General features: G+C 71.7%; 49 protein-coding genes and 2 pseudogenes (2 of these 51 cut by a window edge). 28 read left to right on the top strand and 23 right to left on the bottom strand.

The window, feature by feature from the left end:
* Together MB828_RS02010 and MB828_RS02005 are read left to right on the top strand one after the other, a co-directional pair.
* Positions 1–179 carry the final stretch of a DUF6278 family protein gene (locus MB828_RS02010; RefSeq protein WP_046733836.1) on the top strand. The gene continues 229 nt to the left of window position 1, outside the view, so only the last 179 of its 408 coding nucleotides appear in the window; its start codon lies beyond the left edge, outside the window; it ends in the stop codon at positions 177–179.
* Between the two features lie 221 nt (positions 180–400).
* A pseudogene (locus tag MB828_RS02005) lies at positions 401–634 on the top strand (amino acid ABC transporter permease); the annotation flags it as partial.
* Positions 635–676: 42 nt separating this feature from the next.
* Here the strand turns inward: MB828_RS02005 and MB828_RS02000 are convergent.
* Positions 677–2248, bottom strand: a complete 1572-nt coding sequence (locus MB828_RS02000; protein WP_301646654.1) for a CocE/NonD family hydrolase — start codon at positions 2246–2248, stop codon at positions 677–679.
* Positions 2249–2364: 116 nt separating this feature from the next.
* Complete coding sequence (locus MB828_RS01995) at positions 2365–3129, bottom strand: hypothetical protein (RefSeq protein ID WP_133026291.1); 765 nt, start codon at positions 3127–3129, stop codon at positions 2365–2367.
* A gap of 142 nt (positions 3130–3271) precedes the next feature.
* On the opposite strand from MB828_RS01995, the gene ggt reads away from it, so the two are divergent.
* Entirely contained in the window at positions 3272–5068 is a 1797-nt protein-coding gene (ggt, locus tag MB828_RS01990; protein WP_301646653.1) for a gamma-glutamyltransferase, read from the top strand.
* 49 nt (positions 5069–5117) lie between these two features.
* On the opposite strand, the gene MB828_RS01985 is transcribed toward ggt, so the two are convergent.
* The 3 genes from MB828_RS01985 to map all read right to left on the bottom strand — a co-directional run bounded on the left by MB828_RS01985 (position 5118) and on the right by map (position 10646).
* Entirely contained in the window at positions 5118–7664 is a 2547-nt protein-coding gene (locus MB828_RS01985) for an ATP-dependent Clp protease ATP-binding subunit (protein ID WP_301646652.1), read from the bottom strand.
* Between the two features lie 92 nt (positions 7665–7756).
* On the bottom strand, positions 7757–9511 hold the full coding sequence (locus tag MB828_RS01980) for an ABC transporter ATP-binding protein (RefSeq protein ID WP_301646651.1): 1755 nt from the start codon (positions 9509–9511) through the stop codon (positions 7757–7759).
* A 355-nt stretch (positions 9512–9866) separates the two neighbouring features.
* Positions 9867–10646, bottom strand: a complete 780-nt coding sequence (map, locus tag MB828_RS01975) for a type I methionyl aminopeptidase (RefSeq protein WP_301646650.1) — start codon at positions 10644–10646, stop codon at positions 9867–9869.
* Positions 10647–10690: 44 nt separating this feature from the next.
* On the opposite strand from map, the gene MB828_RS01970 reads away from it, so the two are divergent.
* The 9 genes from MB828_RS01970 (at position 10691) to MB828_RS01930 (ending at position 21904) form a co-directional block, all read left to right on the top strand.
* The gene (locus MB828_RS01970) at positions 10691–10942 is read left to right on the top strand and encodes a helix-turn-helix domain-containing protein (RefSeq protein ID WP_046733830.1); all 252 of its coding nucleotides are present in this window, start codon (positions 10691–10693) and stop codon (positions 10940–10942) included.
* A 128-nt stretch (positions 10943–11070) separates the two neighbouring features.
* On the top strand, positions 11071–12663 hold the full coding sequence (locus tag MB828_RS01965) for a hypothetical protein (RefSeq protein ID WP_301646649.1): 1593 nt from the start codon (positions 11071–11073) through the stop codon (positions 12661–12663).
* Positions 12664–12801: 138 nt separating this feature from the next.
* Positions 12802–13644 (top strand): nitrilase-related carbon-nitrogen hydrolase, encoded by an 843-nt coding sequence (locus MB828_RS01960; RefSeq protein ID WP_133026285.1) that lies wholly within the window; start codon positions 12802–12804, stop codon positions 13642–13644.
* Complete coding sequence (locus MB828_RS01955; RefSeq protein WP_301646648.1) at positions 13641–14924, top strand: aspartate aminotransferase family protein; 1284 nt, start codon at positions 13641–13643, stop codon at positions 14922–14924. Before MB828_RS01960 ends, MB828_RS01955 begins: the two co-directional genes overlap by 4 nt.
* 187 nt (positions 14925–15111) lie before the next feature.
* Positions 15112–16710 (top strand): PucR family transcriptional regulator, encoded by a 1599-nt coding sequence (locus MB828_RS01950; RefSeq protein WP_301646647.1) that lies wholly within the window; start codon positions 15112–15114, stop codon positions 16708–16710.
* A 168-nt stretch (positions 16711–16878) separates the two neighbouring features.
* On the top strand, positions 16879–17721 hold the full coding sequence (locus MB828_RS01945) for a nitrilase-related carbon-nitrogen hydrolase (RefSeq protein WP_133026282.1): 843 nt from the start codon (positions 16879–16881) through the stop codon (positions 17719–17721).
* Between the two features lie 94 nt (positions 17722–17815).
* On the top strand, positions 17816–19222 hold the full coding sequence (gene hydA, locus MB828_RS01940; protein WP_301646646.1) for a dihydropyrimidinase: 1407 nt from the start codon (positions 17816–17818) through the stop codon (positions 19220–19222).
* 11 nt (positions 19223–19233) lie between these two features.
* Complete coding sequence (locus tag MB828_RS01935; RefSeq protein ID WP_133026280.1) at positions 19234–20256, top strand: TIGR03842 family LLM class F420-dependent oxidoreductase; 1023 nt, start codon at positions 19234–19236, stop codon at positions 20254–20256.
* A gap of 127 nt (positions 20257–20383) precedes the next feature.
* On the top strand, positions 20384–21904 hold the full coding sequence (locus MB828_RS01930; protein ID WP_133026279.1) for an NCS1 family nucleobase:cation symporter-1: 1521 nt from the start codon (positions 20384–20386) through the stop codon (positions 21902–21904).
* A 22-nt stretch (positions 21905–21926) separates the two neighbouring features.
* On the opposite strand, the gene MB828_RS01925 is transcribed toward MB828_RS01930, so the two are convergent.
* Together MB828_RS01925 and MB828_RS01920 are read right to left on the bottom strand one after the other, a co-directional pair.
* Entirely contained in the window at positions 21927–22613 is a 687-nt protein-coding gene (locus MB828_RS01925; RefSeq protein ID WP_133026278.1) for a hypothetical protein, read from the bottom strand.
* Positions 22614–22885: 272 nt separating this feature from the next.
* Positions 22886–23152, bottom strand: a complete 267-nt coding sequence (locus tag MB828_RS01920) for a GlsB/YeaQ/YmgE family stress response membrane protein (RefSeq protein ID WP_133026277.1) — start codon at positions 23150–23152, stop codon at positions 22886–22888.
* Between the two features lie 260 nt (positions 23153–23412).
* On the opposite strand from MB828_RS01920, the gene MB828_RS01915 reads away from it, so the two are divergent.
* The 6 genes from MB828_RS01915 to MB828_RS01890 all read left to right on the top strand — a co-directional run bounded on the left by MB828_RS01915 (position 23413) and on the right by MB828_RS01890 (position 30729).
* Complete coding sequence (locus tag MB828_RS01915) at positions 23413–23751, top strand: ArsR/SmtB family transcription factor (protein ID WP_420855496.1); 339 nt, start codon at positions 23413–23415, stop codon at positions 23749–23751.
* Positions 23752–23978: 227 nt separating this feature from the next.
* On the top strand, positions 23979–25682 hold the full coding sequence (locus MB828_RS01910) for an LCP family protein (protein ID WP_301646645.1): 1704 nt from the start codon (positions 23979–23981) through the stop codon (positions 25680–25682).
* 175 nt (positions 25683–25857) lie between these two features.
* On the top strand, positions 25858–27663 hold the full coding sequence (locus MB828_RS01905) for a gamma-glutamyltransferase family protein (RefSeq protein WP_301646644.1): 1806 nt from the start codon (positions 25858–25860) through the stop codon (positions 27661–27663).
* 217 nt (positions 27664–27880) lie between these two features.
* Positions 27881–28729 carry an inositol monophosphatase family protein gene (locus MB828_RS01900; RefSeq protein ID WP_301646643.1) on the top strand — a complete coding sequence of 283 codons (849 nt, stop codon included), beginning with the start codon at positions 27881–27883 and terminating at the stop codon, positions 28727–28729.
* 84 nt (positions 28730–28813) lie between these two features.
* A complete protein-coding gene (locus tag MB828_RS01895; protein ID WP_133026273.1) occupies positions 28814–30223 on the top strand; it encodes a phytoene desaturase family protein in 1410 nt (469 codons plus the stop codon).
* A complete protein-coding gene (locus MB828_RS01890) occupies positions 30220–30729 on the top strand; it encodes an O-acetyl-ADP-ribose deacetylase (protein WP_133026272.1) in 510 nt (169 codons plus the stop codon). Before MB828_RS01895 ends, MB828_RS01890 begins: the two co-directional genes overlap by 4 nt.
* 13 nt (positions 30730–30742) lie before the next feature.
* Here MB828_RS01890 and MB828_RS01885 read toward each other — a convergent pair whose 3' ends face one another.
* The 3 genes from MB828_RS01885 to MB828_RS01875 form a co-directional block, all read right to left on the bottom strand.
* Positions 30743–31021 carry an SHOCT domain-containing protein gene (locus MB828_RS01885; protein WP_301646642.1) on the bottom strand — a complete coding sequence of 93 codons (279 nt, stop codon included), beginning with the start codon at positions 31019–31021 and terminating at the stop codon, positions 30743–30745.
* 16 nt (positions 31022–31037) lie between these two features.
* Entirely contained in the window at positions 31038–31499 is a 462-nt protein-coding gene (locus tag MB828_RS01880) for a DUF6325 family protein (protein WP_301646641.1), read from the bottom strand.
* Positions 31500–31615: 116 nt separating this feature from the next.
* Positions 31616–32293: a GAP family protein gene (locus MB828_RS01875; RefSeq protein ID WP_301646692.1), complete on the bottom strand. Its 678-nt coding sequence runs from the start codon at positions 32291–32293 to the stop codon at positions 31616–31618.
* A gap of 172 nt (positions 32294–32465) precedes the next feature.
* Between MB828_RS01875 and MB828_RS01870 the strand changes: the two genes are divergently transcribed.
* The 5 genes from MB828_RS01870 to MB828_RS01850 all read left to right on the top strand — a co-directional run bounded on the left by MB828_RS01870 (position 32466) and on the right by MB828_RS01850 (position 37917).
* The gene (locus tag MB828_RS01870; RefSeq protein ID WP_301646640.1) at positions 32466–33419 is read left to right on the top strand and encodes a YihY/virulence factor BrkB family protein; all 954 of its coding nucleotides are present in this window, start codon (positions 32466–32468) and stop codon (positions 33417–33419) included.
* 223 nt (positions 33420–33642) lie between these two features.
* Positions 33643–36288, top strand: a complete 2646-nt coding sequence (locus tag MB828_RS01865) for a LuxR C-terminal-related transcriptional regulator (protein ID WP_301646691.1) — start codon at positions 33643–33645, stop codon at positions 36286–36288.
* Between the two features lie 296 nt (positions 36289–36584).
* Positions 36585–36782: a hypothetical protein gene (locus MB828_RS01860; protein ID WP_046730104.1), complete on the top strand. Its 198-nt coding sequence runs from the start codon at positions 36585–36587 to the stop codon at positions 36780–36782.
* Between the two features lie 154 nt (positions 36783–36936).
* Positions 36937–37407 carry an SHOCT domain-containing protein gene (locus MB828_RS01855; protein WP_133026268.1) on the top strand — a complete coding sequence of 157 codons (471 nt, stop codon included), beginning with the start codon at positions 36937–36939 and terminating at the stop codon, positions 37405–37407.
* A gap of 81 nt (positions 37408–37488) precedes the next feature.
* Positions 37489–37917, top strand: coding sequence for a DUF7144 family membrane protein (locus MB828_RS01850; RefSeq protein WP_046730106.1), 429 nt, complete (start codon positions 37489–37491; stop codon positions 37915–37917).
* 76 nt (positions 37918–37993) lie between these two features.
* Here the strand turns inward: MB828_RS01850 and MB828_RS01845 are convergent, their stop codons facing one another.
* Positions 37994–38875 (bottom strand): LysR family transcriptional regulator, encoded by an 882-nt coding sequence (locus tag MB828_RS01845; protein ID WP_301646639.1) that lies wholly within the window; start codon positions 38873–38875, stop codon positions 37994–37996.
* Positions 38876–39053: 178 nt separating this feature from the next.
* Here MB828_RS01845 and MB828_RS01840 point away from each other — a divergent pair, with 178 nt between their 5' ends.
* The 3 genes from MB828_RS01840 (at position 39054) to MB828_RS01830 (ending at position 41994) form a co-directional block, all read left to right on the top strand.
* On the top strand, positions 39054–39941 hold the full coding sequence (locus MB828_RS01840; protein WP_301646638.1) for an SDR family oxidoreductase: 888 nt from the start codon (positions 39054–39056) through the stop codon (positions 39939–39941).
* A gap of 93 nt (positions 39942–40034) precedes the next feature.
* Positions 40035–41501, top strand: coding sequence for an AlkA N-terminal domain-containing protein (locus tag MB828_RS01835; RefSeq protein WP_301646690.1), 1467 nt, complete (start codon positions 40035–40037; stop codon positions 41499–41501).
* Positions 41502–41511: 10 nt separating this feature from the next.
* Positions 41512–41994 carry a methylated-DNA--[protein]-cysteine S-methyltransferase gene (locus MB828_RS01830; protein WP_301646637.1) on the top strand — a complete coding sequence of 161 codons (483 nt, stop codon included), beginning with the start codon at positions 41512–41514 and terminating at the stop codon, positions 41992–41994.
* Here MB828_RS01830 and MB828_RS01825 read toward each other — a convergent pair.
* Together MB828_RS01825 and MB828_RS01820 are read right to left on the bottom strand one after the other, a co-directional pair.
* A pseudogene (locus MB828_RS01825) lies at positions 41991–42718 on the bottom strand (SIR2 family NAD-dependent protein deacylase). The gene MB828_RS01830 and the pseudogene MB828_RS01825 overlap by 4 nt on opposite strands.
* Positions 42719–42797: 79 nt before the next feature.
* Positions 42798–43292, bottom strand: a complete 495-nt coding sequence (locus MB828_RS01820) for an NUDIX domain-containing protein (protein ID WP_133026263.1) — start codon at positions 43290–43292, stop codon at positions 42798–42800.
* Between the two features lie 237 nt (positions 43293–43529).
* On the opposite strand from MB828_RS01820, the gene MB828_RS01815 reads away from it, so the two are divergent.
* Entirely contained in the window at positions 43530–44648 is a 1119-nt protein-coding gene (locus MB828_RS01815; RefSeq protein ID WP_301646689.1) for a glycerate kinase, read from the top strand.
* A 10-nt stretch (positions 44649–44658) separates the two neighbouring features.
* Here MB828_RS01815 and MB828_RS01810 read toward each other — a convergent pair whose 3' ends face one another.
* From MB828_RS01810 to MB828_RS01765, 10 genes are all read right to left on the bottom strand, one after another.
* Positions 44659–45891 (bottom strand): alpha/beta fold hydrolase, encoded by a 1233-nt coding sequence (locus MB828_RS01810; protein ID WP_301646636.1) that lies wholly within the window; start codon positions 45889–45891, stop codon positions 44659–44661.
* A 227-nt stretch (positions 45892–46118) separates the two neighbouring features.
* On the bottom strand, positions 46119–46943 hold the full coding sequence (gene pssA / locus MB828_RS01805; RefSeq protein WP_046730113.1) for a CDP-diacylglycerol--serine O-phosphatidyltransferase: 825 nt from the start codon (positions 46941–46943) through the stop codon (positions 46119–46121).
* 22 nt (positions 46944–46965) lie between these two features.
* A complete protein-coding gene (locus tag MB828_RS01800) occupies positions 46966–47622 on the bottom strand; it encodes a phosphatidylserine decarboxylase (RefSeq protein WP_301646635.1) in 657 nt (218 codons plus the stop codon).
* A 169-nt stretch (positions 47623–47791) separates the two neighbouring features.
* The gene (locus tag MB828_RS01795; protein WP_301646634.1) at positions 47792–48997 is read right to left on the bottom strand and encodes an acyl-CoA dehydrogenase family protein; all 1206 of its coding nucleotides are present in this window, start codon (positions 48995–48997) and stop codon (positions 47792–47794) included.
* A 3-nt stretch (positions 48998–49000) separates the two neighbouring features.
* Positions 49001–49513 (bottom strand): MaoC family dehydratase, encoded by a 513-nt coding sequence (locus MB828_RS01790; RefSeq protein WP_301646688.1) that lies wholly within the window; start codon positions 49511–49513, stop codon positions 49001–49003.
* 5 nt (positions 49514–49518) lie between these two features.
* A complete protein-coding gene (locus MB828_RS01785) occupies positions 49519–50484 on the bottom strand; it encodes an HpcH/HpaI aldolase/citrate lyase family protein (RefSeq protein WP_301646633.1) in 966 nt (321 codons plus the stop codon).
* On the bottom strand, positions 50481–52529 hold the full coding sequence (locus MB828_RS01780; RefSeq protein ID WP_301646632.1) for a protein meaA: 2049 nt from the start codon (positions 52527–52529) through the stop codon (positions 50481–50483). The genes MB828_RS01785 and MB828_RS01780 overlap by 4 nt, the downstream gene beginning before the upstream one ends.
* A 17-nt stretch (positions 52530–52546) precedes the next feature.
* Complete coding sequence (gene ccrA, locus MB828_RS01775; RefSeq protein WP_133026256.1) at positions 52547–53890, bottom strand: crotonyl-CoA carboxylase/reductase; 1344 nt, start codon at positions 53888–53890, stop codon at positions 52547–52549.
* Positions 53891–54299: 409 nt separating this feature from the next.
* Entirely contained in the window at positions 54300–55112 is an 813-nt protein-coding gene (locus MB828_RS01770; RefSeq protein WP_301646631.1) for a TetR family transcriptional regulator, read from the bottom strand.
* A 184-nt stretch (positions 55113–55296) separates the two neighbouring features.
* Positions 55297–57102, bottom strand: a complete 1806-nt coding sequence (locus MB828_RS01765) for a 3-hydroxyacyl-CoA dehydrogenase family protein (RefSeq protein WP_301646630.1) — start codon at positions 57100–57102, stop codon at positions 55297–55299.
* A gap of 381 nt (positions 57103–57483) precedes the next feature.
* Here MB828_RS01765 and MB828_RS01760 point away from each other — a divergent pair, with 381 nt between their 5' ends.
* A protein-coding gene (locus MB828_RS01760) for an adenylosuccinate lyase (protein WP_133026253.1) crosses the window boundary here: on the top strand, positions 57484–57671 show its 5' portion. Its footprint extends 388 nt past the window's final position; only the first 188 of its 576 coding nucleotides appear in the window; it begins with the start codon at positions 57484–57486; the stop codon falls past the right edge of the window.

The raw sequence follows: 57671 nt of genomic DNA, 5'->3' as shown, positions 1-57671 counted from the left end.
TGGGCACCGTCCTGATCCGGACCGTGCCCGGCGCGCAGTGGGAGATCCGCGCCGACGGCGAGCCGGTCGTACGGCTGTCCTCCGGGCGGGAGTTCGAGGTGGTCGGGTCCGGCCAGGACTGGGCCGCGAGCGGCGTTCCCGAGCTCTCGCAGCTGTACGCGGAGGTCTCCGAGGCCTGATCGACGGCCGTGCGCAGGCTCCCGAGGGAGTCACCGGGCCGGGCATAAGGGCGACGTAAATACGGCTTATGTCCGGAAGGTGCGTGTCGCGCCGCAAGGTCACCCGCGGCTGGATAGTTTGCGGCGACCGCGACCTTGCCGGGAGCGGGCCGGCGCCACGTACGGCGCCTCGCTGCCGGCCCCGCCCTCGGCTGCCATGTGCCCGCCACCCACCAGGAGTTCTCGATGCCGGGAAACCGATCGCGTCCAACCTCGACTACGATTTGCCGTTCATCCCTGTGGTGATGGTGATCTCGCCGATCCGCACCGGGATGTGCGTGTCGCTCTCGTGGTCCGCCGGTCGGGTGGCCCGCCGGGGGCGGCGCAGTCCTGAGACCGGGGCCGTCGAGGCGGCCCCGGCCGAACCAGGGACGCTGCTGCCCGGTGGGGGACCCCCAACGGCCCCTCGACCGTAGGAGCAGCAGCCAGGGCCAGGCCCGGCCGGCGGCAGCCGGAGATCACTGCTCGCGCAGCGGAACGGACACGTAGGACGGGTCGTTCACCGGCGAGGAGAAGGTCAGCTGCGCGCCGGACGGGTTGTGCTCGATGTAGAGCGGATCCACCGTGTCGATCACCAGCGCGAGCCGGTGGCCGGCCGGGACGTCGTAGGCCGTGGAGAACAGGTCCAGGTCGACGTCGAACGCCTTGCCGGGCGTCCGGTCGTACCAGGTGTACGGCGCGTGGGTGACCAGTTTGCCGAGGCCGAGCGGGCCCACGTCGTACAGGTAGGCGACGAGGGTGCCGCTCTCCTTGGTCGAGGTCAGGGTGGTGTGCAACCGGGCGGTGCCGCGGACCTGTTGCGCGCCGCCGTACCGCTCGGACTGCCAGACGGCGGCCCAACGGCGGGGCAGCAGCGGGATCGAGGCGACCGGCGGCACCGAGGTGACCTGGTCGAGGAGGCCGGAGAGCAGGACCACCCCGCCGTCCGCGCCCGAGTCGACGTTCGCGTGGATGGTGGTGGAGCCGGCGAGGTCGAGCTTGCGGCGGGTGGCGCCCACCGACTTCCAGTCCGGGTAGCCCTCGTAGCCGCCGCCGCTACGGGACTTGAGCTGGACGGGCTGCTCGCGGTCGACGCCGTTGTCCGTACCCTTGAGGTAGTGGTCGAACCAGCGCTCGGTGTCGGTCCACACGTCGTTGGGCAGCCCGAGCAGGCCGGAGATCTCGGCGGTGGCGTGGTCGCCGGGCCTGAGTTCGAGGCGCTTGGGGACGGTCAGCTTCCCGTAGAAGTCGGCGTACTGGTTGGCCGGGAAGATGCTGTCGCTCCAGGCGTTGGCCATGAAGACGGCCGCGCCGTTCTTGTTCAGCTGGTCGACATAGGTCGCGACGGAACGTTTCGCCCCCCATTCGATCAGGGCCTGTTCCCGGTCCATGTTCGAGGCGTAGAAGTCCTTGAAGACCTGCGCGGCCTCGGGGCTCTCGCGGCCGGTGAGAGTCGCCGTGCCGTCCAGCAGGGCCGCCGCCTCGACGTGCTGGGTGCGCCCCGAGTAGATCGAGTCGATCAGGTCCGCCCAGCCGCTGAGCGCGCCGACCGCGGTGATCCGCTTGTCGTGCGCGGCGGCCAGCAGACTGATCCCGGCGCCGTACGACACCCCCGCGATCCCGATGTGCCGTGGGTCGGCGGCGGTGTTGGCGAGGGCCCAGTCGATGACCCGGGACGCGTCCGCCACGTCCGGCGGACCGGCCACTTCTATCCGCCCGCCCGACTGCCAGAACCCACGCACGTTGTAACTGAGCACGATGTAACCGGAGTCCGCGAGCTTCTGGGCCTGGGCCAGATACTCGACCTGCGGGAACGACCAGCTCGTGGGCAGCACGACGAGCGGGTAGTGCTGCGTGGCGTCGGCGCCCGCGGGCATGACGACGTTCGCCTTCAGGACCGTGCCGCCGTCACCGGTGATGTCGACGAAGCGGACGGAGCCGGCGGCCTCGGCGGCCGGAGCCAGGCCGACGACGGTACCGGCGATCAGGGCCGCCGCGGCGGCGGCCGCGGCGGTGGTGCGCAGAGCGGTGGTACGACGACCGTGTCCCATCGGTCACTCCTCACTCGTGTCAGTGCAAAGTGACCAGACGGTAACCGCGATGCCTTACCGGAAGTAACCCGCCGGTAAGTTACGTGCCGGTAAAGATTGTTGAAGTGTGCAGGCACTCAGGACGCGCGGTGGGACGAGCGAGCGGGCTCGGTCGCCGCCGGCGGCAATGGCGCCTGTGCGGCACGGGTGACGTCCGCGACCAGCTCGACCACGTCCGGGCCGTACGCCTGCGAGTTGACGACCTTGAGCAGGAGGACGAAGGAGCTGTTGCCGTGCTTGCGGGCGAGCCGTTCGTGGTTGCGGGCGAGGTAGCGGGTGGCGGCCTGGTTGGTGATCGCGCGCTGCCCGCAGAACAGGAACACCGGGCGGGCGTCGGGGCGCTGGCCCGCCGTCAGCCGGGCCAGCAGCACATGCTCCGTGATGCCCGGATCCAGCCGGTAGCGCTCGGTGCCGATCTGGAAGGCACCGCGGTCCGGTCCCGGCTCCGGATCGACGTTGACGCGTATGCCGGGCAGCATCGCCGACATGTGGGCGAGCATCCGGCGGTTCGAACCGGGGCCGCCGACACAGAACTCCGTGCGCTCCCCGAAGCCCTGCTGGACGTTGTCCTGCGTCACCATCTGGAGGTTCGCACGGCAGTCCTTGATGAGGGCGGCCAGCTCCAGCAGCGCGAACACGTCGAACCGGTGGACCGCCGGCTCGGAGGTGGCCGGATCGCGGTTGACGACCAGCAGCGACTCCGAGTTCTCCGGAAGTCCGAAGAAGGCCTGCTTGCGGCGGAGCTTCCGCCGCCAGAGATAGGTGCGGGCCAGCCAGCCGAGCGCGGCGCTGATGCCGGCGGCCACCACACCGAGGACAATGTTGCGCAGGTCGTCATTCATGGGCGCGCATGCTAGCGGGCGCGGGTGGCCGGAACGGACCCGTGTTCGAAGTGTGCCAGTCGTATGAAGTGCCCTGAATCCGGCTGTCGGGGTCGCCACCTCGCGGATACGCTGCGCGGACGTTCCCGAACTGGAGGTGCGGATGCGTCGCCCTGTCCCGCGGAAACTCACCGTCCTGGCGGTCTCGGCCGCCGTGGTGTCGGTAGGGGCGGCCGCGCCCCCGGCCCACTCCGGCGGCACGGACGTCCGGAAGAGCCCGGTCGCCGTCGGGTACGGCGGCGCCGTCTCCAGCGTCGACGCGGACGCCACCGCCGCCGGGATCGAGGTACTGCGCAAGGGCGGCAACGCGGTCGACGCGGCCGTGGCGACCGCCGCCGCGCTCGGCGTCACCGAGCCCTACTCGTCCGGCATCGGCGGAGGCGGCTACTTCGTCTACTACGACGCCAGGTCCCGGACCGTCCACACCATCGACGGCCGCGAGACCGCGCCGCTGACCGCCGACTCGAACCTGTTCGTGGAGAACGGCAAACCGCTCGCCTTCGCGGACGCGGTGAGCAGCGGCCTGAGCGTCGGCACACCGGGCACGCCCGCCACCTGGCAGTCGGCGCTGGACCAGTGGGGGACCGAGCGGCTCGGCACGGTCCTGAAGCCGGCCGAGCGGATCGCCCGCAAGGGGTTCGTCGTCGACGACACGTTCCGCTCGCAGACCGCCGCGAACGAGACCCGGTTCCGGTACTTCCCCGACACGGCGAAGCTGTTCCTGCCGGGCGGGCAGCTGCCGGTGGTCGGCTCCACCTTCAAGAACCCCGAGCTGGCCCGTACGTACCGGGAGCTCGGCAAGAAGGGGATCGGGACGGTCTACCGGGGCGACCTCGGCAAGGACATCGTCTCGACCGTCAACAACCCTCCGGTGGACCCGGGTTCGGGCTGGAAGGCGCGGGCGGGCAAGCTGTCCGCGAAGGATCTCGCCGCCTACCGCGCGAAGTCGCAGGCGCCGACCGAGACGTCGTACCGCGGGCTGAAGGTGTACTCGATCGCACCGTCGTCGTCCGGCGGGACGACGGTCGGGGAAGCGCTCAACATCCTGGAGAACACCGACCTCTCCAAGGCCGGCGAGGTGCAGTATCTGCACCACTTCATCGAGGCGAGCCGGATCTCCTTCGCCGACCGGGGGCGCTGGGTCGGCGACCCCGCGTTCGAGAACGTGCCGACGAAGGGGCTGCTGTCCCAGCGGTACGCCGACGAGCGGGCGAAGCTGATCAGCGACGACGCCGTGCTCACCAGCCCGGTCGCGCCGGGCGACCCCAACGACCCGGGTTCGACGGGGACTCCGGCGCCGACCACGTACGAAGGGGAGAACACCACTCACCTCACCGTCGCCGACAAGTGGGGCAACGTCGTCTCCTACACGCTGACCATCGAGCAGACCGGTGGCAGCGCGATCACGGTTCCCGGGCGGGGGTTCCTGCTCAACAACGAGCTGACCGACTTCTCGTTCGCCCCGGCGAACCCCGCGGTGCACGACCCGAACCTGCCCGGTCCCGGGAAGCGGCCGCGGTCCTCCATCTCACCGACGATCGTCCTCGACAAGGCGAACCGGCCGGTGGTCGCGGTGGGGTCGCCCGGTGGGGCGACCATCATCACCACCGTGCTCCAGGTGCTGACCGAGTTCCTCGACCGGCACCTGCCGTTGGTGGACGCGATCGCGGCGCCTCGTGCCTCGCAGCGGAACGCCGCGAAGACCGAGTTGGAGCCGGCGCTGTACAACGACTCCGTGCTGCGGGGGAAGTTGGAGGCCATCGGGCACTCGTTCTCGTTGAACCCGGAGATCGGGGCGGCGACCGGGGTGCAGCGGTTGCCCGGTGGGAAGTGGCTGGCGGCGGCGGAGACCGTGCGGCGGGGTGGGGGGTCCGCGCAGGTGGTGGATCCGGCACCGTAGTTCGCGGGCCGCAGGTGCGTGGGGGCTGTTCGCGCAGTTCCCCGCGCCCCTAAAGGGGCGCCTTCTGTGGGCGGAATTCCAAACGGCCGTCCGTGACATCCACGGTGACGCTGCTGCCTTCCTCGATCGTGCCGTCCAGCAGCAGGCGTGACAGTTTGTTGTCGACCTCACGTTGGATGGTGCGGCGCAGCGGGCGGGCGCCGTACTCCGGCTGGTAGCCGTGGTCCGCCAGCCAGGTGACCGCCGTGTCCGTGAAGTGGGCCGTGATGCCCTGGGCGTGCAGCATGCGCCGGGTGTGCTCCAGCAGGAGTTCGGTGATCTGGTGCAGCTGCTCGCCGGTGAGCTGGCGGAAGACCACGATCTCGTCGATGCGGTTGAGGAACTCCGGGCGGAAGTGCTCCCGGAGCGGGCGCAGCACCTGTTCGCGGCGGGCCTCCTCCGTCGCCTCTTCGCCGCCGGAGCCGAAACCGATGCCGGCGCCCCGCCGGTTGATCACGTCCGAGCCCAGGTTGCTCGTCATCACGATGACCGTGTTGGTGAAGTCCACCGTGCGGCCCTGGGAGTCGGTCAGCCGGCCGTCGTCCAGCACCTGGAGCAGGATGTTGAAGACGTCCGGGTGGGCCTTCTCCACCTCGTCCAGCAGGAGCAGCGAGTAGGGATGGCGGCGGACCACCTCGGTGAGCTGGCCGGCCTCCTCGTGGCCGACGTATCCGGGCGGGGCACCGACCAGACGGGAGACCGTGTGGCGTTCCTGGTACTCGCTCATGTCCAGGCGGACCATCCGGTCCTCGCTGCCGAACAGCACCTCGGCGAGCGCGCGGGCCAGTTCGGTCTTGCCGACACCGGTCGGGCCGAGGAAGAGGAAGCTGCCGATCGGGCGGCTCGGGCTGGCGAGCCCGGCGCGGGAGCGGAGCACCGCCTCGGCGACGGCCGCGACCGCCTCGTCCTGGCCGATGACCCGCTGGTGCAGGTGTGATTCCAGGCCGAGCAGCCGTTCCTTCTCCTCCTGGGTGAGGCTGCTCACCGGGATGCCGGTCAGGCGGGACACCACCTCGGCGATCGCCTCGGCCGTGACCTCCAGGTTCAGCCCCTCGTCCGCCTGGTCCTCGCCGGACAGTTCGGTGATCCGGGTCTTCAACTCGCCGATCTTGTCGCGCAGTTGCGTGGCGTGCTCGTACTGTTCGTCGGCGACCGCCTGGTCCTTGTCCCGGACGAGCTGTTCGATCTCGCGCTCCATGGCGCGTACGTCGCTGCCCTTGGTGCGCGAGCCGAGCCGGACCTGGGCGCCCGCCTGGTCGATCAGGTCGATCGCCTTGTCCGGCAGCCTGCGGTCGGTGAGGTAGCGGTCGGACAGCTCGACGGCGGCGACCAGCGCCTCGTCGGTGTAGCGGACCTGGTGGTGGGCCTCGTAGCGGTCGCGCAGGCCGCGCAGGATCTCGATGGCGTCCGGGACCGTCGGCTCGGGCACCAGGATCGGCTGGAAGCGGCGGGCCAGTGCCGCGTCCTTCTCGATCTTGCGGAACTCCTCCAGGGTGGTCGCGCCCACGATGTGCAGCTCGCCCCGGGCGAGGGCCGGTTTGAGGATGTTGGCGGCGTCCATCGCGCCGCCCTCACCGCCGCCCCCGGCGCCGACGACGGTGTGCAGTTCGTCGATGAAGACGATCAACTGGTCGGAGTGGGCGCGGATCTCGCCCACGATGGTGTTCAGCCGCTCCTCGAAGTCGCCGCGGAACCGGGTGCCCGCGACCACGCCGGGCAGGTCGAGGGCGAGCACCCGGCGCCCGGAGAGGATGTCGGGCACGTCCCCGTCGGCGATCCGCTGGGCCAGACCTTCGACGATCGCGGTCTTGCCGACCCCCGCGTCGCCGATCAGCACGGGGTTGTTCTTGCCGCGCCGGGACAGCACCTCGATGGTCTGCTCGATCTCGTCGTCACGCCCGATCACCGGGTCGATGCGGCCCTGCGCGGCCAGCTCGGTCAGGTCGCGCCCGTACTTGTCCAGGGTGGGCGTGCCGGTACGGCGCCGGGTGTCGGTGCCGGAGAGGGAGCGGTCGGTCTCGGGGGCGTCCGGGGGCAGGCCCGCCGCGGCGTACCGGGCGGCGTTCAGGATGTGCCCGGCGGCCGAGTCGGGGTTGGCCGCGAGGGCCCCCAGGACGTGCTCGGGGCCGATGTACCCGGCCCCGCCGGCCCGCGCCAGGTCATGCGCGTCCAGCAGGGCCCGCTTGACGGCGGGGGTGAGGGACAGCGAGGTCGGCGGGGGCGCCTCGCCGGGCGAGTGCCGGACCGGACCGGCCCGGTCGTCGATCTGGTGGGCCAGCGAGTCGGGATCCGCACCGGACCTGCTGAGCAGGGAACGGGTGGGCTCGGCCGTGAGGGCGGCGCGCAGCAGGTGCTCGGTGTCGAGGTCCCGGCTGCCGTGTTCGGCGGCGTACTGGGCGGCGCCCTTGACCAGTTCCCTGGCGGGCTGACTGAGCAGCCTGCCGATGTCGATCTGGCGGGGGCCCTGCCGTGGTCCGCCGCCGCCGAAGAAGCGGGCGAGGAACTCGCCGAAGGGGTCCTGTCCGTAGTCGCCCGGTCCGGGGTAGCCGCTGGTCATGAGCGTTCGTTCCGTTCCGGCGTCCCGGCGCCTGGCGGGACGCGCTCGCTGGTCGACGTGCCGGTCCACGCGGGTGCCCCTGCAGGGCCCGGTCACACCACCTTCGCACGCCCGCCCATGGGGGGCATGTCCAGCGGTTCGGGCAGCGGGCCGACGGGCAGGACGGCATCGGCCTGGGCGGCCAGTTGGGCGTCGTGCGTGATCAGGAAGGTGGTCCGGGAGGCCATCAGACGCCGCAGCGGCTCCATCACCCGGCGTGCGGACTCGCCGTCGAGGCCGGTGGTCGGCTCGTCCAGGACGAGGACCGGGGTGTCGCGCACCAGGGCCCGCGCGATCGCCACCCGCCGCTGCTGGCCACCGGAGAGCTGTCGTCCGGCGGGCCCCACGGACGTGTCGTAGCCGTCGGCCAGGCGCCGGGCGAAGCCGTCGACGTCGGCGGCCACGGCGGCCCGCAGCACGCTCCGCTCGTCGGTGCCGGGACGGCCGTACGCGATGTTCTCCCGGATGGTGCCGTCCAGGAGCATCGGATCCTGCGGTACGAGGGTGATCAGCTCCCGCAGCCGGCGCAGCGGAAGGCTCGCGATGTCCCGGCCGTCCAGGAGGATGCGGCCCTCGGTGGGGTCGTAGAAGCGCAGCAGGAGTTTCGCGAGGGTGGACTTGCCGGAGCCGCTGGGGCCGTCGATCAGGACGAGCCGGCCCGGGTGCGCGGTGAAGTCCAGGCCGGTGACGGTCCGCCGGTTCCCGCCGGGGTAGGTGAAGCCGACGTTGTCCAGCGTCACCACGCCCGGACCGCCGCCGTACGCGGGCGGTGGAGGCAGCGGAGGTCTCGGTCCGTCGTCGGCGCGGGGCGTGCCGCGGGTGACGGCGGGGCGGGTGTCGAGCACCTCGAAGAGACGTTCGCAGGCGGCGGTCGCGGAGGAGATGCTCACGGCCAGGCCGCCGAGCGCCTGCACCTGCGGGTGGAGGTAGCCGAGATAGGCGGCGAAGGCCAGCAGCCCGCCGACCGTCAGCCGGCCGGCGGCGATCTCCCAGGCGCCCGCGCCGACCACGGCCAGCACCGACAGCGACTCGACGACGTCGGCGAACGGCAGGTAGGCGTTGGACAGCCGGGCCCGCGCCAGGCTGCTGCGCATCCGGGCGGCACCGCGCCGGTGCACCCGGTCGCGCTCGGTGTCCTGCCGGTTGTACGCCTGTACGACCGGCATGTTGGCGAGGTTCTCGTCGAGCGCGTCGACCAGCTCGCCGTACCGGTCCCGTTCCGCCCGGGAGAGCGCTCTGACCGGCCGGGAGAGTCTCCGGGTGCCCAGCCACAGCACCGGGGCCGCGGCGAAGGTGAGCAGGGCCAGCTCCCAGCGCAGCCAGAGTGCGGCACCCGCGAAGAAGACCAGGCTGACGACGGTGTTGAGCAGCTGCACCGGCCCCGAGGCGACCACGTGCTCCGCCTCGTCGACGTCACCGGTGAACCGGGCCAGCAGGTCTCCGGGCGGGTTGTTCTCGTAGTAGTGCGGGGGCAGCCGCTGCGCGTGCTGGAACACCTCGTCACGGCAGCGCAGCCGGAACCCCTCCTCGGCACGGCTGGTCAGCTGATGGGCGGCGAAGGTCACGGCCGCGCCCAGCAGCGCCACCGCGAGCCATAGTCCGGCCGGTTTCCAGAATTTCGTGGGCTCGGCCGAGGTGAGTACCGTGTCGGTGAGATGGGAGAAAACCTGAATTGCCGCCGTATCGCATCCGACGGATATCGTCTGGCAGGCCACCGCGGTCCACAGGTGAATTCTTTCCGGCCGGGTGAGCGGCCACAGTCTGCGAAATGCGGTGGCAGGTGAGATCTTCGCGTGCCGCTGGAACATCGCCCTTCTTCCGCCTCGGTTTGCCCGGGGCGCGGACCGGCGAGGAAGGGCGTTCCCTCGCCGGTCCGCCCGCCGCGAACGGTGTTACGTCACGGGATCAGCGGCCGCCGGCATTCGGGCGGGGCGGCCGGCCGCCCTGGGGCGGAGGCGGCGGCGGCACCGGGCGCCGCCGCGTGGGCCGAGGGACCGGTACCCGCATGCGCACGTTTTCCATGAGAACTCCTTCGCTGCCGCGGGCGGCCCTTTTCCCGCCCGTCTCGGACATGTATACGGGCGCATTAATGGGGCCGCTCAGCGGCACAGGGAATTCCTAATCCGGCACGCGGTGATAGGTGAAGCCCGGGGGCGGGCTGTGTCAGGCCTTTGAATTCCGCTCGGTGAGGACGCGGGGTCCGGCCTCCGTGATCGCCACCGTGTGCTCCGCGTGGGCCGCGCGGGAGCCGTCGTTCGTGCGCAGGGTCCAGCCGTCGGGGGCCGCGTGGTAGCCGTCCCCGCCGCCGCCGATCAGCATGGGCTCGATCGCGATGACCAGACCCCGCCGCAGGGGCATGCCCCGGCCGGGGCGCCCCTCGTTCGGCACCCCCGGGTCCTCGTGCATACGGCGGCCGATGCCGTGTCCGCCGAAGTCCTCCGGGATGCCGTAGCCGGCCTCCCGGCACACCCGGCCGATCGCGTGCGCGATGTCGCCGATGCGGTTGCCGATCACGGCGGCCGCGATGCCCGCCGCCAGCGCCCGCTCGGCGGTCTCGACGAGCCGGGTGTCCGCCGGGCGCGGTCTCCCGACCGTGAAGCTGATCGCCGAGTCGCCGACCCAGCCGTCCAGTTCTGCGCCGCAGTCGATGGAGACCAGGTCGCCGTCGCGCAGCCGGTACGCGGTCGGGATGCCGTGCACGATCGCGTCGTTCACGGAGGCGCAGACGACGGCGGGGAACGGGGTGGGCGCGAACGAGGGTCGGTATCCGAGGAAGGGGGAGGAGGCGCCGGCCTCGCGGAGCACCCCCCGGGCCACCTCGTCCAGTTCCAGCAGCGAGACGCCGACGTCGGCGGCCTCCCGTACGGCTGTCAGTGCCCGTCCTACGACCTGCCCGGCCGCGTACATGGCGTCGATCGATGCGTCTGTCTTCAGTTCCACCATGCCAATTAATATACCGGTTTACTCGACCGGGTTAGAATGACGGCATGGTGCGCACCCCCCTCACCCCGGAAGAGCGTGAACGCGGCGAGCGGCTCGGCGGGCTGCTGCGCGAGGCGCGCGGTGCCCGGAGCATGACGGAGGTGGCCGCCGAGGCGGGCATCTCGGCCGAGACCCTCCGCAAGATCGAGACCGGGCGGGCCCCGACCCCCGCGTTCTTCACCGTCGCCGCCCTCGCCCGCGCGCTCGGCCTGTCGATGGACGACCTGGTGGCGCGGTGCGCCCTCGTCCCCGCCTGACGCTCGTCGGCCGGCGCCGGCCGACGAGCGCGCTCTGCGCGCCTCCTGAAAACTCCCCGTAGCAGCCCCGTAACACGCCTGGTGTTGCCTACAGAACCGGAGTGTTCCGGTCTGGCGGGAGTTGGGCGATGACTGTGGATCAACTCCCGGGCCAGGTGCGGGAGTTCGCGAACTACCTGAACGGTCTGCTGGCGCGCCTGGACCACGGCGGCGGCTGGTGCGCCGTGTTCTGGCAGCGTGACCCCGACGGCATGCGGGCCTGCCTCGACGGACACGAGGTGCCGCCCTGGGACATCGTGGCGGCGCTCCTCCAGGACCTCGCCACCGGCTACGGTCCCGAGGCCGTCGTACCCGAGGCGGAGCGGGCCCGGCCCCTGCACGCGGACGCCCTCGCCGCGTACGACGCCCGGCCGGGCGCCCGGGACGACCTGAGCGACCGCCTCGACGTCATGCTCCGCGAACAGCGCTACGCCGCCGAACGGCTGGCCCAGCTGGGCCGCGCACTCGGCTCCGCGCGCTCCAGGGAGGAGGCCGAGTCGCTGAACCTCGACCTCGCCTGGGCCCGCGACGACCACGAACGGGCGTCCGCCCGGTGCGCCGAACTCCGCTCCCGCCTGTCCCGGCTGGACGCAGGACCGACGGCCGCACAGTGGGCCGGGGGAGGGGCCGCCGGGGACGCGCCGCACGGCGGTGAGCCGCGCGGCGGTGGGTCGCGCGGCGACGACGCCGGTGCCTCGTACACCGAGAACGCGGGCGTGCGGTACGCCGAGAACGTAGGCGTGCGGTACGCCGAGAACATGGGCCGGCGGCTTGCCGGAGACGTGGGGCAGCCGTCTGCCGAGGGCCTGGGTGAGCCGTTTGCCGAGGGCCTGGATGAGCCGCTTGCCGGGGACGTGGGTGGGTCGCCGGCCGGAGACGCCGGTGGGCGGTTCACCGATGGTGCCGGGCCCGGAGGTGGGGACGGTTCCGGCGCCGCGGTGCCCGCGCCCGTCCCTGCCAAGCAGCGCAAGCGGCGGCGAGGCAGTGCCCGGTTCGCCGGGATGTCCGTCGACGAGGCCGCGCCCTCCGTCGTACCGCGGACGCCCGCGCCTCCCGGTCCGGCCGACGACCGGCGCAGGCCGCGCGGCGCCCGGTTCGCCGGGGGCGCCGAGGCGGAGGCGCGGCCGGAGCCGGCGCAGGCGCCGCCCGACGAGGATGCCGGGCAGGCCGTGGCCGGGGCCGTCGAGCTGCTGGTACGGCTGCGCGCGGAGGGCCGCAGCGGCGAGGCGCACGCGCTGCTCGCCGAGATCGCGCAGTGGCCCGCCCCACGGCTCCCGCCGCTCGCGGACGCGCTCCGGACGGCCGGCCTCGACGCCGACTGGGCCACGCTGCTCTGGGAGGCGGCCTCACTGCCGCCCGCCCGCCTCGTGACGGTCGCCGACGCCCTCGCCGGCGCGGGCAGGACCGAGGACGCCCGGCAGATCCTGCGCCAGGGCGTGGTCCGTCCCGCGACCGAGATCGGCGCGGCCGTCCTCGCCCTGGACACGGCGGGCCGCCACCGCGAGGCAAATGCCCTGCTGGACACCTACGTCCAGGTCCGCACCCCGGAGGAGGCCGCACGGTGCGCGGAACCGGATCCGCGGCGCCTGGTCCCGCTGCTCCTCGGCTCGGCACAGGCGGTCTCGGACCAGCGCCACTGGGATCTGCTGCACGCGCTCAGGGTGGCGGGCTTCGCGTCCTGACCGGCGTGGCCGGGACGCGCCTCGCTCCTCCACCAGGGTAGGAAACACGATCGACTCCGCGGCTTGACGACGATGGTCTTGGCAAGGACTCCGAGGAGGCTTACTTTCGACCCTCTACGGGCGTAGAAGGAGCAGCTCATGGCCAACGTCGTACGCGCCGCCCTGGTCCAGGCGACCTGGACCGGCGACACCGAGTCCATGGTGGCGAAACACGAGGCGCACGCCCGTGAGGCGGCCCGCCGGGGCGCGAAGATCATCGGATTTCAGGAAGTCTTCAACGCCCCCTACTTCTGCCAGGTCCAGGAACCCGAGCACTACCGCTGGGCCGAACCGGTCCCGGACGGCCCGACCGTCCGCCGGATGCGGGAACTCGCCCGCGAGACCGGCATGGTGATCGTCGTCCCCGTCTTCGAGGTCGAGCAGTCCGGCTTCTACTACAACACCGCCGCCGTGATCGACGCCGACGGCAGCTACCTCGGCAAGTACCGCAAGCACCACATCCCGCAGGTCAAGGGCTTCTGGGAGAAGTACTACTTCAAACCGGGGAACCTGGGCTGGCCGGTCTTCGACACCGCCGTCGGCAAGGTCGGCGTGTACATCTGCTACGACCGCCACTTCCCCGAGGGCTGGCGGGAACTCGGCCTCGGCGGAGCCCAGTTGGTGTACAACCCGTCGGCCACCCACCGCGGACTCTCGTCGTACCTCTGGCGGCTGGAGCAGCCGGCCGCGGCCGTCGCCAACGAGTACTTCGTCGCCGCCATCAACCGGGTGGGCCAGGAGGAGTACGGGGACAACGATTTCTACGGGACAAGCTATTTCGTCGATCCACGTGGGCAGTTCGTGGGGGAGGTCGCGAGCGACGAGGGCGAGGAACTCGTCGTCCGTGACCTCGACTTCGACCTGATCGACGAGGTGCGGCAGCAGTGGGCCTTCTACCGCGACCGCCGTCCCGACGCCTACGAAGGGCTGGTACAGCCGTGAACGACCTCTTCGCCCGCCATCGCCAGGTCCTGCCCGACTGGCTGGCCCTCTACTACGACGAGCCGCTGGAGATCACACACGGCGAGGGCCGGCACGTCTGGGACGCGAACGGCAACCGCTACCTCGACTTCTTCGGCGGCATCCTCACCACGATGACCGCGCACGCGCTGCCCGAGGTGACGAAGGCGGTGAGTGAGCAGGCCGGCCGGATCATCCACTCCTCCACGCTCTACCTCAACCGCCCCATGGTCGAACTGGCTGAGCGCATCGCCCAGTTGAGCGGGATCCCGGACGCCCGGGTGTTCTTCACGACGTCCGGCACCGAGGCCAACGACACGGCCCTGCTGCTGGCGACGACGTACCGCCGGACGAACACGATCCTGGCGATGCGCAACAGCTACCACGGCCGTTCCTTCAGCTCGGTCGGCATCACCGGCAACAAGGGCTGGTCCCCGACCTCGCTGTCGCCGCTCCAGACGCTGTACGTCCACGGCGGCGTCCGCACCCGGGGGCCGTTCGCCGAGCTGAACGACCGTGACTTCATCGCGGCCTGCGTGGCCGACCTGCGCGACCTGCTCGGCCACACCCGCGCGCCGGCCGCGCTGATCGCCGAACCGATCCAGGGCGTCGGCGGCTTCACCTCCCCGCCCGACGGGCTGTACGCGGCCTTCCGCAAGGTGCTCCAGGAACAGGGCATCCTCTGGATCGCCGACGAAGTGCAGACCGGCTGGGGGCGCACCGGCGAGCACTTCTGGGGCTGGCAGGCGCACGGGCAGAGCGGCCCGCCGGACATCCTCACCTTCGCCAAGGGCATCGGCAACGGCATGTCCATCGGAGGTGTGGTGGCCCGCTCCGAGATCATGAACTGCCTGGACTCCAACAGCATCTCGACGTTCGGCGGCACCCAGATCACCATGGCGGCGGGCCTCGCCAACCTGTCGTACCTCCTGGAACACGACCTCCAGGGCAACGCCCGCCGGGTCGGCGGGCTGCTCATCGAACGCCTGCGGGCGGTCGCCGCCCAGCTGCCCGGGGTACGGGAGGTACGGGGGCGCGGTCTGATGCTGGGCGTCGAACTGGTCAAGCCCGGCACGGACGAGGCCGACCCCAAGTCGGCCGCGGCGGTCCTGGAGGCGGCCCGGGAAGGCGGCCTCCTGATCGGCAAGGGCGGCGGCCACAACACCAGCGCGCTGCGCATCGCACCCCCGCTTTCCCTGACGGTGGCGGAGGCGGAGGAGGGCGCGGCCATCCTGGAGCAGGCACTGAGGAGTGCCTACTAGGCGCTGCCGGCAGCGCTGAGACACGTCGTATGTCAACTGCGGGCCGGTGAGGGTTGGTCGCGCAGTTCCCGCGCCCCTTACGGGGCCTCAGGCAGCGCCCCTGCAAGGGGCGCGGGGAACTGCGCGACCAGCCACGACGGCGCCGCAGTCGGCACACGCACCGAACCCGACCAAGGGATCACGCAAGATGACCGCCACTTGGGAGCCCGTTGGGACAACCGACCCCATCCTCTCGGTCCGCCAGATCCTCGCCCTGGAAAGGGTCCTCGCCGGTGACCCCGAGGTGGTCGCCGGCACCGCCCATCTCGACCGCCCCGTCCGCTGGGTGCACGTCGCCGAGGCCCCCGACGTCGGCGTCATGCTCAGCGGCGGCGAGATGGTCCTGACCACCGGCGTCCTGCTCGCCGGCGACGAGCACAAACAGGCCGAGTACATCCAGTCCCTGTACCGGGCCGAGGCCGCCGCGGTGGTCCTCGGCCTCGGCCGTGCCTTCCCGGCGACCCCGGACGCGATGCGCCGCGCGGCGGACCGCTGCGGCCTCCCCCTGGTGGTCCTGCACCGCCCCTTCCCCTTCGCCGAGCTCACGGAGGAGGTCCAGTCCCGGCTGGTGCGCCGGAAGTTCGCCGCCGTCAGCCTCTCCGAGTCCGTGCGGACCGCCCTCACCGGTCTCATCACGGCCGACGCCCCCCTCCAGCGGCTCCTCGACGAAGTCGCCGTGCACAGCGCCTGCCCGGTCGTCGTCACGAACCTCGCGCACCGGGTGCTGGCCACCGCGGGGGAGCGGTCCGCGGTCGACGACGTGCTGCGCGACTGGGAGCGCATCGCACGGCAGGCCGGCGGCGCCGAGGGCGACGGCTGGATCCGCGCCGAACTGGCCGGCCGCGGCGAACGCTGGGGCCGGCTCATGCTCTGCGGCTACCGGGGCGACGCCGTCACCGGACGCCTGCTGGCCGACCGCGGCGCCGAGGCCCTCGTCCTGCACCGGATGCTCGGCGGCGGCTCCGCGCACAGCTGGGAGGAGCAGTCCGCGCAGAGCCTGCTCACCGACCTGGTCTCCGGGGTCGTACCCGCGCGCCAACTGCTGCCCAGGGCAAGGGCGGCGGGCCTGCCGGTCAACCGGCGCACCTTCGTGCCGCTCGTCGTACGCGACTGCGACCCCGCCCGGCTGGAGCGGACCCTGCGCCTGCTGGGTCTGCCCGGACTCGTCGCCGAACTCACCGAACACGTCACCGCCGTGCTCCTCAGCCTCGCCCGCGACCAGGACGCCGACGCCCTCGCCGCGCACTTCGCCACCCGGCTGCACGGCGAGGCACCCCCGGACGCCACGGTGGTCGCCGCCGCGGGCCCCTGCATCGCCTGGGACGACGTGCCCGCCGGTCTGCGCGAGGCCCAGCACGTGGCCGACGCGGTCGCCGACACGACCACCGGCCTCGACCTCCCTGCGGTCGTACGGCTCAAGGACGTGCACCTGCGGGGCCTGATCCGGCTGCTGCGGGACGACCCGCACGTCCAGTTCTTCGCCGAGCGGGAGCTGGACGGGCTGCTCTGCGCCAACGGCACCGGCACCGGCACCGGCACCGGCCAGGACCTGCTCGACGTGTTGCGGACCTATCTCGCCACCGGCCGCAACAAGTCCCGGACCGCCCAGCTCCACCATGTCTCCCGGCCCGCCCTGTACCGCAGGCTGGAGGCGATACAGACCCGGCTCGGCGTCGATCTCGACGACTTCGAGCAGGCGGCCTCCGTGCACATCGCACTCCTCGCACATGACGCGCAACAGCAGTGAAACACACGACGACCTGGGAAAACGGCGGTGAAACATGAGCCAGCGACAGCGTGACACGGTGGCACGCCGACCGCCCGCAGACGTGACACGGTGGCAGTCGAAGGCCGCTCGCGGACTTCCTAGGCTCCTCGCACCGAGCGACGCACCCCCGAGCTACCGGAGGTCCCGATGAGCCGAGTGATCCGTGCCGCCCTCTTCCAGACCGCCTGGACCGGCGACAAGGAATCGATGATCCAGGTCCACGAGCAGGCGGCCCGCGACGCGGCCGCGCAGGGCGCCCAGGTCCTCTGCTTCCAGGAACTGTTCTACGGCCCCTACTTCTGCCAGGTGCAGGACAAGGCGTTCTACGAGTACGCCGAACAGGTCCCGGAGGGCCCGGTCGTCCAGCGCTTCCAGGCCCTCGCCCGCGAACTGGGCCTCGTCCTGATCCTGCCGGTGTACGAGGAGGAGCAGCCCGGCGTCCTCTACAACACCGCGGCCGTGATCGACGCCGACGGCTCCTACCTCGGCAAGTACCGCAAGCACCACATCCCCCAGGTCCCCGGATTCTGGGAGAAGTTCTACTTCCGCCCCGGCAACGCCGGCTGGCCGGTCTTCGAGACGGCCGTCGGGAAGATCGGCGTCTACATCTGCTACGACCGCCACTTCCCCGAGGGCTGGCGGGCGTTGGGTCTCGCCGGCGCCGAGATCGTCTTCAACCCGTCGGCCACCTCGCGCGGACTCTCCCGCTACCTCTGGCAGTTGGAGCAGCCGGCGGCGGCCGTCGCCAACGAGTACTTCGTCGGCGCGATCAACCGGGTCGGCGTGGAGGACCTGGGCGACAACGACTTCTACGGGACCTCGTACTTCGTGGACCCGGAGGGCCAGTTCGCCGGCGAGGTGGCCTCCGACAAGGAGACCGAACTCGTCGTCCGCGACCTGGACCTGGCCAAGCTGCGCGAGGTCCGCGACCGCTGGCAGTTCTTCCGCGACCGCCGCCCGGACGCGTACGGCCCCCTGACGGCACCGTAAAGGCAGACGGCGCCATTCGCGCCCCAAAGGGGCGCGGGGAACTGCGCGACCAGCCACATCGGACCCGCACCCGCCCACGAAGGAGAGGACCCCCATGACCACCGGCCGCACCCTCATCCGCGGCGGACTCGTCATCACCGCGTCCGACGAGATCCACGCCGACGTCCTGATCGAGGACGGCCGCATCGCCGCCCTCGCCGCCTCCGGAACGCCCGCCGCCGAGGCCTTCACCGCCGAACGCACCCTCGACGCCACCGGCAAGTACGTCATCCCGGGCGGCGTCGACGCCCACACCCACATGGAGCTGCCGTTCGGCGGCACCTTCGCCTCCGACACCTTCGAGACCGGCACCCGTGCCGCCGCCTGGGGCGGCACCACCACCATCGTCGACTTCGCCGTGCAGAGCGTCGGCCACAGCCTGCGCGAGGGCCTCGACACCTGGCACGCCAAGGCCGAGGGCAACTGCGCCATCGACTACGGCTTCCACATGATCGTCTCCGATGTGAACCAGGAGACGCTGAAGGAGATGGACCTGCTGGTGGAGGAGGGGGTGACCTCCTTCAAGCAGTTCATGGCCTACCCCGGTGTCTTCTACTCCGACGACGGCCAGATCCTGCGCGCCATGCAGCGCTCGGCAGAGAACGGCGGCCTGATCATGATGCACGCCGAGAACGGCATCGCCATCGACGTGCTGGTGGAACAGGCACTGGCACGCGGCGAGACCGATCCGCGGTACCACGGCGAGGTGCGCAAGGCGCTGCTCGAAGCCGAGGCCACGCACCGGGCCATCAAGCTCGCGCAGGTCGCCGGCGCCCCACTGTACGTCGTGCACGTCTCGGCGATGGAGGCGGTCGCCGAACTGGCCCGCGCCCGCGACGAGGGGCTTCCGGTCTTCGGCGAGACCTGTCCGCAGTACCTCTTCCTCTCCACGGACAACCTCGCCGAACCCGGCTTCGAGGGCTCGAAGTACGTGTGCAGCACGCCCCTTCGGCCCAAGGAGCACCAGGCCAAGCTCTGGCAGGGGCTCAGGACCGACGACCTCCAGGTGGTCTCCACCGACCACTGCCCCTTCTGCTTCGTCGGCCAGAAGGAACTGGGCCGCGGCGACTTCTCGAAGATCCCCAACGGCCTGCCCGGCGTGGAGAACCGGATGGACCTGCTCCACCAGGCCGTCGTCGACGGCCACATCTCCCGCCGCCGCTGGATCGAGATCGCCTGCGCCAACCCGGCCCGGATGTTCGGGATGTACCCGAAGAAGGGCACCATCACCCCGGGCGCCGACGCCGACGTCGTGATCTACGACCCGCACGCCGAGCAGACCGTCTCCGCCGAGACCCACCACATGAACGTCGACTACTCGGCGTACGAGGGCAGGCGGCTCACCGGCCGGGTCGAGACCGTCCTCTCGCGCGGCGAACCCGTCATCACCGAGCGGGAGTACACCGGACACGCCGGGCACGGCGTCTACACCCCGCGCTCCACCTGTCAGTACCTCAACTAGGAGTGGCGCCGATGGACTTCGGACTCGTCCTGCAGACCGACCCGCCCGCCTCCCGTGTCATCAGCCTGATGAAACGGGCCGAACGCAACGGCTTCTCGTACGGCTGGACCTTCGACTCCGCCGTGCTCTGGCAGGAGCCGTTCGTGATCTACAGCCAGATCCTCGCCAACACCACCAAGCTGACGGTCGGGCCCATGGTCACCAACCCCGGCACCCGCACCTGGGAGGTCACCGCCTCCACCTTCGCCACCCTCAACGACATGTTCGGCAACAGAACCGTCTGCGGTATCGGCCGCGGCGACTCCGCGATGCGGGTGGCGGGCCGCAAACCCAACACGCTCGCCCGGATCAGCGAGGCCATGAAGGTGATCCGCGCCCTCGGCAGCGGCGGCGAGGCCGACTTCGGGGACGGCACCGTGATCAGGTTCCCCTGGATCAAGCCGGGTGCCGAACTTCCCGTCTGGATGGCCGCGTACGGGCCGAAGGCCCTGAAGATGACCGGCGAGGAGGCCGACGGCTTCATCCTCCAGCTCTCCGACCTCTACCTCACCGAGTACATGGTGAAGGCGGTGAAGGACGCGGCCGTCGCCGTCGGCCGCGATCCCTCCGAGGTGAGGATCTGCGTCGCCGCCCCCGCGTACGTCACCGAGGACGACTCCCCCGAGGCCCTCGCGCACGCCCGCGACCAGTGCCGCTGGTTCGGCGGCATGGTCGGCAACCACGTCGCCGACCTGGTCGCGAAGTACGGCGCGCACTCCGCCGCCGTTCCCGACGAACTCACCGACTACATCAAGGCCCGCCAGGGGTACGACTACTCCCACCACGGACGCAGCGGCAACCCCGACACCGAGTTCGTGCCCGACGAGATCGTGGACCGCTTCTGCGTCATCGGGCCGGTGGAGAAGCACATCGAGAAGCTGACCGCGCTGCGCGAACTGGGCGTGGACCAGTTCGCCGTCTACGACATGCACGACGCGCAGGAGGCCACCATCGACGCGTACGGGACGAAGGTCATCCCCGCCGTCAACGGTTAGCCGCCCCCGCCATCGGTCTCCCCCTTCCCGCCGTCCCGGGGAGGGGGTCAGGGCGCACCCCACTCGCGTACCCCCCAGCCCGCCCGCACGGCCTCTCCCGTCCCACCTCACCCCGATTGGCCTGCCCATGACCGACACCGCTCCCTCCGCCATACCCCTGTCCGGTCAAGTCGCCCTTCCCGACGGGCGCGTCGAGCTCACCCCGGACGCCCCGCCGCCGAGCGGTCCGTACGCCAACGAGGACCTGTTGCCGGTCCCCGTCGCCAAGCGCACCTGGACCACGTACAACTTCTCCGCGCTGTGGGTCGGCATGGCCCACAACACGGCGTCCTGGACCCTGGCCTCCGGGCTGATCGCGGTCGGCATGGACTGGAAACAGGCCGTGTTCACCATCGCCCTGGCCAACCTGATCGTCCTCGTCCCGATGCTCCTCACCGGGCACGCCGGACCCAAGTACGGCATCCCCTTCCCGGTCTTCGCCCGCGCCTCCTTCGGCGTCCGCGGCGCCAACCTGCCCGCCGTCGTGAGGGCGTTGGTGGCCTGCGGCTGGTTCGGCATCCAGACCTGGATCGGCGGCGAGGCGATCTTCTTCCTCGCCGGCAAGCTGATTGGCGACAGCTGGGCGAACGCCTCGCACATCGGCGGCTACGCCTGGACGATGTGGCTGTCGTTCGCGATCTTCTGGGTGCTCCAGGTCGCGATCATCTACCGGGGCATGGACACCATCCGGCGCTTCGAGAACTGGGCCGCGCCCTTCGTCCTGGTCGGCGCCTTCGTGATGCTGATCTGGATGAGCGACAAGGCCGGCGGCCTCGGCCCGCTCTTCGACCAGCCGTCCAAGCTCGGCTGGGGCGGCGACTTCTGGAAGCTGTTCTGGCCCTCGCTGATGGGCATGATCGGCTTCTGGTCCACGTTGTCGCTGAACATCCCCGACTTCACCCGCTACGGCAAGTCGCAGCGAGCCCAGACCCGCGGCCAGGCCCTGGGCCTGCCGACCACCATGACGCTCTTCGCGTTCCTCTCGGTCCTGGTGACCTCGGGTTCCCAGGCCGTCTACGGGCAGCCGATCTGGGACCCGGTCCAGCTGGCCGCCAAGACGGACAACGTGGTCGGCCTGCTCTACGCCCTGGTCACGGTCCTCGTCGCGACGCTCTCCGTGAACATCGCGGCCAACCTGGTGTCGCCCGCCTTCGACTTCTCCAACATCGCGCCCCGGAAGATCAGTTTCCGCACCGGCGCCCTGATCACCTCGGTCCTCGCGGTGCTGATCTTCCCGTGGAAGCTGTACTCCGACCCGCAGGGCTACATCTTCACCTGGCTCGGGCTGGTCGGCGGTCTGCTCGGCACAGTGGCCGGCATCCTCATCGCCGACTACTGGCTGCTCCGCCGTACCCGCCTCGACCTGACCGACCTGTACCGCTCCGGCGGCCGGTACTGGTACGACGGCGGCTGGAACTGGCGGGCGGTGGCGGCCTTCCTGGCCGGCGGCGTGCTCGCGATCGGCGGGGCCAGCTTCAAGCCGCTGATCGACGGCCGGCCGATCCCCGCGCTGTCCTCGCTCGCCGACTACGGCTGGGCGGTCGGCCTCGGCACGTCCCTGGTGCTGTACCTGGGCCTGACCCGGCTGGTGCCGCCCAAGGAGGCATGACGCGTGCGGGGGCAGCTGGTGGCTACTGGCTGCCCCTCAGCGCGGTCACCGCGCTCTTGGCGGCCTTGATGGCGCCCTTGTTGATCTCGTCCGTGTCCGGCGCCTTCTTGTTCTCGAAGTCGCTGCCGTTGTAGGTGACGATCACCAGCGCGTTGGACACCTGGGCCATCACCACGCCCTCGCGGGTCTGCTGCTTGTCCTCGGTGGTGAGGTTCACGACCGAGTACCCGTTGTCCCCGAGTCCCGGCACCGCCCCGCCGCCGCTCTTCTCGGCGACCCGGGACCGGTACTCCTTCGCGGCCGCCGCGTCCGTGTCCATGATCTCGAAGGAGACGTCGAGCCAGCGGTAGTCGTACCCCTTGAGCGCGTTCCAGGAGCAGGTGCGGCGCAGCTTGGTGTCCGTGGAGGGGATCTCCTTGCCGGCCGTCTTCGCGCCGGGCACCAGCGACTTGATGGTGGCCACCGGGATGGACCCGCAGGGGGCCGGCGAGGCGGTGTACGTCTTCGTGCCGGCCGCCGTCGTTGCCGAGGACGACGACGAGGTGTCGTCCGTCGACTGGCCGGCCGACTGCTGGGTCGAGGTGTCGCCGGAGGCGCTGGTGGACGTCGTCCGGTCCGGGCCGGACGCCATCGCCCAGCCCGCACAGGCGAGCACGGCGACCGGCGTCAGGCGCGCGGTGAGGGCGAGCGGCAGTGGAAGAGAACGCAAGTCGCACTTCTCGCTGGGGGACGGTGTGCGGAGGAGTCCACACTGCGGACGGGACGCCAGTCTCACACGTGTCCCTGTGGGGTGGAAGTGGAATCGGCGCCTTGCCTGTGAGGCGGGTGCGGAGCCTTGTTGACGGCCTCGCGAGGGCGTCCCCCTACATCCGGAATGTCGTGCGTCCGCGGTCCCTGTACATCCGGAATGTCGTGACTGCGGGGGGCCGTCGAGGGTGACCGGAGTCACCGTCGGGCCCGCCCGGCCCGTGCCCGGCGTGTTCAGTCGCGTGAGTTGCCGAAGAGCAGCCGGTAGCCGATGAGCAGGACCAGCGAGCCGGCGACGGCGGCGCCCCAGGTGTAGAGGTCGAAGAAGTGCTTCTCGACCGGGCGGTCGAGGAAGCGGGCGGAGAGCCAGCCGCCGACGAAGGCGCCCGCGATGCCGATGAGGGTGGTGCCGATCAGGCCGCCCGGGTCGCGGCCGGGCAGCAGGACCTTGGCGATGGCTCCGGCGAGGAGGCCGAGGATGATCCAGCCGATGATGCCCACGTTGGTAGTCCTCCCAGTACGGGGGTGTTGCCTTGCTGAGTTGCCTTGTTGCGCAAGTTTATGAAGGTCGCGGGGAGTCGGCGGTGCCTGCCGCCGAGCCGTGGACGACCTGTCACCCGCTCATGACAATGCGGCGGGAAAAACGGCGGAATCCCGCAGGGCCGTACGGTGCCGGGTGACGGCGCGCCTACACTGAGTGGGCGTCTGTGCCGGGGCTGTGACGGGAGGGAGTGGCTGTGCAGGAGAACGCCGGTGGCTTCATGGAACCCTCCGACGGGGTACTGACGGAGGCAGCCGCGGTGTTCGGGCTGCTCGCCTCGCCGGCCCGGCTGCATCTCATGTGGGCGCTCTCCCAGGGCGAGAGCGATGTGACGTGCCTCGCCGACCGGGTCGGCGGTGCCCTGCCCGCCGTCAGCCAGCACCTGGCGAAGCTCAAGCTGGCCGGGCTTGTGCGCTCCCGCCGCGAGGGACGGCGGCAGATCTACTACGTGGACGATCCGGATATCGTGACGGTGGTGCGGGTGACCGTCGGCCAGCTGACCGCCCGCTCCCGGCAGGTTCCGGCGCCGGTGCGCCGGCTGCGACAGGCAGGTGTCTGAGCGCGCCGGATCGCACGTTCGTATGAGGGGTGACGGACAGGGCGCGCCGGAGGTTCCATGACATCCCTCACCTGTGAATTCGGGCGGCCTTTGTGCTGTCCGGGCTGTGGGTTTGTTAGATTGCGCAATCACGCAACCCAAATGGGCCCGGCCCGCGGCTGCCCGCACCCCGCCGCGGCCGACCGACCGTACCCGCCGACGGACCCGACCGTTCATGGGAGTGGAAGATGACCGACCCGTGGGACGGCCAGGGAGGCCAGGCCACACGCCGCCGCACCGACCGGGTGCCCGGACAGCGTGGCGCCCTGCCCGACGGGACACGGCCCACCGGTGGCCGGGCCGCGGCCCGGCAGGCGGCCAAGTCCCGCGGCGGCAACAGAGGCTCCCGGCGGGCCAGGCCGACTCGGCGCGGAAAGCGGGTGCTGAAGATCGTCGGCCTGTGCACGGCGGTCCTGGTCCTGGTCACCGCGGGCGCGGGCTGGTGGTTCTACCAGCACCTCAACGGCAACATCAACAGCGTCTCCCTCGACGGCAAGGGCGGCAGTGAGAAGGCCGACGCGTTCGGCCGGACCCCGATCAACATCCTGGTGATCGGCTCCGACGGCCGGACCAGCTCGGAGGACTGCAAGCTCGGCGGCGGCTGCAAGAACACCGGCGTCCAGACCGGCAACGGAAACGCGGACGTCGAGATGGTCGTCCACATAGCCGCCGACCGCTCCAACGCCACCGTCATGAGCATCCCCCGCGACACCATGGTCAACGTCCCGGCCTGCAAGGACAGTTCCAGCGGCCAGTCCACCAACGGCTACTACGGCCAGGTCAACAGCGCCCTCGAGTACGGCCCCGCCTGCCAGGTCGACACCATCCACCAGCTCACCGGCATCCCCATCGACCACTTCGTGAAGCTGGACTTCTCCGGCGTGGTCAAGATGTCCGACGCCGTCGGCGGTGTCTCCGTGTGCGTCAACTCCAACGTGTACGACACCTACTCGCACCTGAAGCTGTCCAAGGGCACCCACACCCTCAAGGGCGAGGCGGCGCTGGAGTTCGTCCGCTCCCGGCACGGCTTCGGCGACGGCAGCGACCTCGGCCGTACCGTCTCCCAGCACATCTTCCTCAGCGCGATGATCCGCAAGTTCAAGAGCGCGGGCACGCTCACCGACCCCACCGCCGTCTACAACCTCGCCGACGCGGCCACCAAGGCGCTCACCGTGGACGACGGCCTCGGCAGCGTCAAGAAGCTGATCTCGCTGGCGGCCGACGTGAACAAGGTGCCGACCAAGCGGATGACGTTCACGACCATGCAGACCGCCCCCGACCCGACCAACAGCAACCGCGTCGTGGTGGGCTCGGGTGCCAAGGACCTCTTCGCCACCATGGCCAACGACCAGTCGCTGACCACCGGGTCGGGCAAGAAGTCGTCGGCGGCCGAGGCGACTGCCAAGCCGACGGCCACCGCCGCGGCCGTCCCCGCCGCCCAGATCGCCGTGACCGTCGAGAACGGCACCGACATCACCGGCCGGGCCTCCGCGATCGCCACCCATCTGATCTCGCAGGGCTTCAGCACCAGCACCACCACGGCCAACGCGCCGAGCTCCGCGACCACGACCACGGTGACCTACGGCTCCGGCGACAAGGCCGCGGCCCAGACCGTGGCCAAGGCCCTGGACGTGCCCGGCTCGCACGTCAAGAAGGGCACCGGCACCGGCGTCGTCCTGGTCATCGGCAGCGACTGGACGAGCGGCACCAGCTACCCGGCCACCTCCGGCGACACCAAGGCCGCCGTCTCCAACGCCAACGCCTCGACCGCCGACGACTCCAAGACCTGCGCGAAGGTCAGCCAGTACAGGACGGTCAGCCTCAACGGCGTGCCGATGACCCCGGCCCAGGCGTACGCGGCGGCGCGGAGCAAGCCCGACTCGGACGAGTGAGACGGGTTCCCCGCCGCGGTCGACGGAGATGATCCTGGCAGACCGTCCGGCGGGGGACTGCGCGCGCGACGGCCGTGAAAGCATGTAGCCGCCCGACAGTTCGGGCAGCGCGGCCCCCGGCGGCACCCGTCCGGGCGGCGCGCGGCGGCCGGTCGCGCGAGCAACGAGGTGACAGATGCGGTTCACCACCCGACCCACCCTCCAGGGCACCTTCGGCATGGTGTCGTCCACCCACTGGCTGGCCTCCCAGTCGGCGATGGCGGTCCTGGAGACCGGCGGCAACGCGTACGACGCGGCCGTCGCCGGAGCGTTCGTCCTGCACGTGGTCGAGCCGCACCTCAACGGGCCGGCCGGCGAGGTCCCGATCCTGCTCGCCCCGGCCGGCGGTGAGGTACGCGTGCTGTGCGGGCAGGGCGTGGCCCCGGCCGGCGCCACCGTGGCCCACTACCGGGGGCTCGGCCTGGACCTCGTCCCCGGCACCGGCCCGCTGGCCGCGGCCGTCCCCGGCGCCTTCGACGCCTGGCTGCTGCTGCTCCGCGACCACGGCACCAGATCCCTCGACGACGTCCTGTCGTACGCCATCGGCTACGCCGAGCACGGACACGCGCCCGTGGAGAACGTCGGCGCGACCGTGGCGAGCGTGCGCGAACTGTTCGAGACCGAGTGGACGACGTCGGCGGAGCTCTACCTGCCCGGCGGCCGGCCACCGCGCCCGGGTGAACTGCTGCGCAACCCCGCCCTGGCCGCCACCTGGAGACGGCTGCTCGCCGAGACCGCCGGCGCCGGCGACCGGGAGGCGCGGATCGACGCGGCCCGTGAGGTGTGGCGCGCCGGTTTCATCGCCGAGGCCCTGGTCCGGCAGGCCGGCCGCCCCACCATGGACACCAGCGGCGAACGGCACACCGGCACCCTCACCGCCGCCGACCTGGCCGGCTGGTCCGCGGGCTACGAGAGCCCGGTGTCGTACGACTGGAACGGCTGGACCGTGTGCAAGGCGGGCCCCTGGAGCCAGGGCCCGGCCCTCCTCCAGCAGCTCGCCCTGCTGCCGCCCGAACTGTCAGAGCTGCCGCGGTACGGCTCCGCCGACTACGTGCACCTCCTCGTCGAGGGCTGCAAGCTCGCCATGGCCGACCGGGAGGCCTGGTACGGGGACGCGGCCGAGGTACCACTGGCCGACCTGCTCTCGGACCCGTACAACACCGCCCGGCGGGCGCTGATCGGCGCCAAGGCCTCGGACGAGCTGCGGCCCGGCAGCCCCGGCGGACGCGCGCCGCGCCTGCCCGGCTACGCGCGCGTGGAGGCCGGGGAGGGCGCCGCGTTCGATCCGCTGGGCGCCGGTGAGCCGACGGTCGCGCAGGTCGCCGCCGACGGCACCACCCGGGGCGACACCTGCCACCTGGACGTCGTCGACCGCTGGGGCAACATGGTCGCGGCCACCCCCAGCGGCGGCTGGCTCCAGTCCAACCCCGTCGTCCCCGAACTGGGCTTCCCGCTCGGCACCCGGCTCCAGATGGCCTGGCTGGAGGAGGGCCTGCCCAACTCGCTCACTCCCGGACGGCGGCCCCGCACCACGCTCACGCCGTCGATCGCACTGCGGGACGGGCGCCCGGTGCTGGCCTTCGGCACGCCCGGCGGCGACCAGCAGGACCAGTGGCAGCTGCACTTCTTCCTCGCCGTCGCCCTGCGCGACCCGGTCCGCGGCGGACTCGACCTGCAGGGCGCGATCGACGCCCCGAACTGGCACAACGACAGCTTCCCCAGCTCCTTCTACCCGCGCGGGCGCCGCCCCGGCAGCCTGACCGTCGAGTCGCGGACGGACCCCGGCGTGGTGGCGGAGCTGCGGCGGCGCGGCCACGACGTGACGGTCGGCCCCGGCTGGTCGGAGGGACGGCTGTGCGCGGTGGCGCGGGACCCGGACACCGGGGTGCTCTCCGCGGCGGCCAACCCCCGCGGAATGCAGGGCTACGCGGTGGGACGCTGACGACACGGGGAGCGGCCGGCGGGGCCGACGCCGGGAGCGGACGGCGATGCCGACGCCGGGGTGCCGGGTGGTGGGGGAGGCCGGCCCGGGTGGTGGGCTACCGGCCGGGCGGGTCCGTCCGCCGGCGTTGATCTCGGGCGCCGTCTGTTCCTCCGGATTCCACCGGCCGTACACCCGGGCGGCGGGGATTGTCAGTGGCACGTGCTCTCATGGAGGCATGATCGAAGCAACGGAGACCATCGACGAGTTTCTCCTCCAGCACGCCGTCGACGTAGAGGACGCCATCCGCAAGGCGGCCCGCACCGAGATCCTGCCCCGCTGGCGCCGGCTCGCCGACCACGAGGTCGACCAGAAGGCCGGACCGCACGACCTGGTGACCGACGCCGACCGGCTCGCCGAGCGCTACCTCACCGGGGCCCTCGGCGCCCTGCTGCCCGGCTCCGTCGTGGTCGGCGAGGAGGCCGTGCACGCCGACCCGGAGACCTACGGGGCGCTCCAGGGCGACGCACCGGTGTGGATCGTCGACCCGGTCGACGGCACCCGCCAGTTCGTGCGCGGTGAGGACGGCTTCTGCACCCTGGTCGCGCTCGCCCACCGGGGCGTCCTGCTCGCCTCCTGGACCTACCTGCCCACCCGCGACCAACTCGCCACGGCGGTACGGGGCAAGGGCGCCCACCTCGACGGCGTCCGGCTGCTCTCCGGGTCCCCCGAGAAGGGCCGGGACCTGCGGGTAGCCACCTCGCACCCGGACTACACGACCGACGCGCAGAAGCGCGAGCTGTCCGCCCTGTGGGTCGACGGCGTCGCCCCGCGCCCCTGCGGTTCCGCGGGTCTGGAATACCTCGCCGTCGCCCGGGGGGAGTTGGACGCCACGGCGTTCTCCTGGGAGGCCGCCTGGGACCACGCGGCCGGGTTGCTGCTGGTCGAGGAGGCGGGCGGCGCCCACCTCACCCGGGCCGGCGTGCCGTTCCGTGTCACGGGCGACAACGCGCTGCCGTTCACCGCGGCCCGTGACGCGGCCACCGCCCGCCACGTGGTGGACCTGCTGCAGAACCCGCACTGGTAACCCGCGCGAGGAGAGTGTCAGTCCTCCGGCATATCCTGAAGCCGAGTGGCCATCGGCTGACGAAGGGGTCCGAAGGTGCCGTCGATGCTCGATGCGGTCGTGGTGGGGGCGGGGCCGAACGGCCTGACGGCCGCCGTGGAGCTGGCCCGGCGCGGTTTCTCCGTGGCTCTCTTCGAGGCGAAGGACACCGTGGGCGGCGGCGCCCGCACCGAGGAGCTCACCCTCCCCGGCTTCCGGCACGACCCGTGCTCCGCCGCGCACCCGCTCGCCGTCAACTCGCCCGCGTTCCGCGCCCTGCCCCTGGAGCGCTACGGCCTCCAGTGGCTGCATCCCGACCTGCCGATGGCACACCCCTTCCCCGACGGCGGTGCCGCCGTGCTGGCCCGCTCCGTCGCCGAGACGGCGGCCTCCTTCGGCCCACGCGACGCGGGCACGTACCGCAGGCTGGTCGAGCCCTTCCTGCCCAAGTGGGACACCCTGGCCAGGGACTTCATGTCGCTGCCGCGGACCGCGCTGCCGCGTGACCCGGTCATGCTCGCCCGCTTCGGCCTGGCCGGACTGCCCCCCGCCGCCCTGCTGTTGCGCCGCTTCCGCGACGAACCGGCCAGAACGCTGTTCGCCGGACTCGTCGCCCATGTCATGGCCCCGCTCACCGGCTTCGCGACCGGTGCCGTCGGCCTGGTCTTCGCGCTCGCCGCGCACGCTCGCGGCTGGCCGGTCGCGAAGGGCGGCTCCCAGGCCGTCTCCGACGCCCTCGCCGCCTACCTGAAGGACCTCGGCGGCGCCGTCCACACCGACTACGAGGTCAAGCGGCTCGACGACCTGCCGCCGGCGCGGTCGTACGTCTTCGACACCTCGCCCACCGCCCTCGCCCGCATCGCCGGCTTCGGCACCTACTACCAGGGCTACCGCTACGGCCCCGGGGTCTTCAAGGTCGACTACGCACTGGACGGCCCCGTCCCCTGGACCGCCCCCGCGGCCCGCCGCGCCGGGACCGTGCAGATCGGCGCGGACAGCACGGAGATCGGCACCGCCCTGCGCGCCGCCTCCCGCGAGGGCCGCGCCCCCGACCGGCCGTTCATGATCACCGTCCAGCCCGGTGTGGCGGACCCGAGCCGGGCCCCCGAGGGCAAGCAGGTGTTCTGGGCCTACGCCCACGTGCCGAACGGCTGGACCGGCGACCTCACCGACGTGATGGAACGTCAACTGGAGCGCTACGCCCCGGGATTCCGCGACCTCGTACTGGCCCGCGCCACCGCCGGGCCCGCCGAACTGGCCGCCCGCAACGCCAACTACGTCGGCGGCGACATCGGCACCGGAGCCGTCTCCGGCCTGCAGATCCTGCTGCGCCCCAAGCTCTCCCTGTCCCCGTACGGCACCCCGCACCCGGCCGTGTTCATCTGCTCGTCGGCCACCCCGCCCGGCCCGGGCGTCCACGGCATGTCGGGGCACAACGCGGCGAAGGCCGTGTGGAGGAGGCTGAGACAGCCATGACCCGCATCACCCTCGTCCAGGGCGACATCACCCGGCAGAGCGTCGACGCCATCGTCAACGCGGCCAACTCCTCCCTGCTCGGCGGCGGAGGCGTCGACGGCGCCATCCACCGGCGCGGCGGCCCCGCGATCCTGGCCGAGTGCCGCAAGCTCCGCGCGGGGCACCTCGGCAAGGGCCTGCCCACCGGCCAGGCGGTCGCCACCACCGCCGGCGAACTCGACGCACGGTGGGTCATCCACACCGTCGGACCGGTCCACGCCAAGACCGAGGACCGCTCCGAGCTGCTGGCCTCCTGCTACCGCGAGTCCCTGCGGCGCGCCGACGAACTCGGCGCCCGCACGGTCGCGTTCCCCGCCATCTCCACCGGCGTCTACGGCTGGCCGATGGACGACGGCGCCCGGATCGCCGTGGCGACCGTCCGGGAGACGGACACCGCCGTCGAGGAGGTGCGGTTCGTGCTGTTCGACGAGCGCGCCTACGAGGCGTTCGCCGCGCGGCTGACCTGAGGACGCCCGCGGGTCAGCCCAGGATGCGGCGCTTCTGCTCCTGGAACTCGTCCTCGGTGAGGATCCCCTGGGCCTTCAGCTCGCCGAGCTGTTTGAGCTGGTCCATCCTGGCCGTCATGTCGTCGGCGGCGGGCGGTGCCGCCACCGGCGGCGGCTGGGCGACGGTCCCCTGCTGTTCGTAGTCCTGCTGGGCCCAGCGGCCCGCCTGGCGCCGTGAGACACGGTTCGACACCGCCGTGGCGGTGCCGGCGACGACAGCGGTGCGCGCGATCCCGCGCAGCAGTCCGGGCATACTCGGTCATCTCCGTTCAGGCGGCGGCGGTGCCACCGGGCGGGGGCGTCTCGTCGACGGCGTCCAGCGACGCCAGCAGGGCCTGCACCGGGATCCGGCCGCTCGCGACCAGCTGGGCGCCGCTGCGCCGCAGCGCGCCGGCCAGCGGCGCGGCCCACAGGTTCTCGTACACCAGCACCGCGGCGGAGTTGCCCGGTTCCAGCGCGTTGCCCGCCTCGGCGAGGTCGCCCTCGTCCAGCAGACCGGAGGAGGCACCCTCGAAGACGGTCAGCTCGGCCGCGTCGTCGCCGAGGTCCCGTACCTCGAGCGCGGTCACCGAACCGTCGGCGTCCTTGCGCAGGAACGCCAGGTCGAGGATGCGCACGATACGGCGGTCGGCGAGATCGACCAGCAGCGGAAAGGCCTCGCCGGTCATCCTGTTCCCCGGGAACTCGATCACCAGGTAGTCGACGGGGCCCATCTCTTCGACGCTGTCCATGGTCACTCCTCCGGGAGCAGGCGGGACCGCGGGGGCGGTCGCCGGCCGGTGCCTTCATTGCAGCACCCGCGCCGGTGCCCCGCACGTCCGGCGCCCGGCCCGGGACCCGCCCGGGATCAACTCGTCAGCTGGTAGAGGCTCCTGCCCACCAGCCAGCAGCCCAGCAGCAGGCACAGCGTCACCAGCGCCTGCTCCTGGTGCCTGGTCAGCCAGGCGCGCAGCCGCAGCAGCCGGACCCGGGCCGCCGTCGGGGCGAAGACCACGTACAGCTCCACGGTCAGCAGGCTCGAGGTGGCCAGCAGGCAGAAGCCGAACAGGGCGATCCAGGTCGTGAAGTGCGAGGTGTCCGCCTCCACGACGGTCGTGGCCCCGGCCGCGACCAGCCCCCACGGCTGGAGCAGCACGGCGAGGCCGGCCGCGCTCCACACCGTGCTCCGGTCCATCTCCGAGGTCAGGGACACGGGCTCCGGTTCCGGTACGGCCGGACGCGTCCCCCGGGCGCGCAGCCCGCCGAGCCGCCGGCGCCGGTGCTCGCCGTACCCGACGAGCGACACCCCGACGAACAGCTTGGCCGCGAGGGCGGCGGTGGACGGCGGGGACTTCGGCGGGGGCGGCTCCCCGCCCGTCAGCACCAGCACGAGGGTGATCACGACGGTCAGGCACAGCAGCCAGCTCAGGATGAAGACCAGGCCCTTCCACGCACCCCTGGCGGAGGCCACCACCAGGACGAAGGCCATCAGCGGCAGCGGGTCGAGCGTGATGGCCAGGGCGATGAGCAGCAGGTCGAGGACCATGACGACCCCCAGCGTCTCGGACACCACGAGCGTAGACGCGCACCACCGGGACCCCCACCCGGACCGTCCCGGCGGACGCCCCGCCGGGACGACACCCGGGCCGTCCTGGCGGGCGTCCGGGGTGCCGCCGGGACGGTCGCCCCGCACCCTGGACGCAGGAAGGAGCGATGCCATGCCGACCAGGGGGCGGGTGCCGCGCAACGGCTCTCGGCCCGGGCCGTTCCGGTGGCGTGAGCGGACCGCGCGTGTGGTCACCCGGGCGAGAACGCTGCACCGGTGGGCGGAGATCCGGTTCCCGGTCGTCGTTCATCTCGCGGACCGGATGGTGTCCGTGAACATCTTCGACACCGCCACCCGGGTGGCCGCCCAGTGCTTCCTCACCGCGGTGCCGCTGCTCTTCGTCTTCGTGGCCTACGCCCCGCCGGCCGTCGAGCAGCAGCTGATCCGGTCGGTGCGCTCGGTGTTCGGCCTGACCGGACCGGCCGACCCCCAGCTCCAGCACCTCGTGCAGCCGCAGAGCGAGAGCCTGCGGCAGACCACCGGCCTGGTCGGTGTCCTCATGGTGCTGATCTCGGCCACCGCCCTCAGCAGGGCCGTGCAACGGCTGTGCCAACGTGCCTGGGGCATCCCGCGGGGCGGTATCCGGATCGCGCCGTGGCGCTGGCTGGCCTGGCTCGCCCTGTGGATCGCCGCACTGGTCCTGCAGGGCGTACTGCGGGACGGCTTCGGGGCGGGGGCCTGGCTGGGCGTCCCGGTCACCTTCACCGCCCAGGTGTGCCTGTGGTGGTGGACCCAGCACCTGCTGCTCGGCGGTCACGTCACATGGAAGCCGCTGGTCCCCGGGGCCGTGATCACAGCGCTGGCCCTGACCGCCCTGTCGGTGACCGCGCGGTTCTACCTGCCGCGCGCCCTGGACCGCGCCCTCGGCGAGTACGGCTCGCTGGGAGCGGTCTTCGTCGCCCTGTCCTGGCTGATCGTGGTCTGCCTGGCCGCCACCCTCAGCGTGACCGTCGGCGCGGTCCTGGCCCAGGAGCCGTTCCTCGCCGGCCGGCTCGGCAGCCCGCCGCGCCGCGACCAGGGCCCACGCTCTGCGCCGGAGCCGAAACACTGTGATCCTGGTCGGTGAAGCGCCGGTCACGGCCGGCCGGACACAGGCGGTGATCTCTGTGGCCGATCGGGACGACAGCACCCAGAGGGACTACAGCACCCAGAGGGACTACAGCACCCAGAGGGACTACAGCACCCAGAGGGACTACAGCACTCAAAGGGACGACAGCACCCAGAGGGACGACAGCACCGAGAAGGACGACAGCACCGAGAAGGACGCCAGCGCCAAGAGGGACGAGAGCATCGGGAGTCGGTCCTTCGGGTACGCCGGTCCGCCGGGGGAGCCGTTTCTGCGCACCAGGTTCGCCGCACCGGCCAGGCCCGCCACCTTCGTCCGCAGGCCCCGGCTGACCGCGCACCTCGGCCAGGCCCTGGACACCCCGCTGACCATGGTCAACGGCGCGGCCGGCGCGGGCAAGACCCTCCTGGTCGCGGACTGGGCGGCCGGGCTCGGACAACCGGTCGCCTGGCTCACCAACGAGGCGGGCGACCAGCGGCCCGGCGTGTTCTGGGCCCATGTGCTTCAGGCCCTGCGCTCCGCCGGGACCCCGCTGCCCGCCGGCATCGGCGGCGCCGGCCACGTCGGCATGGTCGGCCACCGGCTGCTGGGCCGGCTGGCCGACGAGCTCAACGGACTCGGCCGGCCCGCGATGCTCGTCCTCGACGAGTTCGACCGGCTGTCCGACCCGGAGACGGCCGAGCAGCTGGAGTTCGTCCTGCACCACGCCGGGCAGGGACTGCGGCTGATCCTCGTCACCCGGACCGAACCCCTGCTGCCCCTGCACCGCTACCGGGCGGCCGGTGCCATGACCGAGATCAGGAACGACGAACTGGCCTTCACCCCCGAGGAGGCCGCCGACCTGCTGGCCCGGCACGGCCTGCTGCTGCCCGCCCAGGCCGCGCGCGCCCTGGTGGAGCGCACCCGCGGCTGGGCGGCCGGACTCCAGCTGAGCGCCCTGGCGGCCCGGCAGGACGCGGACCCGGAGACGTACCTGAAGGAGTTCGAGGCCGGGCACAGCGTCATCGCCGACTTCCTCCTCGCCGAGGTGCTCAACCGGCAGCCCCCCGACACGGAGAACCTGCTGCTGTGCGTCAGCGTCCTGGACCGGTTCTGCCCCGAACTCGCGGAGTCGCTGACGGGCCGGCCCGGTGCCGGGCCGCGGCTGGCCGGGCTCTGCCGCCAGAACGCGTTCGTCGAGTACCTCGGGCACTCCTGGTACCGGCTGCACCCGCTGTTCGGGGAGATCCTGCGGGTCCACATGCGGGTGCGTTCCCCGGAACGCGAACCGGAGCTGCACCGGCGTGCCGCCTGCTGGCTGCGGACCCACGGCGCGGTGCCCGAGGCGCTGGCGCACGGCGCGGCGGCGGCCGACTGGGAGTTCACCGCCGGTGCCGTCGTCGACGACCTGGCGATCGGCCGGCTCCTCACCGGGCCGCCGCGCGCCGACGACCTGACCGAACTGTTCGACGGGATGGGCACGGAGGCCACCGGCTCCGCGGTGGACCTGGTGCGGGCGGCCCGTGAACTGTCCGGGCGCGACCTCGACCGCGGCCTCACCCACCTCGGCCACGTCGAGGAGGACCCGGACACGGGCGGATCCGCCGCGGCGAGCCGGCTGAGCCGGGTGCTCCTGGAGTCCCTGGCGGCCCGGCTGACCGGCGCCCCCGGCCGGGCGGAGCGGGCGATGGCCACGGCCGTGCGGCTGCGCCGCGAGGTGCCCGCCCACGACCTGGCGCGGCACCCCGAACTCACCGCGCTGCTCCTCACCCACCTGGGTTCGGCCCGGGTGTGGGCCGGGCACTTCGAGGCCGCCCGCGCCGCCCTGACCGAGGTGGCCGGCCTGCCCGCCGACGCCGCGACGGAACTGCCCCGGGAGGACGCCCTCGGGCACCTGGCGCTGCTCGACTACTTCGACGGCCGCCTCGACCGGGCGGAGAGCCAGGCCCTGGCCGCGACGGCGGCGACCCGGAACTGCGGCGGACATCCGTTCCCCGGCGCCGGACTCGGGCAGCTGGTGCTGGCCGCCGTGGCCGTCGACCGCGACGAGCTGGAGCAGGCCCGGGTCCTGCTGGACGAGGCCGCCGAGTCCGGCCCCGGCAGCGGGGTGCCCGACCCGGTGACCGAGGGGTGCCGGGCCCTGACGACCGCCCGGCTGCTGACGGCGCTCGGCGACCCGGAGGCCGCCGCGGAGGCGGCCGATCCGGCCGTGCCGGCGCTGGTCGCGGCACCCTGGGTGCGGGCCGGTGCGGCCCTGGCCGCCTCGGCCGCGCGGCTCGCCGAGGGCCGTCCGGAGGCGGCCGCCGCGCTGCTCGACGACATCCCCGGCCCCGTCGGGTCCCTGGGCGCGGCGGACCTGGCGTGGGCACGGCTCGCCGCCGGGCGGCGCGCGGAGGCCGTGGAGACGGCCGGCCGGCTGTGCGCGGAGGGCGTGGCCGGTCCCGGCACGACGGTGCGGGCCACCCTGGTCTGTGCCCGCGCCGCGGCCGAGTCGGGGGACGCCGACACCGCCCGCAGACTGCTCGCCAAGGCGCTCCTGGAGGGCCGCCGGAACCGGCTGCGGCGCCCGTTCCTGGACGCTGGGCCGCGGATCCGGCGGCTCCTGGACACCCCGCAGCTGCACGGTCTGGCCGCCGGCTGGCTCTACCGCGACGGTGACGGCGCGGACGCGGTCACCGAACCCCCGTCGCTGCTCGTGGAGGAGCTCAGCGGACGGGAGCGCGAGGTGCTGAGCAGACTGGCGCAGCTGATGTCGACCCAGGAGATCGCCGCCGACCTGTACGTCTCCGTGAACACCGTGAAGACGCACCTCAAGAGCGTCTACCGGAAACTCGGCGTGGGCCGGCGCGGCGACGCGGTGCGCCGGGCCCGCGAACGCGGACTGCTGTGACCGGGCCGCTGTGACCCGGCGCTCGTGGACCGGCGCTCGTGACCCGGCGCTCGTGAACCGGCGCTCGTGACCTGGCGCTCGTGAACCGGCGCTCGTGACCTGGCGCCCGCGATCCGGCGCCCGCGATCCGGCGCCCGCGATCCGGCGCCCGCGATCCGGCGCCCGCGATCCGGGTGACGCCTCGGGCGCGGACCGGAGGCCGTGCCCGGATCACCTGCGCCGGGTGAGGCAGACGGTGGCGCCGCGGGCGCAGGATCACGGGACAGACCGCAGCACACCGCGGCGGGAGACGGCTCATGCACTACGAGATCCGCGTCGAAGGGGCCATGTCGGAGACGCTGACCCAGGCCTTCCCGGAGATGGAACACGTCACGATGTCCGGCCAGACGGTCCTGTTCGGTCCCGTCATCGACGAGGCACAGCTGTACGGCCTGCTGAACCGCTGCCTGTCACTCGGGCTGCGGGTCGTGGAGATGCGACGGCGCCCGGAGTGACCGGGCGCGGCGGCCACGGTGCGGGAGACCGCTCCGGGCCGCGCCGGGCGGCGCACGATCACCCGCACAGGGTGAGGAACCCCGGCGTCCACCGTGCGCACCCTGAAACCGCAGAGCGCGGCCGACCGGCCGGTGCCGTGGACGGAGGACACAAATGAGCGCACAGACCTACCTCGCGTACGACTATCCGCTGCTGAGCGCCTTCTGGACCATGCTGTGGCTCTTCCTGTGGATCATGTGGCTCGTCCTGCTGTTCCGGGTCATCGTGGACATCTTCCGCGACGACTCGATGGGCGGCTGGGCCAAGGCCGGCTGGCTGGCCCTCTGCATCGTGGTCCCCTTCCTGGGCGTCCTCGTCTACGTGATCGCCCGTGGCAAGGGCATGGGGCAGCGCGAGATCTCCCAGGCCCGCGACCAGCAGAAGGCGTTCGAGTCCTACATCCGGCAGACCGCCCAGGGCGCCCCCGCCGGGACCAGCAGCGTCGACGAACTGGCCAGGCTCTCCGAGATGAAGTCCCGCGGCGACATCTCGGACGAGGAGTTCCGCAGGGCCAAGGCACTGGTCCTGAGCGACGCCGGGCCGGCCCAGCAGCCCACCGCGGTGCCCACCACCCACGGGCGCTGAGCACACGACGAGAGACCGACGAGAACAGAGAACGACGAGAACAGAGACCGACGAGAACAGAGAACGAATCGAGGCAGGCGCATGACCGCGACACATCCCGCGCACCACCCGCACACCGCCAAGATGCAGTGGGCCGGCGGACTGACGGCCTTCTCCGCCGTCATGCTTATGATCGCCGGCCTGCTCGCGGTGTTCAGGGGCATCATGGCGATCGCACAGGACGACGTCTTCGTGACGACGCCCAACTACGTGTTCAAGTTCGACCTCACCAGCTGGGGCTGGATCCACCTGGTCCTGGGTGTGATTGCCGTGGTCGTCAGCATCGGCCTCTTCCAGCCCGCCGCGTGGGCCCGCGGCGCCGGTGTGGCCATCGCCGCGCTGGTGATCATCGCCAACTTCCTGTCCCTGCCGTACTACCCGGTGTGGTCCGTGGTGATGATCGCGCTGTCCGGGTTCATCATCTGGGCACTGTGCGTGGTGCGGAGCGACGACTCCGCGGACACCGCCTGACGGCCCGGACACGAGGGCCGCGGCCCTCTCCGTCGGCGCCGCCCGAGGGGCCTGTCGCGTCAGCCGCGGCAGGCCCTCAGGCGGCGCCGACGGGGATCAGGTGGGTCCGGGCCGCGCGGTGGAACGCCGGGAACAGCGGATGGCGGTGGCCGGCCCGGGCGGCGAGGACCACCTGGAGGGGGTTCGCGTCCTCGACCGGGACGGCGGTGATGTCCGGCCGCAGGTGGCCCGCGAAACCGGCCGGCGCCAGGGACACCACCTCACCGCTCGCGACCAGCTCCAGCTTGTCCTCCAGGGTCTCCACCACGGGACCCTGACAGGCGTGGCCGGCGGGATTCGCCCCGATCCGGTCCGCGCCGCTGAAGCGGGGGAGCGGCTCGTCCGAGAAGTCCGCGAGGGTGACCGACTCCCTGCCCGCCAGCCGGTGCCCGAGCGGCACCAGCAGGACCCGTGGCTCGTCGTGGAGGACCGTGACGTCCAGGCCGTCGGCGGCGAACAGGAACCGGGTCACCACCACGTCGACCCGGTGGTCCAGGAGCGCTTCACGCGGGTCGTTCCAGTCGAGGTGCTGGGCGCGGACGTCGGCCTCCGGATGCCGGTGGCGCAGCTCGCGGACGGCCGGGGTGACGATCGTGTGCGTGGTGAACCCGACGGTGTACGGACCCTGCCCGGCGGCCGACCGGGCGCTCGCGGCGGCCCGGCCCGCGGTCCGCAGCAGCTCCCGCGCCTGTGGCAGGAAGACCTCCCCGGCCCCGGTGAGCCGCGTCCCGCGCGGGCCGCGCTCCAGCAGCGGCGCCCCCAACTGCCGCTCCAGGCGCCGGATCTGACGGCTCAGCGAGGGCTGCGCGAGATGCAGCGCGTCGGCCGCGCGACCGAAGTGCAGTTCCTCGGCGACGACGGTGAAGTAGCGCACCAGGCGCAGCTCCAGGTCCACCGGCGGTACGGGGGAGTCGGGCACCCCGCGACTCTACCTCCGCCCCGGTGCGGCCTGCCGTGAGCAGCGGCTAGGCCGCTGTGAGCTGTGGTCATGACCGGACGGTCATGACCGGATGCGGAACAGGTCTTGGACCCGGCACCGGCGCCGGGCGCACGCTGACTACATCCCAGCAGATCCACTCTCCCTGAGGTGATGTGTCATGCGTGTGTTCGTCACCGGCGCCACCGGTTTCATCGGCAGCGCGGTCGTCCGCGAACTGCTCGGCGCCGGGCACCGGGTGCTCGGCCTGGCCCGCTCGGACGCGGCCGAGACGGCCCTGAAGGAGGCGGGGGCGCAGGCGTACCGCGGCGACCTGGACGACGTCGACGGGCTGCGGACCGCGGCCGCCGGGGCGGACGGGGTGGTCCACACCGGCTTCAACCACGACTTCTCCGACCCGCACGGCGCCCTGCGCACCGAACTCGCCGCCCTGGCCGCCTTCGGCGACGCCCTCGCCGGCTCCGGCCGCCCCCTCGTCATCAGCTCCGTGACCGGCCTGCTCACCCCCGGCCGCGTCGGCACCGAGACCGACGGACCCGACCCCGCCGCGCCCGGCGCGCACCGCGCCGAGCCGGAGCGGGCCGCCCTGGCCCTGGCCGGCCGCGGGGTCCGGGTGAGCGCGGTCCGGCTGCCCTCGGTACACGGGGCGGGCGACCACGCGTTCCTTCCGGCGCTCATCGGCATCGCCCGGGACAAGGGCGTCGCCGCCTACCTCGACGAGGGGGCCGACCGCTGGTCCTCCGTGCACCGCCTCGACGCCGCCGCGCTCTACCGCCGGGCCCTGGAGGCGGCCCCGGCCGGTGCCGTGCTGCACGCGGTCGCCGAGGAGGGCGTACGGCTCCGTGACATCGCCGAGGTCATCGGGCGCCGCCTCGCGGTGCCGGTGGTGTCCCTGCCGCGGGCGGAAGCGGCCGGCCACTTCGGGTGGCTCGGGCGCTTCGTCGGCAACGACAACCCGACGTCCGCCGCCGCCACCAGGCAGCGCTACGACTGGCACCCCGAGCAGCCGGGACTCCTCGCCGACCTCGACCAGGACCACTACTTCTGAGTCTCCCGCGGTCCGAGGTCAGCCCACCTTCGTGTCGGATTCCCGCCAGCATCGGCCACCGCCGTGGTCGATGCTGGACGCATGCAGAAAGGGATGCACCTCGACCGTGAGCACTGCGTACGGGCCGTGCAGTCGAAGGACGCGCGGTTCGACGGCTGGTTCTTCACCGCAGTCCTGACCACCCGGATCTACTGCCGGCCCAGCTGTCCGGTGGTACCGCCCAAGCCCGCGAACATGACGTTCTACCCGAGCGCCGCGGCCTGCCAGCAGGCCGGTTTCCGGGCCTGCAAGCGCTGCCGCCCCGACACCAGCCCCGGCTCCCCGGAGTGGAACCAGCGCGCCGACCTGGTCGCCCGTGCCATGCGGCTGATCGCCGACGGGGTCGTCGACCGCGAGGGCGTGCCCGGCCTCGCCACCCGCCTCGGCTACAGCCCCCGGCAGGTGGAACGCCAGCTGCTCGCCGAACTCGGCGCCGGCCCGCTGGCCCTGGCCCGCGCCCAACGCGCCCAGACCGCACGTTTGTTGATCGAGACGACCGCCCTGCCGATGGCGGAGATCGCCTTCGCGGCCGGCTTCTCCTCGATCCGCACCTTCAACGACACCGTCCGCGAGGTCTTCGCGCTCTCCCCGACCGAACTGCGCGACCGCCGCCCCAAGTCGGCCCAGCTGGCCCCCGGCACGCTCACCCTCCGCCTCCCGTTCCGCGCCCCCCTCAACCCCGACAACCTCTTCGGCCACCTCGCGGCCACCGCGGTGCCCGGCGTCGAGGAGTGGCGGGACGGCGCCTACCGGCGGACCCTGCGGCTGCCCTACGGCCACGGCATCGCCGCCCTCACTCCGGGACCCGACCACATCGCCTGCCGGCTCACCCTCAGCGACCTGCGGGACCTGCCCGTCGCCATCAGCCGCTGCCGTCGGCTGCTCGACCTGGACGCCGACCCGGTCGCCGTGGACGACCAGTTGCGCTCGGACCCGGTCCTGGCCCCGCTGGTGGACAAGGCGCCGGGACGGCGGGTGCCGCGCACGGTCGACGAGGCCGAGTTCGCGGTCCGGGCCGTGCTCGGCCAACAGGTCTCCACCGCCGCCGCCCGCACCCACGCGGCCCGTCTGGTGACGGCCCACGGCACTCCCGTCGACGACCCCGAGGGCGGTCTGACCCACCTCTTCCCGTCCCCCGAGGCCCTCGCCGAGGTGCCCCCCGAGTCACTGGCGATGCCGCGCACCCGCCGCACCACCTTCACCACGCTCGTCGCCCAGCTGGCCGACGGCTCCCTCCACCTGGGGGTGGAGAGCGACTGGGCGGAGGCCCGCGCCAGGCTCCTCTCCCTCCCCGGCTTCGGCCCCTGGACCGTCGACGTCATCGCCATGCGGGCCCTCGGCGACCCCGACGCCTTCCTCCCCACCGACCTCGGCATCCGCCGTGCCGCCCAGGAGCTCGGCCTGCCCGGCACCCCGGCTGCCCTCACTGCCCGCGCCGCGGCCTGGCGCCCCTGGCGGGCCTACGCCGTCCAGTACCTGTGGGCGACCGACAGCCACCCCATCAACTTCCTTCCCGTGTAAGGACCCTGCCGTGAAGAACCACACCGTCACCGACAGCCCCTACGGCCCTCTCACCCTGGTCGCCGAGGACGGCGCCCTGTGCGGCCTCTACATGGAGGACCAGCGCCACCGCCCGCCCGAGGAGACCTTCGGCGACCGCGACGACGACCTCTTCGCCGAGGCCGAGGAACAGCTCACGGCCTACTTCGCGGGCGAGTTGAAGGAGTTCACCCTCGAACTCCGGCTGAACGGAACCCCGTTCCAGCGGAGCGTCTGGGACCAGCTGACCCGGATCCCGTACGGCGAGACCCGCAGCTACGGCGAACTCGCCGACGCCCTCGGCAGCCCCCGGGCCTCCCGTGCGGTCGGCCTCGCCAACGGCCGCAACCCCGTCGGCATCATCGTCCCCTGCCACCGCGTGATCGGCGCCAACGGCAACCTCACCGGCTACGGCGGCGGCCTGCCCCGCAAGCAGCGCCTGCTGGACTTCGAACGGGGCGCGGGTCTCTTCTAGCCGCCCCGCAACTCCGCGAGCAGCTTCGGCAGCGCCGCGCCGATCGGCTCCCGCACGATCTCGTCGGCCCGGTCGTCGTACGGCGTCGGTTCGGCGTTGACGATGACCAGCCGGGCGCCGTGGTCGGCGGCGACGCCCGCGAGCCCGGCGGCCGGCTGCACCTGGAGGCTGCTGCCCACCGCGACGAACACCGTGCAGGCCTTGCTGACGGCGAGCGCGTCACCGAGGACGACCGGGTCGAGGCGTTCGCCGAACATCACGGTCGCCGGCTTCAGGACGCCCCCGCACTCCAGGCACGGCGGGTCCGCCTCACCGGCCTCGACCCGGGCGAGCGCGTCCGCCATCGGACCCCGGGCACTACACTCCGTGCACACCACCGCGCGCGCCGAACCGTGCAGTTCGAGGACCTTGCGGGCGGGCATCCCCGCGAGCTGGTGCAGCCCGTCCACGTTCTGCGTGATGACCCGTACCGGCGTCCCCGACCTCTCCAGCTCGGCGACGGCCAGATGCGCCGCGTTCGGCTCGGCCCGCAGCGCCCCGGTCCTGAGCCGCATCTCCCAGGACCGGCGCCGGATCTCGGGATCCCCCATGTAGTACTCGTACGTCACGAGCTTCTCGGCCCGGGATCTTTCCGCCACAGCCCGTTCGGACCGCGGTAGTCGGGGATCCCGGAATCGGTCGAGACGCCGGCGCCGCTGAGGACGGCGACGAGGGGCTTGGTCATGTGGTCGAGGGTAGGGCGGGGTGGCCGGCGGCTGCGAGCGGATATCCGCGGGGACGACCGCCGGCCCCGGGGCCGGAATTCACCCGACCGGGTGACCGTTCTCCAGCTCCACCGGCCCTGAGCCGTCCGTGACGGCGTCCAGTGCGATCAGCACCCGGCGGCCGAGGGCGCCGGCCAGATGGTCGGGGATCCGCTCGCGGGGGACCAGCCGCCAGGACAGCAGTTCCTCCTCCTGGAGGGTGATCGCCGCCAGGTCGGCTTCGGTGAGGACGCCGCCGTCGTACACGTACGCCACGACCGGCGGCCGGTCCGTGCCGTGCACCCAGTCCACCGTCAGCAGCCTGCCCATCGGCCGGTCCAGGCCGATCTCCTCCAGCGTCTCCCGGCGGGCACCCTGGCGCGGGGTCTCGCCGTCGTCGGACTCGACGGTGCCGCCCGGCAGCGCCCAGCCCTCCCGGTAGTTGGGCTCCACGAGCAGCACCCGGCCCTCGGTGTCCCGGAAGAGCGCGGCGGCCCCGGCGAGGACCCGGGGGAGGCTCGCGATGTACGCGGCGTACGAGTCGGTGGTGGTCACCCAGGAAGGGTAACCAGGGCGGACCCGCCGGCAGGCCGCCGATCCGGTCCGTCGCCCGCCGGGCCGCGGGACTTCCCGGCGTGCACTCCCCGTGCTTTCCCAGACGGCTCCCAGCCGCCTCCCAGGCTTCGGACGGGGCATGACGGGGAGGGCGTCCTCCGGTTAAGGTCGCAGCGGCGCGACTGGCCTTGACGTGCGCGAGGCCCGGAGAGCAAGGGGATACAGGTGACACAGCGCGTGCTCATCGCCGCGGACAAGTTCAAGGGCTCGCTGACGGCCGTACAGGTCGCCGAGCGGGTCACGGCGGGACTGCGGCGGGTCGTGCCCGGCCTCGACGTGGCGGCACTGCCCGTCGCCGACGGCGGGGACGGCACCGTGGCCGCGGCCGTCGCGGCCGGTTTCGAACGGCACGAGCGGCTGGTCGCCGGGCCGCTGGGGCAGGAGGTCACCGCCGCGTTCGCGCTGCGCGGCGACACCGCGGTCGTGGAGATGGCGGAGGCCAGCGGACTGCAGCGGCTGCCCCGCGGGGTCTTCGCGCCCCTCACCGCCTCCACCTACGGCTCCGGCGAGCTGCTGCGGGCCGCGCTGGACGCGGGTGCCCGCACGATCGTCTTCGGCGTCGGCGGCAGTGCCACGACGGACGGCGGCGCCGGGATGCTGTCCGCGCTCGGCGCGCGCTTCTTGGACGAGGACGGCGAACCGGTGCCGCCGGGCGGCGGTGCCCTCGCCGGGCTGGCCCGCGCGGACCTGTCCGGGCTGGACCCGCGGCTCGCCGCCGTCGACCTGGTCCTCGCCAGCGACGTCGACAACCCGCTGACCGGCCCGAAGGGCGCACCCGCGGTGTACGGGCCGCAGAAGGGTGCCTCGCCGGACGACGTGGAGCTGCTCGACGCCGCGCTGGCCAACTACGCGAAGGTCCTGGAGACCGAGGTCGGCCCGCGTGCCGCCGAGTACGCGGTCGCGCCGGGTGCCGGTGCGGCCGGCGGCATCGGCTACGGCGCGCTGCTGCTCGGCGCGCGGTTCCGGGCCGGCATCGAGGTCATGCTCGACGTGCTGGGCTTCGCGCCGGCGCTCGCGGGAGCGACGCTCGTCATCACCGGCGAGGGCTCGCTGGACGAGCAGACGCTGCACGGGAAGGCGCCGGCCGGAGTGGCGGCCGCCGCCCGCGCCGCCGACAAGGAGGTCGTCGCGGTGTGCGGCCGCCTCACGCTGCCCCCGCAGGCACTCGGCCGGGCCGGGATCCGCCGCGCCTACCCGCTGACCGAGGTCGAGCCGGACGTGGTGAAGTGCATCGCCGACGCCGGCCCGATCCTGGAACGCGTGGCGGAACAGATCGCACGGGACTTTCTGACCTGAGTCCGGCGGGTCAGTCCAGCGGGGTCAGCAGCCCGTCGTCGTCCCGGTAGAAGCTGCCGCTGGTCTGGTCCTCCACCCGGTGCTTGTCGAACCACTGCATGGACATGTGGTGGACGACCCTGGCGGGACGTTCCCAGACCATGGAGTGTCCCGCGTCGGCCAGCTCGAACATCAGCTTCTTGGGTCCCGGGATCGCCTTGTACAGGGCCGGGACGGAGAAGGTCAGAATCGCCGGGAGCGGTGGGCTCGGCGGGGTGTTGGCCGTCCGGTCCATGTCGCCGTAGACGATCATCACGGGCACCCGGTCGCCGAGGATGTACTTGCCCGTGGCGTCCTTGAGCGGGACGGTGTGGTTGTTCCAGCCCCACCAGTAGGTGTTCCGGTACCGGAGGACGCCTTCGGCGACGCCCGACGAGACGGGCCCCCAGGTGCTGCCCAGGCTGTCGTTGGCCATCATCGCGTCCCACACGATGTCACCCATGTCGGGTTCCCGCTGGAGCGGGCTGGCCTGCTCCTTGTCCCAGCCGATCTTGAAGCCGGTCTTGCTGGCGACGTGCATCGGGAAGCCGAACAGGACGGCGGGCGTGGACATGGGCAGTGTGGCGGCCTCCGCCGGGCGTCCGAAGGGGTTCGCGGCGTTGCCGGACCACCGGCCGTCGGGCGGGAAGATCGGGGCCAGCAGGAAGAGGCTCTTGACGTTGTCGGGGTGCTGGAGGGTGTAGGGGCCCATCACGAGCGCTCCGGCGGACCAGCCGACGAAGTCGATCGGGCCGGTCGTGCCGGTCTGGGCCTTGATGAACTTGACCACCGTGTCGACCTCCGCCTGCTCGCTCTCCGAGTTCCCCAGCTGGGACCCGTACGGCGGGGCGCACTTGGCGGAGAGCGGGTTGGGCACGAGGACCGACTCCTGCTGGGCAGGGTTGGCATTGCAGGGTTGGTCCATCGGCACCGGCCGCGGTGTCCGCCCGCTGCCCTGCAGGTCCATCAAGAAGACGTCGAAGCCGTGCTGGGCCAGTTGCTGCGCCCAGCTGTACCGGATGTCGGAGCCGCCGGGACCGGGGATCACGAGGTCGAAGCCCGCGACCGCGGGCACGCTGCGGCCATGGAGCATCAGGATGGGCGGGGGCTGGGGCCCGCCGTTCTTCCGGTACTCGCGCACGAACAGTTGTACCGTCTCGCCGGCGTTCACCGGGATCGTCGAGAGGTGCGGGACGGCGTGGTCTTTGACCGTGAGCGCAACCATGGCTGTCCTCCTATCGGAAAGAGGGAGTAATCCCCATCCCCCAATGGGGACAAATCCCCGTAAAATTCACCCCGATTCCACCGTCCTCCTCCGTTGCGCCCCGCGCAACTCGGCCCCGGACAGCGGTGGTTGAGTCGTCAAGGGCCGACGGTGTACGCCCTTGAACGGGAAACGGGTGTGGCCCGAGCCGTACGGCTCGGGCCACACCCGTCGGTGGTGCGGGGGCGTCAGGGCAGCTGGGTCGCCCGTGCCTCGCGCCGGTTGTCGCGGAAGTTGTTCACCCGGCGGGCCGTGGCGAACAGCGGGATCACCGCACCCGTCACCAGCTGCAGCGCGCAGCCGGTCTGGAGGAGCAGCTGGCCGCCCGGGGCGTCGAACGCCCAGGCCGCCAGGAGGCCCACGCCGAGCACGATCCAGGACAGCATCGCGACCGCGAGGCGGCCCCGCGGCTTCGGGTACTCGACCCGGCTCACCATCAGCCACGCCGTGCCGAGGATCGCGAGCAGCGTCGCGAAGAACGGCAGCTCCAGGAGCACGATCGAGACGACCGTCAGCGCGCCGAACGGCGACGGCATGCCCTGGAACATGCCGTTCGGCGGTGTCACGCACGAGAAGCGCGCGAGTCTCAGCACCACGGCCAGCAGCACCACGACCGCTCCGACCGCGGCCACCTTCTGGTACGCGTCGTCCGCCACCATGCCGTAGACGAGGACGAAGTACGCCGGGGCCAGGCCGAAGCTGATCAGGTCCGAGAGGTTGTCCAGCTCGGCGCCCATGGGGGAGGACCGCAGCTTGCGCGCCACCAGGCCGTCGAACAGGTCGAAGATCGCCGCGCAGAGCATCAGGATGACCGCGGTGGCGGCGCTGTGCCGCGCCATGCCCGCCGACTGGTCGTCCCCGGTGAGGTGCGGGATCAGGATGCCGGTGGTGGTGAAGTACACCGCCATGAAGCCGCACGTGGCGTTGCCCAGGGTGAGGGTGTCCGCTATCGAGAGGCGGAGAGAGAGTGGCATCTCCTCCTCGTCGTCGCCGATCTCGTCGGCCTCGGGCACCCAGCCCGCCTGGGTCTCAGGATCAATCACGGTCAATGCGAGTCACCCCAGCCACGGTCTTCTGGCCGACCTCGACCGCGACCTCCACGCCCTCGGGCAGGTAGATGTCGACGCGCGAGCCGAAGCGGATCAGACCGATGCGGTCGCCCTGCTCGACCTTCGTGCCCTGCGGGATGTAGGGCACGATACGGCGGGCCACCGCGCCGGCGATCTGGATCATCTCGATGTCGCCGAGTTCGGTGTCGAAATGCCAGACTACGCGCTCGTTGTTCTCGCTCTCCTTGTTGAAGGCGGGAACGAAGCCACCGGGGATGTGCTCGACCGACGTCACCTCGCCCGACAGGGGCGCGCGGTTGACGTGGACGTTGAGCGGGCTCATGAAGATCGCGACGCGGGTGCGGCCGTCCTTCCACGGCATGATGCTCTGCACCACACCGTCGGCGGGCGAGATGACGCGGCCCTGGGCGATCTCACGCTCGGGGTCGCGGAAGAACCACAGCATGCCCGCCGCGAGTGCGGTGGCGGGCACGGCGACGGCCTTCGCGGCACCGGAGCGACGGGCGCGGAGGAGGCTGACGGCTGCGGTGGCGACGGTCGGGAGAAGCCACGGCGATGCTCCGCGCGCGAGGCGTACGCCGGCCAGGCTGTCTCGATGTGCAGAGGTTTGGCTGTGGGGCATGGATGACCTTCGTAGCGGATGATGCCGCGCGGGGATCGGGGACGGCGGCTTTCCGGGATCGTACCGGTCGGGGGCCACAACTGGGCAAGCCAGGAAGCCGAGTCGGCGGCCGAAGACCGTTGACGGGGTGTGATCTTCTTCTCGAAGAAAACACCCCGTACCGGGACAATCAGCCCTGGAATCGATACTCTTCGAGCAACCTCCGCCCGATGATCATTTTCTGGATCTCGGCGGTGCCTTCGCCGATCAGCAGCATCGGCGCCTCGCGGTAGAGACGTTCGATCTCGTACTCCTTGGAGAAGCCGTAGCCGCCGTGGATCCGGAAGGCATCTTCCACGACCTCCTTGCAGTACTCGGAGGCGAGGTACTTCGCCATTCCCGCCTCAAGGTCGTTTCGTTCCCCGGAGTCCTTTTTGCGTGCGGCGTTGACCATCATGGCATGCGCGGCCTCGACCTTGGTAGCCATCTCCGCCAGCTTGAACTGGATGGCCTGGTGCTGGGCGATCGCCTTGCCGAAAGTGTGACGCTGCTGGGCATACTGCACGCCGAGCTCGAAAGCGCGCTGGGCGACACCGCAGCCACGAGCCGCCACGTTGACCCGGCCGACCTCGACTCCGTCCATCATTTGGTAAAAACCTCGGCCGGTGACCCCGCCGAGCACCCGATCGGCCGGAATCCGCAGTCCGTCCATGATCAGCTCGGTGGTGTCGACGCCCTTGTAGCCCATCTTGTCGATCTTGCCCGGGATGGTGAGGCCGGGGCGGACCTCGCCGAAGCCGGGCTTCTTCTCGACCAGGAAGGTCGTCATCGACTTGTGGGGCGCCGTGCCCTCGGGGTGTCCTTCGTCACTCCGGACGAGAACCGCCACCAGCGAGGACGTTCCGCCGTTGGTCAGCCACATCTTCTGGCCGTTCAGGACGTACTCCTCGCCGTCCTTCACCGCCTTCGAGGTGATGGCGGAGACGTCCGAGCCGAGACCCGGCTCCGACATCGAGAACGCGCCCCGGATGTCGCCGGCCGCCATCCGCGGCAGGAAGTGCTCCTTCTGCTCCTGCGTGCCGTGCTGCTTGAGCATGTACGCCACGATGAAGTGCGTGTTGATGATCCCGGAGACGGACATCCAGCCGCGGGCGATCTCCTCGACGCACAGCGCGTACGTCAGGAGGGACTCGCCCAGGCCGCCGTACTCCTCGGGGATCATCAGGCCGAACAGGCCGAGCTCCTTGAGACCGTCGACGATCGCTTGCGGGTACTCGTCGCGGTGCTCCAGCTCGGTGGCGACGGGGATGATCTCCTTGTCCACGAAGTCGCGGACCGTGGAGAGGATCTCCTGCTGGACGTCGGTCAGACCGGCGGTCTGGGCGAGACGGGCCATCGCTTACTTCCCCTGTTCCTTCAGCTCGGGGCGGCCCGGCTGCTCGCCGCCGCGCTCCTTGATGTACGTCTCGGTCGGCACCATCACCTTGCGGCGGAACACGCACACCAGCGTGCCGTCCTGCTTGTAGCCCTTGGTCTCGACGTGGACGATCCCGCGGTCGTCCTTCGACTTGGACGGCCACTTGTCGAGCACGGTCGTCTGACCGTAGATCGTGTCGCCGTGGAAGGTCGGCGCCACGTGCTTCAGCGACTCGATCTCCAGGTTGGCGATCGCCTTGCCCGAGACGTCCGGCACGGACATGCCGAGCAGGAGGGAGTAGATGTAGTTGCCGACCACCACGTTCTTGCCGAAGTCCGTCGTCTTCTCGGCGTAGTTCGTGTCCATGTGGAGCGGGTGGTGGTTCATCGTGAGGAGACAGAACAGGTGGTCGTCGTACTCCGTGACCGTCTTCCCGGGCCAGTGCTTGTACGTCGCCCCGACCTCGAACTCCTCGTACGTGCGTCCGAACTGCATCGCGCTCACGCCTCCGGGATCTCGAACTTGGACGTGCGCTGCATGCCGGCCGCCCGGCCCTTGCCGGAGATGACCAGGGCCATCTTGCGGCTGGCCTCGTCGATCATCTCGTCGCCGAGCATCGCGGAGCCCTTCTTGCCGCCGGCCTCGGACGTGTAGTAGTCGTACGCGTCCAGGATCAGCTCGGCGTGGTCGTAGTCCTCCTGGGAGGGCGAGAAGATCTCGTTGGACGCCTCGACCTGGCCCGGGTGCAGCACCCACTTGCCGTCGAAACCGAGCGCGGCGGCACGCTGCGCGACCTCGCGGTAGCCGTCGATGTTGCGGATCTGGAGGTAGGGGCCGTCGATCGCCTGGAGGTTGTTGGCGCGGGCGGCCATCAGGATCTTCATCAGGATGTAGTGGTAGGCGTCCGCCGGGTAGCCGGGCGGCTGCTCGCCCACGACCAGCGACTTCATGTTGATGGACGCCATGAAGTCGGCCGGGCCGAAGATGATCGTCTCGACGCGCTGGGAGGCCGTCGCGATCTCGTTGACGTTGTTCAGGCCCTGCGCGTTCTCGATCTGCGCCTCGATGCCGATCTTGCCGACCTCGAAGCCCATGGTCTTCTCGATCTGGGTCAGCAGCAGGTCCAGGGCGACCACTTGCTGGGCTGTCTGCACCTTCGGCAGCATGATGCAGTCGAGGTTCTGCCCGGCGCCCTCGACCACGGTCACGACGTCACGGTACGTCCACTCGGTCGTCCAGTCGTTGACGCGCACCACGCGCGTCTTGCCGGTCCAGTCGCCCTCGTTGAGGAACTTCACGATGGTGTGCCGCGCCCCGGGCTTGGCGAGCGGCGCGCACGCGTCCTCCAGGTCCAGGAAGACCTGGTCCGCCGGGAGACCCTGCGCCTTCTCCAGGAAGCGCGGGTTCGAGCCGGGCACGGCCAGGCAGGAGCGCCGCGGGCGGAGCCGGTTGACAGGCGTGGTCATGCGGGGACCTCCAGGGGGTCGAGCTTGTTCGCTTTCCGGATCTCGTCGACGATGCGGCCGATGATTCCGGTGATGTCGAAGTCCTTCGGGGTGAAGACCGCGGCCACTCCGGCTTCCCTGAGCTGCTCGGCATCACCGTTCGGGATGATGCCACCGGCGATCACCGGTATATCTGTGGCACCGGCCACACGGAGTCGTTCCAGGACGTCCGGGACCAGCTGGGCGTGCGACCCGGAGAGGATCGACAGGCCGACCGCGTGCACGTCCTCGGCGAGGGCCGCGTCCACGATCTGCTCCGGGGTGAGCCGGATGCCCTGGTAGACCACCTCGAAGCCGGCGTCCCGGGCGCGCACCGCGATCTGCTCGGCGCCGTTGGAGTGCCCGTCGAGACCGGGCTTGCCGACCAGGAAGCGGAGCTTGCCGCTGCCCAGGTCACGGGCGGTGGCGTCCACCTTGGCCCGCACCTCGGCCAGCGCCGAGCCCGGCTCGACGGGGACCGCGATCGGAGCCGAGGAGACCCCGGTGGGCGCCCGGAACTCGCCGAACACCTCGCGCAGGGCCCCCGCCCATTCGCCGGTCGTCACGCCCGCACGGGCGCACTCAAGGGTGGCCTCCATGAGGTTGTCGGTGCCCTTGGCGGCCTCCTTCAGCCGCTCCAGCGCCTTGCAGGGCCGCGGGTGGTTGAACGGCGGCTGGTACCGCGTGTCGCGCCAGTGGCCGATCGCCGCCACGACCCTCGCCTCGACGGCCGGGTCGACCGTCTGGATGGCCGTGTCCAGGTCCGCGGTCAGCGGGTTCGGCTCGGTCGTCTCGAAGATGTTGACGCCGACGATCTTCTCCTGCCCGGACTCGATCCGGGCGCGCCGCTCGGCGTGCGAGGAGACCAGCTGCGACTTCAGGTAGCCGGACTCGACGGCGGCCATCGCACCGCCCATCTCCTGGATCCGGTCGATCTCCGCGAGGGAGTCCTCGACCAGCTGGGCGACCTTCTTCTCGATGACGTGCGAGCCCTCGAAGATGTCCTCGTACTCCAGCAGGTCGCTCTCGTGCGCCAGCACCTGCTGGATCCGCAGCGACCACTGCTGGTCCCAGGGCGTCGGCAGGCCGAGCGCCTCGTTCCAGGCCGGGAGCTGCACGGCACGCGCGCGGGCGTCCTTCGACAGCGTGACGGCCAGCATCTCCAGGACGATCCGCTGGACGTTGTTCTCCGGCTGCGCCTCGGTCAGCCCGAGGGAGTTGACCTGGACGCCGTACCGGAACCGGCGCTGCTTCGGGTCCTCGATGCCGTACCGCTCGCTGGTGATCTTGTCCCAGATGCGGCCGAACGCCCGCATCTTGCACATCTCCTCGACGAACCGGACGCCCGCGTTCACGAAGAAGGAGATACGGGCGACGACGTCGCCCATGCGCTCCTGCGGGACCTGGCCGCTGTCGCGCACCGCGTCCAGCACCGCGATGGCGGTGGACATCGCGTACGCGATCTCCTGGACCGGGGTGGCGCCCGCCTCCTGCAGGTGGTAGCTGCAGATGTTGATCGGGTTCCACTTCGGGATGTGGGAGACCGTGTACGCGATCATGTCCGTCGTCAGGCGGAGGCTCGGTCCCGGCGGGAAGACATGGGTCCCGCGGGACAGGTACTCCTTGACGATGTCGTTCTGGGTCGTGCCCTGGAGCTTGGTGACGTCCGCGCCCTGCTCCTCGGCGACGACCTGGTAGAGCGCCAGCAGCCACATGGCGGTGGCGTTGATCGTCATCGAGGTGTTCATCTGCTCCAGGGGGATGTCCTGGAACAGCCGGCGCATGTCGCCGAGGTGCGAGACGGGCACGCCCACCCGGCCGACCTCGCCGCGGGCGAGGATGTGGTCGGGGTCGTAGCCGGTCTGCGTCGGCAGGTCGAACGCCACCGAAAGACCGGTCTGGCCCTTGGCGAGGTTGCGCCGGTACAGCTCGTTGGACGCCTCGGCCGTGGAGTGGCCGGCGTACGTGCGCATGAGCCACGGCCGGTCCTTCACACGTGCCCCGTCGGCGATCTGACGCTCAGTCATCTATGACCTCGGGTGTCTCAGATGTTGCGGAAGCGGTTGATGGCGTCGAGGTGCTTGGCGCGCATCTCCTCGTCGCGCACGCCGAGGCCCTCCTCGGGGGCGAGGCACAGCACGCCGACCTTGCCCTGGTGGAGGTTGCGGTGCACGTCGTACGCGGCCTGCCCGGTCTCCTCCAGGGAGTAGGTCTTCGACAGCGTCGGGTGGATCTTGCCCTTCGCGATCAGCCGGTTGGCCTCCCAGGCCTCGCGGTAGTTGGCGAAGTGCGAGCCGATGATCCGCTTCAGGGACATCCACAGGTAGCGGTTGTCGTACTCGTGCATGTAGCCCGAGGTGGAGGCGCAGGTGGTGATGGTGCCGCCCTTGCGGGTGACGAACACGCTCGCGCCGAAGGTCTCGCGGCCGGGGTGCTCGAAGACGATGTCGATGTCCTCGCCACCGGTGAACTCGCGGATGCGCTTGCCGAAGCGCTTCCACTCGCGCGGGTCCTGCTCCTGCTCGTTCTTCCAGAACTTGTAGTCCTCGGCGTTGCGGTCGATGATCGCCTCGGCGCCCATCGCGCGGCAGATGTCCGCCTTCTGCGGCGAGGACACGACGCAGATGGGGTTGGCGCCGCCGGCCAGCGCGAACTGCGTGGCGTACGAGCCGAGGCCGCCGCTCGCGCCCCAGATGAGCACGTTGTCGCCCTGCTTCATGCCGGCGCCGTTGCGGGAGACCAGCTGGCGGTAGGCGGTGGAGTTGACCAGACCGGGAGCGGCGGCCTCCTCCCAGCTGAGGTGGTCCGGCTTGGGCATCAGCTGGTTGGACTTGACGAGCGCGACCTCGGCGAGACCGCCGAAGTTGGTCTCGAAACCCCAGATGCGCTGCTCGGGGTCGAGCATCGTGTCGTTGTGCCCGTCGCTGGACTCCAGCTCCACGCTGAGGCAGTGCGCGACGACCTCGTCACCGGGCTTCCAGGCGTTGACGCCGGGACCGGTGCGCAGGACCACGCCCGCGAGGTCGGAGCCGATGATGTGGTACGGCAGGTCGTGCCGCTTGGTCAGCTCGCTGAGGCGGCCGTAGCGCTCCAGGAAGCCGAAGGTCGACAGCGGCTCGAAGATCGAGGTCCACACCGAGTTGTAGTTGACGCTCGACGCCATGACGGCGACCAGTGCCTCGCCCGGGCCCAGCTCGGGCAGGGGCACCTCGTCGAGGTGGATGGACTTGCGGGGGTCCTTGTCGCGGGTCTCCAGGCCCGCGAACATGTCCGTCTCGTCCTTGTGCACGGTGATCGCGCGGTACGACTCGGGGAGCGGCAGGGCGGCGAAGTCGGCCGGCGTCGAGTCCGGTGACTGGATCGCGTCCAGAATGGCCTGAGTGGTCACGGTGTTGCCTCCGGCGGTGTGCGCCCCTCCCGGGGGGAGGGGCGCTGAGGGTTACGGCGGTGCTGCTGAGGGTTTCGGGAAAGATGCCGTCGGTTCGGCGGGGGTGGTGCTTCGGCAGCGCTTTGTGGCGCGGGAGGTTGCCTGTGACGCAGGCGTCCGACGGGGGAGCTGGTGGGCTCTCCGGGACAGGCCGGACACCATCAACGTATGACACCGCGTGTCAGGCCGCAAGGCACTGAGTGCCATGACTTCGCCTCAGATGAAATCTTTACGTAACAAATGAGCGATGATCGATCGAACGGCCGCTGAAAGGCGCCTGAAAAGGTGCTCTGACATGCCAAAACGGCCACCCGGGCGGGTGGCCGTCATCACAGCGGCGGAGTGTCCGAGGACACTCCCGGAGGGTGGCTCAGCGCTCCTTGAGTGCCTGTTCGATGGTCCGCATGACCTCGTCCAGCGGGGCGTCGGTCCGGGCCACCGTCACCAGCACCTCGCCCTGCGAGGCGACCGTGCTCGCCGCGGCCGGCCGGGGCGCGGACTCGCGGCCCGCCCCGATCCCGTTGCCGAACGTCTTCCGCACGATCGCGAAGGCGTGGTCCAGCTGCGCCTCCACGTCGCCCTGTCCCCCCGCCCGCAGCCAGCGCCGCAGCACGTGGTTGTGGGCGGTGACCACCGCCGACGCGGCGACCTCGGCGAGCAACGGGTCGTCGTTGGCGTCGTCGGCGTGGGCGTGCTCGTCGAAGTGGCCGAGGAGGTAGCGGGTGAAGAGGCGCTCGTAGCGGGCCACCGAGGCGATCTCGGCCTCGCGGAGGGTGGGCACCTCACGGGTCAGCTTGTACCGGGCCACCGAGATCTCCGGCCGGCCCGCGTACATCTTCATGACTTCCTTGATGCCACGGCACACGGTGTCGAGCGGGTGCTCGTGCGCCGGGGCCGCGTTGAGCACCGCCTCCGCGCGGACCAGCGTGTCGTCGTGGTCGGGGAAGATCGCCTCTTCCTTGGAGCGGAAGTGGCGGAAGAAGGTGCGGCGGGCGACCCCGGCCGCGGCCGCGATCTCGTCGACGGTGGTCGCCTCGTACCCCTTGGTCGCGAAGAGCTCCATCGCGGCGGCCGCCAGTTCTCGGCGCATCTTGAGCCGCTGGGCCGCCGCGCGGCTGCCCGCGGCACTCTCCGGCGCGTCGGGCGTGGCGGGGGTACGTGAGGACTTGGCGGGCTGGGACATGACCCGAACGTACTGCATGTGCGCAGCTCGATGCGCAGGCCCGGGGTTTCCCCCGTCCGCGGGGGACGGGGGGCCGCCGGGCCGGGCGGGCTGGAGACGGCCGAGCCGGGCGGGCGGGGGAGGGCTGCCGGGGCCGAGCAGCCCGCCCCAGCCGTCCTCGTCCCGGAACCAGTCGCCGACGCTGTCAGCGGCGGGCATATTCGCGGAAGCCGCGGCCGGTCTTGCGGCCGAGGCAGCCCGCGGCCACCAGGTGCTCGAGGAGTGGCGCGGGCGCGAGGCCCGGGTCCCGGAACTCCCGGTGCAGCACCTTCTCGATCGCGAGCGAGACGTCCAGGCCGACCACGTCGAGCAGTTCGAACGGGCCCATCGGATAGCCGCCGCCGAGCTTCATCGCCGCGTCGATGTCGTCCAGCGAGGCGTAGTGCTCCTCGACCATCTTGATCGCGTTGTTCAGGTACGGGAACAGCAGCGCGTTCACGATGAACCCGGCCCGGTCGCCGCAGTCGACCGGGTGCTTGCGGATCTTCGCGCAGACCTCGCGGACCGTGGCGTGCACGTCCTCGGCGGTCAGCACGGTCCGGACGACCTCGACCAGCTTCATCGCCGGGGCCGGGTTGAAGAAGTGCATGCCGATCACGTCCTGCGGACGCGAGGTGGCGCGGGCGCAGGCGACCACCGGCAGCGAGGAGGTCGTGGTGGCCAGGACCGCGCCCGGCTTGCAGACCTTGTCCAGGGTCTGGAACAGCTGCCGCTTGACCTCCAGGTCCTCGGCGACCGCCTCCACGGCCAGGTCGACGTCGGAGAAGGCGTCGTACGAACCCGCCGGGGTGATCAGGTCCAGGGTCCCCGCGGCGGCCTCCGCGGTCATCCGGCCCTTGCCGACCGAACGGTCCAGGGACTTGCCGATCCGGGCCTTCGCCGCCTGGGCCTTCTCCTCGCTGCGGGCGGCCAGGACCACCTCGTAGCCGGCCTTGGCGAAGACCTCGGCGATGCCGGAGGCCATGGTGCCGGACCCGGCCACGCCGACCGAGCGGACCGTACGGCCCTGGGTGAGCGCGGCGCCGTCCAGCGGGGTCCCCGCGTCCCGGACGACCGTGGCGCTGCCCGGCGCCTCGTAGGTGTAGAAGCCGCGCCCGGACTTGCGGCCGGTCAGACCGGCCTCGCTGAGCTGCTTGAGGATCGGGGCGGGGGCGTGCAGCCGGTCCCGGGACTCCGCGTACATGGCGTCCAGGACCGTGCGGGCGGTGTCGACACCGATCAGGTCCAGCAGGGCCAGGGGACCCATGGGCAGGCCGCAGCCGAGCCGCATGGCCGCGTCGATGTCCTCACGGGAGGCGTACTTGGCCTCGTACATGGCGGCGGCCTGGTTGAGGTAGCCGAACAGCAGCCCGTCGGCGACGAACCCGGGACGGTCGCCGACCGCGACCGGCTCCTTGCCCAGCTCGATCGCGAGGTCGGTGACGGCGGCGACGGCGCCCGGCGCGGTGAGGACCGAGGAGACGACCTCGACCAGCTTCATCGCCGGGGCCGGGTTGAAGAAGTGCAGCCCGAGGACGCGCTCGGGGCGGGCCGAGGCGGCGGCCAGGCGGGTCACGGAGAGCGCGTTGGTGCCGGTCGCGAGGACGGTGTCCGGGCGGACGACGCCGTCCAGTTCGCGGAAGATCTGGTGCTTGATGTCGTACGACTCCGGGACCACCTCGATGACGAGGTCGGCGTCGGCCGCGGCCGTGAGGTCGGTGCCGGTGCGGACCCGGGCGAGGACGTCGGCGCGCTCCTGCTCGGTGAGCCTGCCGCGCGCCACGGCACGGGCGGTGGAGGTCTCCAGCGCGGCCACGGACCGCGCGGCCTGGGCCTCGCTGATGTCGATGCCGATCACCTGGCGGCCGGCCCTCGCGAGGACCTCGGTGATACCGGTGCCCATGGTGCCGAGGCCGACGACGGCGACCGTGCGGAGCGGGGACAGGGAAGGGTCGGACTGGGGAGTGGCCATCGCGGGACTCCAGGAATGAGGGTGACGACTGGAAACGCGCCCGGGTGCGCCGAGGGGGCGCACCGGGTGCGAGAAGAGCTGCGTGAATGCGGGTGTCGCCGGGCTGCGAGCGCACACGCCCGGTGCGGCCGCCACGGGCGCGCACACGCCCGGCGGCGGCGGATTCCGACCGGCCCTGTCCCGGAGCCGAGCCGTACTGCGGTACGAGGTACCGAACCGACTTTTGATGCTCACGACGGCTGCGTCACCAAACCGATGTGAGCGTTGCTGCGAGTGGGTGACTCGCTCGATTGAGCTTAACCGGCGGGTAACGAGCGCGCCAGCCCCCCGACTTTGTGATGTACGTCCCCTTGCCGCGGCAACCCCTCTACGCTGGGCTTCGTGGACGAAGAGTTGCGATCACTCACGGAGCGTCTGCGGCGGGAGTCGCAGGGAACGGCCGCCTACGACCGGCTCGTTGCCACCGAGGACCACGACGATCTGGCGGAGGTGCTGACCGCCGTCGGACAGCCCCTGTGGGCCAGGGAGCTGGCGGCGTACCGGCTCGGGGTGGCCGGGGACCGGCGAGC

This window comes from Streptomyces arenae (genome assembly GCF_022343545.1).
GTDB lineage: Bacteria > Actinomycetota > Actinomycetes > Streptomycetales > Streptomycetaceae > Streptomyces > Streptomyces humi.
The sequence above is the reverse complement of the archived record's forward strand: the minus strand, read 5'-3'. Positions and strand labels throughout refer to the sequence as shown.

What these genes read in the sequence shown, in the direction of transcription:
- MB828_RS01895 (WP_133026273.1), top strand. Translation starts at nt 28,814, where the DNA reads ATGCTCGATGCGGTCGTGGTGGGGGCGGGGCCGAACGGCCTGACGGCC.
- ggt (WP_301646653.1), top strand. Translation starts at nt 3,272, where the DNA reads ATGCGTCGCCCTGTCCCGCGGAAACTCACCGTCCTGGCGGTCTCGGCC.
- MB828_RS01985 (WP_301646652.1), bottom strand. Translation starts at nt 7,664, where the DNA reads ATGACCAGCGGCTACCCCGGACCGGGCGACTACGGACAGGACCCCTTC.
- MB828_RS01800 (WP_301646635.1), bottom strand. Translation starts at nt 47,622, where the DNA reads ATGCCCCACAGCCAAACCTCTGCACATCGAGACAGCCTGGCCGGCGTA.
- MB828_RS01790 (WP_301646688.1), bottom strand. Translation starts at nt 49,513, where the DNA reads ATGCAGTTCGGACGCACGTACGAGGAGTTCGAGGTCGGGGCGACGTAC.
- MB828_RS01960 (WP_133026285.1), top strand. Translation starts at nt 12,802, where the DNA reads ATGGCCAACGTCGTACGCGCCGCCCTGGTCCAGGCGACCTGGACCGGC.
- MB828_RS01770 (WP_301646631.1), bottom strand. Translation starts at nt 55,112, where the DNA reads ATGTCCCAGCCCGCCAAGTCCTCACGTACCCCCGCCACGCCCGACGCG.
- MB828_RS01945 (WP_133026282.1), top strand. Translation starts at nt 16,879, where the DNA reads ATGAGCCGAGTGATCCGTGCCGCCCTCTTCCAGACCGCCTGGACCGGC.
- MB828_RS01850 (WP_046730106.1), top strand. Translation starts at nt 37,489, where the DNA reads ATGACCGCGACACATCCCGCGCACCACCCGCACACCGCCAAGATGCAG.
- MB828_RS01885 (WP_301646642.1), bottom strand. Translation starts at nt 31,021, where the DNA reads ATGCCCGGACTGCTGCGCGGGATCGCGCGCACCGCTGTCGTCGCCGGC.
- MB828_RS01910 (WP_301646645.1), top strand. Translation starts at nt 23,979, where the DNA reads ATGACCGACCCGTGGGACGGCCAGGGAGGCCAGGCCACACGCCGCCGC.
- MB828_RS01995 (WP_133026291.1), bottom strand. Translation starts at nt 3,129, where the DNA reads ATGAATGACGACCTGCGCAACATTGTCCTCGGTGTGGTGGCCGCCGGC.
- MB828_RS01840 (WP_301646638.1), top strand. Translation starts at nt 39,054, where the DNA reads ATGCGTGTGTTCGTCACCGGCGCCACCGGTTTCATCGGCAGCGCGGTC.
- MB828_RS01980 (WP_301646651.1), bottom strand. Translation starts at nt 9,511, where the DNA reads ATGTTCCAGCGGCACGCGAAGATCTCACCTGCCACCGCATTTCGCAGA.
- hydA (WP_301646646.1), top strand. Translation starts at nt 17,816, where the DNA reads ATGACCACCGGCCGCACCCTCATCCGCGGCGGACTCGTCATCACCGCG.
- MB828_RS01785 (WP_301646633.1), bottom strand. Translation starts at nt 50,484, where the DNA reads ATGACCACGCCTGTCAACCGGCTCCGCCCGCGGCGCTCCTGCCTGGCC.
- MB828_RS01880 (WP_301646641.1), bottom strand. Translation starts at nt 31,499, where the DNA reads ATGGACAGCGTCGAAGAGATGGGCCCCGTCGACTACCTGGTGATCGAG.
- MB828_RS01780 (WP_301646632.1), bottom strand. Translation starts at nt 52,529, where the DNA reads ATGACTGAGCGTCAGATCGCCGACGGGGCACGTGTGAAGGACCGGCCG.
- MB828_RS01930 (WP_133026279.1), top strand. Translation starts at nt 20,384, where the DNA reads ATGACCGACACCGCTCCCTCCGCCATACCCCTGTCCGGTCAAGTCGCC.
- MB828_RS01970 (WP_046733830.1), top strand. Translation starts at nt 10,691, where the DNA reads ATGGTGCGCACCCCCCTCACCCCGGAAGAGCGTGAACGCGGCGAGCGG.
- MB828_RS01905 (WP_301646644.1), top strand. Translation starts at nt 25,858, where the DNA reads ATGCGGTTCACCACCCGACCCACCCTCCAGGGCACCTTCGGCATGGTG.
- MB828_RS01855 (WP_133026268.1), top strand. Translation starts at nt 36,937, where the DNA reads ATGAGCGCACAGACCTACCTCGCGTACGACTATCCGCTGCTGAGCGCC.
- MB828_RS01875 (WP_301646692.1), bottom strand. Translation starts at nt 32,293, where the DNA reads ATGGTCCTCGACCTGCTGCTCATCGCCCTGGCCATCACGCTCGACCCG.
- map (WP_301646650.1), bottom strand. Translation starts at nt 10,646, where the DNA reads ATGGTGGAACTGAAGACAGACGCATCGATCGACGCCATGTACGCGGCC.
- MB828_RS01870 (WP_301646640.1), top strand. Translation starts at nt 32,466, where the DNA reads ATGCCGACCAGGGGGCGGGTGCCGCGCAACGGCTCTCGGCCCGGGCCG.
- MB828_RS01835 (WP_301646690.1), top strand. Translation starts at nt 40,035, where the DNA reads ATGCACCTCGACCGTGAGCACTGCGTACGGGCCGTGCAGTCGAAGGAC.
- MB828_RS01935 (WP_133026280.1), top strand. Translation starts at nt 19,234, where the DNA reads ATGGACTTCGGACTCGTCCTGCAGACCGACCCGCCCGCCTCCCGTGTC.
- MB828_RS01765 (WP_301646630.1), bottom strand. Translation starts at nt 57,102, where the DNA reads ATGGCCACTCCCCAGTCCGACCCTTCCCTGTCCCCGCTCCGCACGGTC.
- MB828_RS01890 (WP_133026272.1), top strand. Translation starts at nt 30,220, where the DNA reads ATGACCCGCATCACCCTCGTCCAGGGCGACATCACCCGGCAGAGCGTC.
- MB828_RS02000 (WP_301646654.1), bottom strand. Translation starts at nt 2,248, where the DNA reads ATGGGACACGGTCGTCGTACCACCGCTCTGCGCACCACCGCCGCGGCC.
- MB828_RS01810 (WP_301646636.1), bottom strand. Translation starts at nt 45,891, where the DNA reads ATGGTTGCGCTCACGGTCAAAGACCACGCCGTCCCGCACCTCTCGACG.
- MB828_RS01900 (WP_301646643.1), top strand. Translation starts at nt 27,881, where the DNA reads ATGATCGAAGCAACGGAGACCATCGACGAGTTTCTCCTCCAGCACGCC.
- MB828_RS01950 (WP_301646647.1), top strand. Translation starts at nt 15,112, where the DNA reads ATGACCGCCACTTGGGAGCCCGTTGGGACAACCGACCCCATCCTCTCG.
- MB828_RS01860 (WP_046730104.1), top strand. Translation starts at nt 36,585, where the DNA reads ATGCACTACGAGATCCGCGTCGAAGGGGCCATGTCGGAGACGCTGACC.
- MB828_RS01795 (WP_301646634.1), bottom strand. Translation starts at nt 48,997, where the DNA reads ATGGCCCGTCTCGCCCAGACCGCCGGTCTGACCGACGTCCAGCAGGAG.
- MB828_RS01915 (WP_420855496.1), top strand. Translation starts at nt 23,413, where the DNA reads ATGGAACCCTCCGACGGGGTACTGACGGAGGCAGCCGCGGTGTTCGGG.
- MB828_RS01965 (WP_301646649.1), top strand. Translation starts at nt 11,071, where the DNA reads ATGACTGTGGATCAACTCCCGGGCCAGGTGCGGGAGTTCGCGAACTAC.